Source organism: Aristaeella lactis (assembly GCF_018118585.1).
GTDB classification, from domain to species: domain Bacteria; phylum Bacillota; class Clostridia; order Christensenellales; family Aristaeellaceae; genus Aristaeella; species Aristaeella lactis.
Genome location: NZ_CP069422.1, coordinates 1 through 44127, shown reverse-complemented (window position 1 = coordinate 44127; position 44127 = coordinate 1). Strand labels below are relative to the sequence as shown.

At 39.9% G+C, this 44127-nt stretch carries 34 protein-coding genes and 1 pseudogene; 16 read left to right on the top strand and 19 right to left on the bottom strand.

The window, feature by feature from the left end; genetic code table 11:
* From JYE50_RS15485 to JYE50_RS15460, 5 genes and pseudogenes are all read left to right on the top strand, one after another.
* A partial coding sequence (locus tag JYE50_RS15485; RefSeq protein WP_304588485.1) for an N-terminal phage integrase SAM-like domain-containing protein occupies positions 1–385 on the top strand: 385 nt, incomplete at its 5' end.
* Between the two features lie 1449 nt (positions 386–1834).
* The gene (locus tag JYE50_RS15480; protein ID WP_304588483.1) at positions 1835–2074 is read left to right on the top strand and encodes a hypothetical protein; all 240 of its coding nucleotides are present in this window, start codon (positions 1835–1837) and stop codon (positions 2072–2074) included.
* Between the two features lie 140 nt (positions 2075–2214).
* Positions 2215–2439, top strand: coding sequence for a hypothetical protein (locus tag JYE50_RS15475; RefSeq protein WP_304588481.1), 225 nt, complete (start codon positions 2215–2217; stop codon positions 2437–2439).
* A 401-nt stretch (positions 2440–2840) separates the two neighbouring features.
* Positions 2841–2987, top strand: a pseudogene (locus JYE50_RS15555) (hypothetical protein); the annotation flags it as partial.
* Between the two features lie 982 nt (positions 2988–3969).
* Complete coding sequence (locus JYE50_RS15460; protein WP_439647543.1) at positions 3970–4275, top strand: hypothetical protein; 306 nt, start codon at positions 3970–3972, stop codon at positions 4273–4275.
* A gap of 1392 nt (positions 4276–5667) precedes the next feature.
* On the opposite strand, the gene JYE50_RS15455 is transcribed toward JYE50_RS15460, so the two are convergent.
* The 12 genes from JYE50_RS15455 to JYE50_RS15400 form a co-directional block, all read right to left on the bottom strand.
* The gene (locus tag JYE50_RS15455) at positions 5668–6189 is read right to left on the bottom strand and encodes a hypothetical protein (RefSeq protein WP_084095645.1); all 522 of its coding nucleotides are present in this window, start codon (positions 6187–6189) and stop codon (positions 5668–5670) included.
* A gap of 4 nt (positions 6190–6193) precedes the next feature.
* Entirely contained in the window at positions 6194–7825 is a 1632-nt protein-coding gene (locus JYE50_RS15450) for a site-specific integrase (protein ID WP_084095646.1), read from the bottom strand.
* A gap of 1 nt (position 7826) precedes the next feature.
* On the bottom strand, positions 7827–10922 hold the full coding sequence (locus tag JYE50_RS15445; RefSeq protein ID WP_084095647.1) for a hypothetical protein: 3096 nt from the start codon (positions 10920–10922) through the stop codon (positions 7827–7829).
* Between the two features lie 281 nt (positions 10923–11203).
* Complete coding sequence (locus JYE50_RS15440) at positions 11204–14062, bottom strand: serine/threonine protein kinase (RefSeq protein ID WP_084095648.1); 2859 nt, start codon at positions 14060–14062, stop codon at positions 11204–11206.
* Positions 14062–15576, bottom strand: a complete 1515-nt coding sequence (locus JYE50_RS15435) for a DUF6273 domain-containing protein (RefSeq protein WP_084095649.1) — start codon at positions 15574–15576, stop codon at positions 14062–14064. Before JYE50_RS15435 ends, JYE50_RS15440 begins: the two co-directional genes overlap by 1 nt.
* Positions 15577–15589: 13 nt before the next feature.
* On the bottom strand, positions 15590–16345 hold the full coding sequence (locus tag JYE50_RS15430; protein ID WP_084095650.1) for a PP2C family protein-serine/threonine phosphatase: 756 nt from the start codon (positions 16343–16345) through the stop codon (positions 15590–15592).
* A gap of 36 nt (positions 16346–16381) precedes the next feature.
* A complete protein-coding gene (locus JYE50_RS15425) occupies positions 16382–18256 on the bottom strand; it encodes an AAA family ATPase (RefSeq protein WP_084095651.1) in 1875 nt (624 codons plus the stop codon).
* Positions 18253–18861, bottom strand: a complete 609-nt coding sequence (locus JYE50_RS15420) for a 4Fe-4S single cluster domain-containing protein (RefSeq protein ID WP_084095652.1) — start codon at positions 18859–18861, stop codon at positions 18253–18255. The genes JYE50_RS15425 and JYE50_RS15420 overlap by 4 nt, the downstream gene beginning before the upstream one ends.
* Positions 18852–19466, bottom strand: a complete 615-nt coding sequence (locus tag JYE50_RS15415) for an FHA domain-containing protein (RefSeq protein WP_084095653.1) — start codon at positions 19464–19466, stop codon at positions 18852–18854. The genes JYE50_RS15420 and JYE50_RS15415 overlap by 10 nt, the downstream gene beginning before the upstream one ends.
* 2 nt (positions 19467–19468) lie before the next feature.
* Positions 19469–20761, bottom strand: a complete 1293-nt coding sequence (locus JYE50_RS15410) for a hypothetical protein (RefSeq protein WP_084095654.1) — start codon at positions 20759–20761, stop codon at positions 19469–19471.
* Between the two features lie 123 nt (positions 20762–20884).
* The gene (locus tag JYE50_RS15405; RefSeq protein WP_179138308.1) at positions 20885–22618 is read right to left on the bottom strand and encodes a serine/threonine-protein kinase; all 1734 of its coding nucleotides are present in this window, start codon (positions 22616–22618) and stop codon (positions 20885–20887) included.
* Positions 22611–29066: a DUF4011 domain-containing protein gene (locus tag JYE50_RS15400; protein ID WP_084095656.1), complete on the bottom strand. Its 6456-nt coding sequence runs from the start codon at positions 29064–29066 to the stop codon at positions 22611–22613. Before JYE50_RS15400 ends, JYE50_RS15405 begins: the two co-directional genes overlap by 8 nt.
* A gap of 210 nt (positions 29067–29276) precedes the next feature.
* Here JYE50_RS15400 and JYE50_RS15395 point away from each other — a divergent pair, with 210 nt between their 5' ends.
* The 4 genes from JYE50_RS15395 to JYE50_RS15380 all read left to right on the top strand — a co-directional run bounded on the left by JYE50_RS15395 (position 29277) and on the right by JYE50_RS15380 (position 32922).
* On the top strand, positions 29277–29906 hold the full coding sequence (locus JYE50_RS15395) for a peptidoglycan-binding domain-containing protein (protein WP_283399208.1): 630 nt from the start codon (positions 29277–29279) through the stop codon (positions 29904–29906).
* Between the two features lie 74 nt (positions 29907–29980).
* Positions 29981–31327 (top strand): DUF4236 domain-containing protein, encoded by a 1347-nt coding sequence (locus JYE50_RS15390; RefSeq protein ID WP_084095658.1) that lies wholly within the window; start codon positions 29981–29983, stop codon positions 31325–31327.
* A gap of 31 nt (positions 31328–31358) precedes the next feature.
* Positions 31359–32003 carry a hypothetical protein gene (locus JYE50_RS15385; protein WP_084095659.1) on the top strand — a complete coding sequence of 215 codons (645 nt, stop codon included), beginning with the start codon at positions 31359–31361 and terminating at the stop codon, positions 32001–32003.
* Positions 32004–32037: 34 nt separating this feature from the next.
* Positions 32038–32922, top strand: a complete 885-nt coding sequence (locus tag JYE50_RS15380; RefSeq protein ID WP_084095660.1) for an ion transporter — start codon at positions 32038–32040, stop codon at positions 32920–32922.
* 147 nt (positions 32923–33069) lie between these two features.
* On the opposite strand, the gene JYE50_RS15375 is transcribed toward JYE50_RS15380, so the two are convergent.
* The 7 genes from JYE50_RS15375 to JYE50_RS15345 all read right to left on the bottom strand — a co-directional run bounded on the left by JYE50_RS15375 (position 33070) and on the right by JYE50_RS15345 (position 37911).
* Positions 33070–33645 carry an MORN repeat-containing protein gene (locus JYE50_RS15375; RefSeq protein ID WP_084095661.1) on the bottom strand — a complete coding sequence of 192 codons (576 nt, stop codon included), beginning with the start codon at positions 33643–33645 and terminating at the stop codon, positions 33070–33072.
* Position 33646: 1 nt separating this feature from the next.
* The gene (locus JYE50_RS15370; protein ID WP_084095662.1) at positions 33647–34495 is read right to left on the bottom strand and encodes a ComEC/Rec2 family competence protein; all 849 of its coding nucleotides are present in this window, start codon (positions 34493–34495) and stop codon (positions 33647–33649) included.
* Complete coding sequence (locus JYE50_RS15365) at positions 34492–35205, bottom strand: hypothetical protein (RefSeq protein ID WP_084095663.1); 714 nt, start codon at positions 35203–35205, stop codon at positions 34492–34494. The genes JYE50_RS15370 and JYE50_RS15365 overlap by 4 nt, the downstream gene beginning before the upstream one ends.
* 64 nt (positions 35206–35269) lie before the next feature.
* Positions 35270–36097 (bottom strand): hypothetical protein, encoded by an 828-nt coding sequence (locus JYE50_RS15360; RefSeq protein WP_084095664.1) that lies wholly within the window; start codon positions 36095–36097, stop codon positions 35270–35272.
* A 171-nt stretch (positions 36098–36268) separates the two neighbouring features.
* The gene (locus JYE50_RS15355; RefSeq protein WP_084095665.1) at positions 36269–36568 is read right to left on the bottom strand and encodes a hypothetical protein; all 300 of its coding nucleotides are present in this window, start codon (positions 36566–36568) and stop codon (positions 36269–36271) included.
* 10 nt (positions 36569–36578) lie between these two features.
* Positions 36579–37571 (bottom strand): helix-turn-helix transcriptional regulator, encoded by a 993-nt coding sequence (locus tag JYE50_RS15350; protein WP_143763601.1) that lies wholly within the window; start codon positions 37569–37571, stop codon positions 36579–36581.
* Positions 37572–37698: 127 nt separating this feature from the next.
* Positions 37699–37911 (bottom strand): helix-turn-helix domain-containing protein, encoded by a 213-nt coding sequence (locus JYE50_RS15345; protein WP_084095667.1) that lies wholly within the window; start codon positions 37909–37911, stop codon positions 37699–37701.
* A gap of 415 nt (positions 37912–38326) precedes the next feature.
* Here JYE50_RS15345 and JYE50_RS15340 point away from each other — a divergent pair, with 415 nt between their 5' ends.
* The 7 genes from JYE50_RS15340 (at position 38327) to JYE50_RS15310 (ending at position 43994) form a co-directional block, all read left to right on the top strand.
* Complete coding sequence (locus JYE50_RS15340) at positions 38327–38524, top strand: helix-turn-helix domain-containing protein (protein ID WP_084095668.1); 198 nt, start codon at positions 38327–38329, stop codon at positions 38522–38524.
* 41 nt (positions 38525–38565) lie between these two features.
* Positions 38566–39657 (top strand): site-specific integrase, encoded by a 1092-nt coding sequence (locus JYE50_RS15335; protein ID WP_084095669.1) that lies wholly within the window; start codon positions 38566–38568, stop codon positions 39655–39657.
* Positions 39650–39994, top strand: a complete 345-nt coding sequence (locus tag JYE50_RS15330; protein WP_084095670.1) for a plasmid mobilization protein — start codon at positions 39650–39652, stop codon at positions 39992–39994. The genes JYE50_RS15335 and JYE50_RS15330 overlap by 8 nt, the downstream gene beginning before the upstream one ends.
* An 18-nt stretch (positions 39995–40012) precedes the next feature.
* Entirely contained in the window at positions 40013–40501 is a 489-nt protein-coding gene (locus JYE50_RS15325; protein WP_084095671.1) for a hypothetical protein, read from the top strand.
* Positions 40502–40573: 72 nt separating this feature from the next.
* Positions 40574–42031, top strand: a complete 1458-nt coding sequence (locus JYE50_RS15320; RefSeq protein ID WP_304588471.1) for a DUF2130 domain-containing protein — start codon at positions 40574–40576, stop codon at positions 42029–42031.
* 87 nt (positions 42032–42118) lie between these two features.
* Positions 42119–43381, top strand: a complete 1263-nt coding sequence (gene clpX / locus JYE50_RS15315) for an ATP-dependent Clp protease ATP-binding subunit ClpX (protein ID WP_084095673.1) — start codon at positions 42119–42121, stop codon at positions 43379–43381.
* A gap of 10 nt (positions 43382–43391) precedes the next feature.
* Positions 43392–43994 carry a hypothetical protein gene (locus JYE50_RS15310; protein WP_084095674.1) on the top strand — a complete coding sequence of 201 codons (603 nt, stop codon included), beginning with the start codon at positions 43392–43394 and terminating at the stop codon, positions 43992–43994.
* Positions 43995–44127 lie beyond the last annotated feature (133 nt).

Here is a 44127-nt window from a genome sequence, read left to right as displayed (position 1 = left end):
CAAAAGAGGTTTTCGGACTAAGCATGAGGCAGACGAATGGGAAGAATCTTTTCTCAGGGAACTGAAGCAATCGCCAGATATTACCTTTGGTGAATTCTGGGAGATTTACAAAAGAGATCGGAAGATGAGGGTGAAGCAGTCCACATGGGACACAAAGGAGAGTATCGTGGAACAGCACATACTGCCATTTTTCAGGAGTAGACTTCTTCGCGAAATCACAACGATTGACATCATGTCATGGCAGAATCATCTTTTGATGGCAAGAGTTCCAGGCACTGGAGAACCTTATTCATCTGACTATTTGAGGACCGTACATAATCAGCTTAGCTGCATCCTTAATCATGGCGTGAAATATTACAAACTCAAAGATAATCCAGCCATGTAGGAACATGGGCAAAAGCAGCAAGAGGAGATGCAAATTTGGACACAGGGCAGAGTTCCAGAAATTCATTGTATTATGATGGACGTCGATCCTGTACTATGCTTACGAAGTGTTGTATTGATGGGGATCAGGAAGGCGAGTTATTGGCTCTACCAAAGGCAGACGTTGACCTTTGAGAAACGGCAGATGAGAATCAACAAGACACTATACAGCAGAGGGAAAGTGGAGATGGTCACCAGCCCCAAAAACTGGAAAGTAACTGAACGATATCGATCCTGCAATTTCTAGCTGATGAATTGGCCGAATACTTTTCCATGAACTACGACTCTTGCATGACGATGATCGCATTTTTTCCTGTTAAGGGATGTGTCTTGAGCCGTCAATTGAACGCTGGGGCAGAAAAAAAGCTGGGATTGAAAAGGATAAGGGTGCATGATTTATGTCATCGGGCATGTCAGCCTCCCAATCAATGTTGAGGATTCAATGCGATTCAAATTGCTCGCCGTGTCGGTCACAGTTCAATTGACATATCTGTACGCTATGCGCACCTGTTTCGGTGCAAGCCGATATGGCGAATCGTCTGGATGAGATGAAGGAGCGATGAAAGATGTCTGATCGGGTTCTGATCGTCAAGGGAGATGGAGGAGCCGTACGGTTGCATTCAGATTTCACCGAAGAAGATGCGGCTCAAATGAAAGAGTTCGGTTATCCGGACTCACCAAGACTATATTATCAAAAGGGTTCTCGAGAAGAACATTGTTAGATGGGAAATCCGAGAGTATATAAAGCGCCTCGGAAAAATGACGGAGATTCTTCAGCGGTTGAAGGATCTACCTGAAGACAGTGGTTTATCGAACCTGAATTTTGGGGAGAAAGCATCCAGGTAGTTGCAAACACGTTGGCTGGATTGAGTAAGACTATGGGACAGATGAACGATATGTAAGAGAAAGGAAGGATTACTATGACGAAACGCTTTGTTGCTAATAAGAAAGACAGGACGATGTGGGCTTGCTGCACAGCCGCTTATATTCTGATAGCTGATTGGCATAGCCTCGTGGCAGCATTGTAAGAGCGGACTCGACGATGGAAGTCTGGTAAACGAGACTCTTTCGGCAAGAATGAGTATGAAGATAATTACAACCTGCCAATCTGGCAATTTTTGCGTCACTGATCCTGACACCTACAAGATGCCGACGGCACAGACTACCGAATCCATAATGGCAATGATCGCAGAGCTGCTTAATATGCGTGGAGAAACATCAGATCAGAATGCGGTAAGAAACGAATGCGAGAATCTGCTGGCATTTGTTTCCAGATTTTGCGGACGCATCATATGTATCATCTTAGGGCTGGCGGCAGCGCTCAGAAGGGATCGCTGATACCTGTATGATAGAGAGCTTGAAAACTATGTACTGTAACGACTATGACGATGTAGCTTAAGGAGGGATTATTATGACTACTATGACTGGCTTGTTAATATTACATGTCCACACTGTGGTGAGGGACTTTGGGGTGAACGCTTGGAGTATCAAAGTGTTGCTGAACAGATCAGGGCTAAGGTTGAGGATCATATCCGCCAAGAAGCCAACGCTAAGAAGGAAGAAGAGATTCAGGCGCTGGGCAATTGCACTTGAAAGCAGACCAGCTTCCGGTCACTTGAAGCAAAGTGATCCAGGAAAGAGCAGACAATGAGAAGTCTGTGGCCGAACTGGAAGCATATGCTGATAAAGCAGAACAGGACAAAAACTTGCCGTGCAGCAAGCTGTGGCCGAACGTGATGCTGAGAATGTCCGCCTTCCGAAGAACTGGAACATTCCAAGGAAGAAGCCGAAATGGATCAGAAGGCCGCGGATGCGCGCGGAACCAGAATCCGGGAATTGGAAGCAAAGCATCTGCAGGATACGACCCGAATCAAGGCAGATGCCGATGCCGAGATCGCCAGGTGGGAGCGGCAGATAGCCGCCATGACGGAAAAGGCGAAGGCTGGGGATACCGAAAAAGAGCTGGCGGTCAGGGCGGCGAAAGACGAGGCGCTTGCCACAGCAGAAGGACGCTGAAATTGTCCGGCTCCAGGGGCAGCTCCAGACACAGGAGCAGGCGGCCAAGGTGAAGGAGTTTCAGCCAAAGACCGTAGTATGAAACCGCTTTTAAGGCTTGGGACGACGAGCTGAACGTCAAGGATTTCCATGAAAAACTCGACGCGAAAGCCATCGGCGAAAGCCTCTAGAAGTATACTGCCAGAACCAGTTTAACGCGATTCGGACGATCGCGTTCCCCGGAGCCTACTTTGAGAAGGACAATGACGCCAGGAGCGGTTCCAAAGGAGATTTTATTTTGACGAAGCCTTTCGATTATGTTCGAGATGAAGACCGAATCGGACGAAAACGGCCAGCAAACATAAGAACGAGGACTTCTTCAAGGAACTGACAAGGACCGGCAGGAGAAGAAATGCGAATACGCGGTGCTTGTATCTACGCTGGAAGCGGATAATGATTTCATAACGCCGGCATCCAGGACGTCTCTTTCCGGTACCCGAAAATGTACGTCGCCCGCCCGCAGCAGTTTATTACCATCAGCCTGCCAACGCTGCGCTGAACTCCCTTGAATAATTGTGAAGGAACTGGCGCTGATTAAAAGCCAGCAGCTTGACTCTGACGAATTTTGAGAAGAACATGCAGGACTTCGCGATTCTTCGGCCGGAACTACCGCCTTGCCAGCGACAAACTGAATGCCGCGGTCGAAGGAATTACGACCATTGCCGCCCTTCAGAAGACGAAAGAGAATCTGCTTGTTTCGACAATCAGCCCGCCTTGCCAATGATAAAGCGGACAACCTGAGCGTCAAAAACTGACGCAAAACGCGCCTTCTGTCGCGGCAAAACTGACAGCGATCAAGGGCGCTGCGGAACCCAAACCTGAAAAGAACTCCGGCATGACGGCTGCGGCATATACTTCCGGAAAGGTTGGCAGGTTCTGCGAGCCTGCCCCGCTTTTCGCCTCATTCAAAGGAGGGGTGAAAATGAGCAGGTTTTTTCAGAAATGTTAAAGGAAAATGCAGGTTCTGCAACTGCTGCGGCGCTCCTGGGTGAAAAAAGCATCCGCTGTATAATACGATCGAAGCTGATTTTACAGTGACGCTTTGCCGTGAGTGCATTTACAGATCTTTCGGCTGATTGACAACAGTCCCCAAACCGCAGCTTTGGTAACGAAAACGCGAAGGACACCTTCGCAGATGAAAATTCCTGGACGATTATGTGATCGGGCTGAAAAACGCCAAGATGGCTTTTGAGCGTCGCCATCTACAACCATATGAAGCGCCTTGACTGCAGTCGGGCGAAGATCCGGGTTCAGAAGAGCAATATCCTTCTGCTGGGGCCGACCGAAGCGGAAAAACTTACCTGGCCCAGACGCTGGCAAGAATGATGGATGTTCCATTTGCTATTGCAGATGCTACAAGCCCAACAGAAGTGGGTTATGTGGGAGAGGATGTGGAAAACATCCTGCTGAATATATACCATTCTTCTGGAATGGATCTGGCAAAAAGCTGAAAAAGGGATCATCTATATTGACGAAATCGACAAGATTGCTTTGCAAGGAGAAAACATGTCGATAACCCGGGATGGTGGTGAAGGGGTTCAGCAGGCATTGCTTAAGATTCTGAGGGCACTATTGCACGTACCGCTTTCTGGAGGATTTGTGGTAAAACATCCGAACGGGGATATGTTGGATTTTGACACAACAAATGTGTTGTTCATCTGTGGAGGAGCCTTTGAAGGCGTGGAAAAGATTGTCCAACAACGGAACGGAAAACGATCCATGGGCTTTGGCGCTGTTCAAGCAGAGATCAGAAGGATAACGCTTTTTCCTGAACAAGGTAAGCCCCCGAAGATCTGATCAAATATGGTTTATTCCAGAATTTATTGGAAGGTTGCTTATTGTAGGGGCTTAATGAATTATATCAGAACTGACTAATCAGGGTATTATCTGAACCTAAAGACAATTTATGCCGGCAGTATCAGGAATTGTTTCTGCAAGGATGGGGTCGATCTAGTTTTACACATGATTCAAGTTGGAAGAGATTGTCACAGAGCTATAGAACGTAAGTGTGGAGCCAGAGGGCTAAAAGCCATTATAGAAGAATTCTGATGAAGATAATAATGTATGAATTGCCTGACAAGAGTGGTGTAAATAAAATGTGTTATGATAGACAGACTATTTTGATTTTGGGAGAAGCAAAGTATAGCAACAACGAGAGAAAAAGAGTATGGAAATGGATATTTCAAAATGAGGTGATTGATATGAAACTAAAGTTAGTATGATAGAAAATTGATATTCTTTTTCGGAAAAGGAGAAGGAAGAAAATGAAAACTCTTATTTGTTATATTATTAGCCAGTATACTTATGGCATGCACAACTGCACATATGGAAGGGGCTCAGACTTCATGGCCCATTGTTGTCATGGGATGATGAGATAGATCTTCTGACGCATGAGGAGGTGCTCTCTGGGTGTGGATGCTGATCCTGAGACGCTGTTTGCTATAAGGTTTTTTGCCTGATGGTACGGTGCAGATAGAACGTTACTGCTGGTATCACAAGCAAGTGGAAATACCTGAAACAATACAGGGACTTAGAGTATCTCGTTTGGGAGACAATTTATTCATAGATGTCCCAACTGAGGACGTTTTTCTACCAAACACTAATATCAAAATGAGTGACTCCACATTTGACTTTTCGAGGCACTGTGGATGAAAGCCAACCATCCCTATCTTGCTTTTGTTGTAGCAATTATAAACAAAAACAAATACTCTTGAGTACTATAGAAGCACTATTTATCATAATATGGTATACATCTATTCCGGCGGGTACAGTATATTGTATATATTCTTCATATTGTAAATGAAATAATGAATAAAATTGGTCATCGCCGGGTCACATCTGTCCATGAATTCTGCTTATTTTTCTCGGAGATTTTTAACTGCTATATGGAAAATCCACCTCTCATATTAAAAAAAAACACCAGAAAAAGTGTTAAGTCTATCCATGTTGATTGATTCTTTTTTACGGGGGATTATGGTTGCTATATGGAGAGATTGCTATATTATCATCTTTACAGTAAAAGAATTATATGCTTTCAGTTCATTTTTTCATGTATTGTTTAATCAATAATGTACACAAGATAATGAACGGTTGAGAATCCTGCCTATTTAGCAATATAGACGTTTTATATGAGTTCATTATATCATTAACAATTTGTTGGGTAATAGGAGCTGCTCTTATTTAATATGGTTATTTATAATTGTTGAAAAGAGATTCGCCGTCTTGGAAAAATGATAGTTGCTCAGACTTCATGGATGGTTTCTGGGTGTTGTGTTGTTTTTGATTGGACGTTTTCTTACAGTGCTGTCTTTTTACAGAACTGTCTATTGATTTTTCAACAACAGTGTTATCTATTTCATTTGCGACCGTTTCGATTGAGATGGTAATGGCTTTTTCGTTTTCTATGGGATCAGGTTTTTGTTTGGGGAGATACGCTTGAATAGATTTTTGTTTTTGGTGTTCCTTTTTTAATGTACGTATCTGTTCTACGATAATACTATCATCGGTAAACCTGATTGTATTTCCGTCTGGATAGACAATTCCAAGTTCACCTCCTGTTAAAATGGCGACACGAGCAATATCATTTATATTCCAAGTATCATCGTGAAGTTTGTTTGAGAGTTGCTGACGAGAAATAGACATATGTCGAGCAAGATCTGCTGGACGTTTCCCTGCTTTCTTGAGTGCTTCACGCACAGAATCTGAATTCATATATTTATTCCTCATTTCTATGGTTGGCAGATTTGTGTATGATGCGTATGAGGGCATTTTTCCTTCGAGCATCAGAAATCAGATCATTATATGCACTGACTAAAGCTGTCTGATAGTCATTTAATACAGAAGGCTGTCCAACAAACTCTTGCTGTATTGCATAATCCGAATGCGCTTTTATTTGCTCTCCAGTAATAGAATCTGTCAGGATTATATCGAAATCATCACCAGGCTCATCAGAGGTGATCTCAATATATATGGTTGTATCTTCCGAAAAGCAGAAATCAAATATATAATTCGGCATAATGTTTTTCTGATCAGGAAGATGTTGCATATCAATAGGTATAATCCTGGATGAAAGATCATTCTGGAGAGGACGCTGTTCTAGTTTTTCTACAATTGCTGAACGGCGAGCATCTGTACGGTATTCGGACTTTGGAATTTCATTCTTATCAGCATGACCCATATATGCTGAACGTTCTGACTCTGTCAGATTTAGGATATTGAAAACGGTTGAATTCTCTCTGCGAAGCAGATAAGCAGACGGATCGCGGTAATCATAGCCTTCAATTGCCATTTTAGCTTTGTTGTTGGTTTCAATATCGGCCTGCCGGAATTCTTCTTCGTCATATTTCAGCTTTTGAAAAAATTTCCGCCCAGCATCGGATAGTTGTGCTGAAGAGATGCCTGATATGTAATCGTGTTTTCGGCAGGCTATTCGTAATTTGCCGACATATTCATCAAGGGACTTTGTTTTGAGACGCTGTTGTTCTTTTTCAGGCAGTTTGTCTTGATTTTCAGCTATCCAAGCTTTGACATGCTCTCTCCGTTTGTTTATTACTGCCATTATCTTTTTCAGGGCAAGCAGTATTCTATAACCATTCTTCGTCTTTAGACCTTGTTTGATCTGTGATTTGCCAATTTTGGTGCTTACATGTAGAAACAGGAAGTAGTCTTCTCCGATTTTACGAATATCATCAAACGTTACACCGCAAGCCTCATTGTTTCTTAAACCAAAGGCATACATAAGCAATAACCCGAACCATTCACCTGTCATCATTGTGGGTGAATGCGTTAGTAGAAAGAACACGGTTGCGTTTTGCTCAGGAGTTAGACACTTGGGAAGCCTATGTGGTTTTTCGGTTTCATTTTCAGATACTGTGTAAGGGGATCCCCACAGAGATATATCTTCACATTCTGTATGATTAATTGCAGCTTTTATAATCTTCTGAAAAAGCACCCGATAATGCCGTATATGCGGAGCAGGATCATTGTAATCTTCTTTCAATATTTTTTCTTCGATAATATCCATGGCATTATCGATATCTTCTTTGGTAAGATCCTTGATGGGTTTATTACCAGTTACACTTAGTAAAGCAGGAAGTAGCGTCTCTTTATAGTGCTTGCCATACTGTTGAAGAGTTTCAGTAGCATTCCAATCAGAAGATATTTCATCAAAATAAGCATGCATGATACCATCTAAAGTTTTTTCTCCATCAATTGTTGTGATTGTATTTTGCGGAAGGCTGAAAAGGAACAGTTTTTCGGCAAGACTCCTTTTCCGTTGATTACTTTTACTTTTAAATGTTTCCAGTAATGCTTTGGACTGTTTACTTGATCTTTTTTTTGCTTTCATTTTAATACCACTCCTTTTTGTTTGACTTTTGCATAGCGGAAACGCTGAGTTTCAGCCCGTACTTTCCTCCGGAAACTTCGAGAAGAGTATGGGGTGAAATTTTCAACGGTCCCAAAATTGCTTTACGTCTATAGCTTCCTTGAATCAAAGTAGGCGTTTGTAAGGATATAAGCATACTGTTAATCCAGCGATTTACAATCAATGCGATTTTTTCCTGAAGAAATGGGGACATATATCCGGAATAATGCCTGTCATCAGTTGAGTCTGGATAGATACCTATTGTGAATGATGATTGTCCGTCTTGCATACCTAACATAGTACAATGATGAAACCAAGAGGGAACCATAGGAGGTCCCTTGCGTTGATCCAGATCATCTTGTATATCTGTTCCTGGGAGGTCAAAATAGTTATGAATATCTTGACGCCCACTGTAATTATCAAGTGTTTTGTAAAATTCTTTAGCTTGAGCTTTAGACACGCCCATTAATGTTCGTGGATGATCATCTGATGTTATCTGAAGAAATGGTTGCTCTGATTCACATGCAGAAGGGTTAATTGCAATAAGCAGTTCTTTATATTTTTCAATCACAGGTATAAGAATAGGTGCCAAAGGAACAGGACGGCTTTTCAAAGGCTTTGAAATATCTGAATAATATATGGCTTTATTATTCGTATCGATCTTTTTTGAAATGTTCAACTCATAGATATGTGCAATATCAATATAGGGAACATCGCCCCACGTTAATGCACATAATTCAAAGTAACTTGCGGGCGTATAGTGAATAAGTATATCAAACACGGTTTCGGTCATAATATTGATTTTTTGATAATCAGAGATGGGCTTTGCAAAGATATATTCTGCTATTTTCAATTCTTCGTCATCAGAATAGTGGTTACGTTTCAACATTTCACGCATTTCTGCTCGTTCGTATTTCCCGAGTTCTAATATGTTAAGCAGCTCTTGGATAGGCGAAATATATACTGCAATACCCATGCTTTTGGATGCTTCTAGGATTATTTTGATTTGTAATAAAATGTTATTCTGCTCTTCGTTGCTACATTTTGGATATTCCAAGTTTATTATCCTTTCATATTCATCTTGTTCTGTATGAGAGTCAGGATGTATTGACGAGATATAAGGATGCTTATTGGAAAAGATTTCCGAACATAGTTTGCTGGAGTAACTATCTCCGTTGGTTTTTAGGCTTTCATAACAATAAAAGTTAAGTGTTTTTATACAGGGTATGATACCCTTTAGATCGCCTTCTTGAAGTCTGTATTTAATATCACTTTTGATTTGTTTCCTGAGTTCATGGTTTACAAGATCTTCGATGGTATCATATATGCCTTCGATGGTATTGGAACTTCTTTCTAATTCTTCGCTACGATTTCCATTGACTGATTTATAGTAACAGATGGCCGTATATGGACGGTTTTTACGGTTTTTATATAGACGATAACATACGGTGATTTCATCTGAATACTTATATTGCTGAGCGGAATGATGATTAACAAAAGAACGAGTACGAGTGTTGGAACGAAGAAATTGAGTAAAAAGAGAACGGATATTTTCTTTACTTGAAATCAAAGTGTGGTAATTAATAAAAAGATGTTTATGAAGGATCCGAGCTTTAGTCATTGTGGGTGAAATATCCTTATACTCTGTAGGTAACATGGTGAGTATTTCTACTGTTTCAGGTTCACTGCCGGGTGTTAACTGAAGAATGAGATAATTGTTAGGAACAGAAGACAGTCGTCTTGTAGGCATCAAAAGAATACTGTTAAGCGATATTCCATCCTTCTTGAATTCTTCAGCCAGTATATTTTTGTTCAAGTTAAACTGCATGTCAGTCATAACCATTAAAAATGAGGATTTTCTGCAATAAAAGATAGGCTGCAGTTTGCTCTTTGAATAGGATTCATTTTCTTCAAGCTTTTTATCAATTGTTTTTGTTATTTCTGCTTTGGTTTTCATTGGGGAATCGGTATTGATTATTGAGGTTGAAATATGATTCTGTGCTCTTTTGGCTTTTTTAGCATATTCCCACTCTTTACCTGTAGAACACCAAACAACCAAATCATATCTAGGCATATATGCCCAAGCGACCATGAGTTTATATATGCGTTTTTCGTAATATGGGAATGCTTTTTTGTATATTTCCATAAGACTGGTATTAGAAAACATAAACGAGCAATCAAATTGATATGAAACTATTTTATGGATAAGGTCCGGTGAGGGATCAATAACAAGACATGATCCGGATACGGATTGCTTCTTTATTAGTTGGTACAAATATGATGTTTCAAGACCAGAGAGATTGCGTGAGGGGGGATAAAGAATTGCTTTAATTACAGTGATAGGATCGGTATTGTGACAAACACGGAGCACTATTTCAAATAATGGCTTAGCGACTAACGGGTCATATGTTTTTATAGTTTTATCTTCACTTGCTTTGTTCCAACTATTTACTCCGTGAGCATAAATCAACATATACATGTAAAAGATCATGTCGTTGGATACACCTATGTTTTGTTTTCGAAATGTCAAAAGATCCTGAATGTATCCGGTTTCCAGAACAGGAACATTTGAATCCATGCAAATGATTTCGATGGAATGTGCGAAGGCTAAAATATCGTGCTGGGTTAATCCGGGAAACAGTTCGCTTTTAATAGCCTGAAAATGTTTGGGGAAAGAAAGAGTAGGTGAATTATGAATCTTTTGCACATGACGAATTACATCATAAGACAGAGAAAACTGGATATCTAAAGGAATAGATTGATCTGTTGATGGATAAATAGCGAATGGGTTGACTATAGAAGAATAAATGGATGAAAACCCATGATTACAGATATAGTTGCCTATTTCTTTGAAAAGAGGAAGGCTATCTGTATCGGGAGTAAAGGGAAGACTATATCCAATAGTATGAAAGTATTCTTTTGTCTTCTGCAGAGCAGATGGAAAAGCTGTGTCTTCATCGGTAGCAGATGAGCAGGATCGAAAAAACACAACAGAAAACAGTAGCGAAAGGATTACTGCGCTTTCATCCCACACATTTGCACCGAGCCGAGTAAGAAGAGATAAAATCTTTTTTCTCATATGAATGCTCCTTTGACCTTCTGAAAATCTTCATTGCTCCTTGTTGAAAAACGATATAAGAATTCTGCTCTTGATATCCCGTAAGCCACGGTGATAATCAAAGAGTAAAATCCATATACTATTATTCTATTTTTTGGTCATTTCTTGAGAGATTTTGAAAAAAATTATCTCTATGCTTATTAAGCATAGAGATTGTTGATATATAAGGAAATAAGATTGTCCTAATGATAATTAAGTATCATTCTGCGGTATTGAGATTTTTGTTTATTTGACAATCGGTACTATATGCCATTTACATCATTTGCACTTTCAATCCTAGCTAGATTTTCGCACTCTTTTGCCATTTTATCGGCTTCGTAAGCAGTTCCCAGAGATGCAAATAATGCAGCAGCTTTAGCATAGAGTTCGCGCCGCTCTTCATTATTTGCTCGTTGCGCTTTAGCTTTTAAGCGTATAGCATCATTATATAAGCAAATGATATGATATGTCCTGGCTTCTTTTTTGCACTGATTGATTTTTTCTTGAACCTCTTCAATATCAGCATATTCAGATAATTCTTCAGCAAGGGAAAGATACCATTCTTCACGTTGGTCTTGTGGTATAGTGTTTTTATCATCAAGTTTTGCAAGTATCTTTTTATACTCAGCAATTCTTTTTTGCTTTGTGACTAGTTTAATTGCCTCTTCAGCATAGTATCTGCATTTTTTTGCATATGAGGCAGAGGCTTCAAAAGGAGTAAACTCGTCAAATATACTTGCTAGTTCTGAATACCATTTATATCTATTATGGAGAGATATATTTTGCCCTTGTTCGATTTTTAGTATGTATTCTCTGAATTTTAGCGCTTTTTCTTTTTTGGTCATAAATGGAGCCCCAGATGCCCATGAATCTATTGCTTTGCTCTTTCCTAAGACTGCTAACCAAACTTCAAATTGAGGGCATAAAGTATAATCGTCAATCATCAATTCGTTACAGTACTCGTCAAATAACTTGAGTGAATTGCTGAATTGACTATGAAGGAAAGATACAAGGTCCTCAAGAGAACTGAAGTGTTTCTTGCCGATATATAGAGTTTTATCTCCCGATAGTTCATAGGCTAACTTGAAACGGAATACCATACTTTCTCTATCATGTTTAGAAACAACATTTTTAAATTGTTGCTCGAATAATTCTATCCGATCAATATTGTTTTTTTCTGATGGTGAGGTATATCTTAAGAATCGGGAGACACATTTATTTTCAAATAATTCATCTATGGTTGAAATTATTGCAACCTTTTCCAAACGAAGAGCAGAGAGGTATTTAACACCAAGGTCATATATGTTAGCATACTGATTATTATTCCAAGATAGAGATTTGTAATCAGGGTTGATTCTATAAATAAGATCGAAAAAAGCCTCGTCTTTTTTGTCAATGCTTTGTCCAAGAATATCAGAACGATCTATCGCTTGGATCCAGTTTATAAACTGTGCATTGAAGTTCCCATTCGGATAAATGTCGGAACGCAATTCGTATTCAAAAGTATTGCCATTTTTAGTTGCTTTTTCATTGATGTGTTTAACATAACTTGGTATATCGCTAAACAGATTAGAATCTATCTCATAATCTTTCTTATCTGAAAGCATATATGCCAAACGATACTGCTTGGATAGAGACTCTTCTTTACTTCCACTAAATGATCTGTACTCTGATTCAATTGCTCTTAGTGTGTTGATTTGTTTTTTTGCAGTAGGATCTATGATTTGAACATACAGTGAAAGGATTCCCATGAATTGCATTTCATTCATCATATCAATGAATGTGGTATTTTCTGAACGAATTGCCTTGAGATATTGATATCCCAGTTCTGATAGATTATCGAAGATTTCTCCTTTCCATAAAAGCTTTTTTTGCGACGAGTCTATTGCATATATGCATCGAAACATTAAGACATCAGGATTTGCAGTTTCTGCTTCTTCTTGGAAATCCATTAAGTAGCTAATTATTTCTGCATTTGAGTCTTTCTTGAAATGTTCTAGCAGAAGCCCCCTAAAGAGATGCTTTTTCCCTTCATCCCATCTTTCATTAAGCAGTTTTGCTAACACTTTCGTACTGGTTATGCTTTGTCCAGCGAATCTATAGGGAAGCATATCTTCATCTGAAGATACGTTTTGATATATCGTTTTTTGTGCTTTATAAGCTAATGTATTTGAGGATGTTCCAGAGATGCCGGGTAAAGGTTGTGGAACATCATTGCACCAATTAATAACTTCTTCATAGCCCCAACGTCGATTGGGATTTGATTTATCTTTTCGGTTTCTGATATCAGTATATGTCAATGCATTAATTAAATCCTTCAGCTCTTCTTCCATATCATCAGGAATTGGAGGTTGTTGGATCAAGGTGAATTGCTCAATCTGTTCCTGCGTAAGGCCCTGACTTGGAGAATGTCCACAATATAATTCATAGATGGTTATTCCAAATGAATAATAATCTGATTCGCTTAAGAAGAGGTTTCTAAACGTTTCAGGTGCGGAATACTCAGGTGTCAATCCTGTTCTAGTAACAATTACTGTGCTTCCACTGTCCCTTATAGAACTGATTCCGAAGTCGATTATTGCAACTGTTCTCCCATCGTTGTTTAGCATAAGGTTCGAGGGCTTTACATCCTTATGTATAATATTATTTGTATGAAGTATATGCAGGCCTTCATTAACCGAAGGAATAATCTCATATTTTAATTGTTCGAAGGAGAAGGTTTTTCCGGCAAGACTTCCGTTTATATACAGAGGTAATATTTCAACAGGATATCCATTGTATTCACCCATTGCAAAGATGCGTGCAACAAAAGGTGAACGAATTTCTGCCAACCTTTTTGCGACTTCAGGTTTAATTGCTATTTTTCGACGATAAACTTTCGCTATATATTTTCTTGCTGCAAAAGAACATATATATAAATCAGCTTCTCCTGCTATGACATCCAGCTTTTCAATCACTTCATAAACTTCGCATAAGATGGTTCCGAGAGGAATAGAATTTCCCGTGCTTAATTCTGTGTTAATAATAGTTTCTTGAGCGTTTATGGCAGAATTCAATACTGTTTCACTACTATCTATATTTTGATTAAATATAGTTTTATTTTCTGATTGATGATTATCCATTAAATCGGCCACCTCTTGTATATGGAATGACTAGTCAATATGCTATTGTTGCGGATGTATTTCAAAACATCTGTAGTAAGATCAAGTGTGATGACTGGCCTTACACCAGCATAAGAATCGAATTCCAAGGCATTCAACCAACCTTCTTCATCCGCAATAGCTTCATTGCCTCCAAAGCTTCCAAGTGAACGCAACCAATATTTACAGCTTCCTTCAGAAGGAGCTCCATGTGAGATGGCTAATTGTGTTGGAAATGCGATAGAATCTCCTGTTCCTTTTATATCATTTTTAGGTTCCCAACGACTAAAATACCCATGGTTTTCTCCATGCTTTCGATTCTTGTATGTTCCAATTCCAGGGCATTCATCGTAGCTTGGACACATAACATGAACTAAATCTTCAACATGCGTATGTCTTGGAACTGCGTCTGGGACAGCATAATCTGGACAAAATTCATCATATGTGTCATCTGTGAGACCACTATCATTTTTCAAAATAAGCGAACGTTCATGCTCTGAAAATGCCTTATAAAGAAATTCTTCGTTTAGCCATTTCTCCAGGAGACTTCCAATCCATACTTGTTTATCTTTGGACTTCATTTTAGTATTGAATGGCTTCCAGTCTAGAACATATTTGCTCATCAATTTCACGTAGCTGCTAGTAGCGGAGATTATGATCCATTCAATAGGCGATATAACATCTTCACTTTCTCCCTGAGGATAAGATCCGAATAGTATAGGCGCCATATGCATTGATATGATATTGTCTCTTGGAATTGTAATTGGCTTAAATATCTTTGATTTGATAGATAAACGCAGGGCAGGACGAACTCCTCGTGCTGAATCTGTTGAAGTATTACTTACTTCTGCGGTTGTCATACTTGCATAGGTCATATAATAGTTATAGGAATAACTCCAATCTGGCTTTAGTGCTTTGATAGAACTAAGCCACCACGTATTATATTGATATGAGCATTGTAAAGATTGGCAGTCTTTTAATATGCTTGAATAAGTATTTACCATTTTCTCGTTGAACAGAAAAACTTTGTCAGATGTGGCTTCTTCCTCATTTATTAATTGTGTATATAAGATTTTTTCTCTTTCAGAAGGTGTAAAACACGAAATCAAAAAAGTATTGTTTAGCCATGCTCGTAAATATGAATTTTTCCATGTTGATATAACTTGGTCGTTAAACATGGTCAAATTATCAAGTATAAACCAAGATATAAGCAACATTTCATCGTTGTTTATATCGACTACTTTCCATGCTATGGGCTTATTAGCAAATTCGCCATAATCTTCACTATATTTCCCGAAATAAATAACAGAACCTTGTTTGATAGATTGTCTTAAGCCGTACTCTTCTAAATACTGATCATTGGAGAGCATTTCATCAACAATGTCTTCACTTTCTTCAATGCCCGCAATATTAAAGAGCTTAAGCAACTTATAATGACGTAAGGAATAAAAATCTACACCAAGTTCATCAAGTTTGGCAAGAGTCTTTTCATCCATTGGTTTATACCCCTTAATTCCTGTTAATGGATTCTATTATTATTACAGATCTATCATCGTCCGAACCTTGCTCCAGTGCTTGCTTACAAAGCATTTGTGCTTTCTCTAACATGGTTTTATCATTGGCCAGGACTTCTTCAATTTCGTCTTGGCATAGAAATTCATGAACACCATCTGTTGTTAGTATGATGGTGGTAGGGATTTTTCTTTCGAATATTTGTTCAACAACAATAGGGTTTAATAAGTCTGCTCTTCCGCCTCCCATGGCGCCCGTGATTTCACTTTTGTTGCATGCTTCCGCCGCCTCAATGTTGCCTCGATCAAGTAACCATTGATATGTTGTTTGATCGACAGTTATCTGCTGAATGTAAGGCCCACGTTTGGAATATAGCCTAGTGTTTCCAACGTGAAACATGAATACAGAATCATATGTAAAACAAATTGCAGTGGCTGTTGTAGCCATTGTTTTATGGTCAATAGTATTAACAGCTTGCTCCAGAAGATTAGTGTTAATATCTACAGCAATTCTCTTTACATCCTCTATGCTGGTTGGAATTGCTGCAGTACTTAGTTTTTGTGTAACAAACAATGATGCTTCTTGACCTCCAGCATTTCCGCCAACACCATCACATAAACATATCCATGTAGGAACATTAACTTCCAAAACACCAGTTTCGTCATTAATGATAGAGGTGCCAACCAAAGCTGAATCATCGCATAGTTTCTTGTTTTTCCCAGACTCTATACAAAATGATACTCGAAATGTCATCGAAGCAACCTCCTTGTTATTTTTCAGGAGAAAAAATTATGTTGCTATAATTGAATATGGCATTGATTCGGCTTGTATATCTTCAATCGTAATCTGGCAATTATTTAGCAGTTTATTATCAAACATATATCTTGATAGGGGATTAACGAAGCAGCTTTCAACAATATTGCCAATTCCACGGCCACCATTTTCAAGATTGTTTAATGCTTTGTTCTTGAGGACATTAAATGCTCTATTGGTAATAGTTAGTTCCACTTTCTTGTTCGTGTGCAGATTTACCACTATTTTATCTAGTTGTGCCTTTAAAATCTTTTCGGCTATCTCGGGTCGAATAAAGTCAAAGACAACGATGTTTTCTCCGATACGGTTTAGAATTTCCGGTCTGCCAAGTTGGAGCTTGAAGTAATTGTCAATTCCCTGACGAACAGTTTTTTTAACCTCGTCATAGGACATATCAGAAGATACCATTTGTATTCGTTCTCCGTTCTGTCCACGCTCATAGATGCCGAGGTTGCTTGTAAAGATAATAACCGTTTCAGAGAAGTAAACCGTTTCGCCTTTGCCATCGGTCATTCTTCCGTCTTCAAGGATCTGCAGGAATTTATCTAAAATTGAGGGGTGTGCTTTTTCGATTTCATCAAATAAGAGAATACTAAACGGATTATTCTTTACTGCATTAGTCAGTTGACCACCAGCTTCATAACCGACATATCCAGGAGGAGCACCCAGTAAGCGCTGATCGCTATGGCTCTGCCCGAATTCGCTCATGTCAAAGCGAATGCAAGCACTCTCATCACCGAAAAGCTTTTCAGCAATTGTCTTTGCTGTTTCTGTTTTGCCGGTACCGGTAGGCCCAGCAAAGAAGAGGACACCTTTCGGTTTTCCATGAGTCGATGCGGAAATATCAGCCATTCCAGTCATTGCTCGCTTAATCACATCCAACGTCTGAGTCAGAGCATTCGGCTGTCCTTTAACGCGTTTCTCGAAGTCTGCATAAGCATCCTTAAAATCATCCGGATTAAGTTTGTTCCATGGGTTTTCTTTGATGCCAAATTTGTACAAGTCAATAATGGAACACAAATCATTAATTCTAATTCCTTGATTCTTGCACAATCTTCTGAGTCCGTTTAATTCCGTAAAGGTAAAACCCTCTGTTAAGCCTATAAAACGATCTTGGATTTTTTCCAATTCATCAGGGTGATTCTCATAATATGGATAATCTTCCTGGTATATTTTATTTGTAAAGAATGCTTTGAAATTGACTCCTTTTACCATCTGAATCCGTTCTTCCTTGGAAGGAGTTTTAAGCAAAATCGCTTTAACATTTGGATTATCCAGATAATACCAAGCAGGAACGTCATTAAGCTTGTTGACTAAAAGAATGACTAGATTTTTCAGAATTCCATTTTCCGTTTTGACTTCTTGTGCATCCAGTGAAGCCTGCATTAAAATGGTGAAACCATCTATTTCGGGTTGCGTTAGATGAGAAGGGTCACAAATATACCGCGAAGCGAAGTCCATAATCACAACTGTAGGCGATTCATTCTGAATAAGTGCTGTTTCTACCATCAATGCAGCAGATCCTGTTCCCTTGCCGCGAAACTCAGCAATAATACTACGATTGCCTGCAATACTAACGTTAACGAGATCAGCAAATTTCTGGATATATCCGTCTTCACATTTGTTATAAAAACCCCGGATGCCATCATACATTACAATGTTTTCATAACCAATATCCTTGAAATAGTAATGTAAATAGTCTGTAAGTCTGACAATGGAGCCTTGAGGAAGACTTCCTTCCAGCGGATACATATAACTATCCAGTATGTTCCCTTCCATAATCAAGCATGGTTTGATTTTTCTGAAAATATCCATTTCCTGATGCCACTTGGAAAGAATAACCTCGCTCATGACTTAACCTCCAATCCTTTTCTTTTGCTAATTTCTAGTAATTGTTCTTCATACCTGGGATGATGAATGCCCACTGAAATGATTCCATCAGTTGTTGAAAAATTCTGAATGCTACTTGTATGTGTTGATAGATAATTTTCATAAATAGGCCGTACATTCTCATTCAGAATCAGGATGTCTTGATTATCGGATCCTCTTAGCAATGAGCCGTGATTCTCTGCTTCAATGTACTTTCCGTCAATCAATACTGCAATATCACCAAGGATATCGGAATATATATCTTTGATCTTGTTATATGAATATCCAGTGTAGACCAGAATGTCCGAAGAAATCTTTGCTAGTTCATATAACAATTCCTTAAGTGCATTCGGTTGATAAAACGGATCTCCACCAGTGATGGTAAAGCCATCGACTTTATGCTGATCGACAATCAGATTAATCAAATTCATCACAGAGTTTAGATCAGTATGATAGCGTTCGTTCTGATCCCATAATTCTGGATTACTACATCCGGGACATTGATGTTCACAGCCTGCGAACCAGATCACGATTCGATCGCCTGGACCGAGCACCTTAACCGGATAAAGAATACGCGCTATATACATGAACCAATCCTCACCATAAAATAGGCAGCCTGATCTTGGCGTTTCCCGTCTTTTTCATTCCCACCCAAACCCATAATATCACCATCATGCAGTTCAACAGTATCGCCGGTGATTTTCTCGTTGTTTATATATGTATAGTTAGTTTTACTTATGTTTTCAACTGTTATCTTGCCGTTTTCCAAAATAATTTTTGCATGGTTTCGGCTAACGAAGCACTTATTTGTCAGATATTCAGACATGGCAGCTTCTCGGCCGATAATTGTTTTTCCTTCTGGTATCGGAAAGGCAAATTCTCCATCCAAGCTGGACAGAATAAAGTGGATACGCTTAACAGATTCCACTTTCGTTGGAATAACATCCGAAATATCTTCACCACATTGTTGGCATTTCCTTGAGTTGGGTGGATTCCTGAATCCGCATTCTTCACAAATTCTTGCCATTGTCAAAGGGATTGTACTGGGTTGCTCTGCAGCGTCTATGGATGTTTTTATTGTCTCTTCATCCATGGGGCGGATTGTGGAGATATCGGTTTCGCATACTTCACATTCGAGTGCAATCGGCGCATTACGTTTGCCACATAAAGGGCATATTTTGAACTTCTCCATACTCAATTCTCCCTGTGCATGACTGAAGTATCAGTTTGTCTATGACTGACAACTGAATAACGAGATACCGGCTTTTTAATACTATAGTCATTAGAGTTGATGATCTGAGCATATTCAACAGAAGGTGGCATAATGGAAAGCTTTTGAGTTTTTACACCTTTTTCGGCTAGTCGCTTTACCAAGACATCGTAATCCGTACAGAAGCTTCGCATATCCTCGACTAGTTGTAAACTTTCGTCTGTATCCGGTTGTCTGTCTACCTGATCGATTCCTCCTAGCTCCATGGTAATCTGACCGTTTTCTGAATATGTGACGTCTACAGCAGTACCATTTGACAGAGAATACAATTCATGTCTAATTCGTTTTCCACTCTTCTTCGCAACAACCCGATCTCCTATAAGATCATATCCCATTTCTCGCATTGCTTCATCAAGCGCTTTCTTAATATATTCGCTCTCTTTTTGTTTCATGGATTGTTGCTCGAGTTTGGCTATTTCATTCTTTACGAATTCAATACCTTCCTTGCTGTATGGTACTGGTTTTGTGCTTACATTGCATTCTTCAGCTAGTATTGCATATTGAATGATCAATTCGTCATGCTCTTTCTGAACAGCCTCGAATTCTCTACATTCTTTAACAAATGGAACAACCACAACCGAATAGAAATTGCTTAAGAAAGTCGGATCGGTTATAGTGTCCGCTTTGTTCTTGATTTCATTCAAATGACTTTGCAATTTTGAAGACAATGTCATACCTGACAACTGAGCCATTGTTTCATTGATACGTATGATTTGTGTGCTGTCTTTCTTCCGCTTATCAGCACCAAGATTTGAAAAGGACAGATGAAATCCTTCTGCAATTCTGCTATCAAGTTCTTTATGAAAACGGTCTGTGACTTTTGAAACCTGATCAGCGCAAAGTGAATAATGTGAAGAGATTTCGTACAGTAAGCCAGATAATTGCTCATTTTGACTCTTTAATTCTGATGAGGTAGTTGTTTCCCTGTTCCGAATAGTTTCAATCTGGGTTTTGACGGTTTCAATTTTGCTTTTTGTCTCATCTATTAGCGGCAAATCATATTCCGATTCATTTTTCAAAAAGATCAATCTATCAATCTGAAGCGAAAGCTTTTCCAGTTCACTGTTGATTTCAATCAGTAAACCACCTTTTCTTTGCGTTTCTGCTTCAACACGCTTACGTTCCTGTTCGAGTTCCCTTTGACGCCTTTGTTCCTCAAGTATCTTTTTTCTTTGTTCTGCAGTTAGTGTGTAACTTGACGATTTAGGTCCGCTCATAAACCCACACCCGCCTTTTTATCGATGAGATGAATGATTCCTGATATATACAACTCGTTATCGGTTAATAAGTATTATAGCATCACAATTCGGAATACCACTAACGAATGCCCATTCTTTTTATCATTCGGCTCCACTACGAAGTACTTCTTTCCATTGGTTAATAGCATCTTTTTTTCCGATAGCTGTTAACCAAGCTTCGAGTTGTACATCCAGGTTGCCGTCATAATCGACAAATTGATGAGTGGCTTCAATAAACGTTTTTATGGAAACTTGTAGTTTTCGATTTAGATAATCTGACAATTCATCGACTGTCCTTATTTCTTCATTATCAATCTTCAAGATTTTTTGATTCGACAGGAGATACGCAGATAGATAATATACATATCTAAGATCACGTTTTTCATCCTTGGAAATCTTCCAAAGATTCTCTATCCTTTTTATCACCTGTAGCAAGTCGTTGTTGTTGGAATCTTTTGACAGGACATATGTTGACAGTACTCGTTCTGAAAGAATTGTATCATATAGCTTATACTGTGATTCATTCTCTTTCCAGAGAGCTTCAAGCATCTCTCTTCCAAGGGCAGATGGAGACGCAAATCTTCTTCCTTTCCAATAGATTGCTTCCATTTCGGGGACCATATCATACAAAAATTCAAAGAAGACAAGATCGTCCTTTGCATTGGTTTCTGAAGCTTTTCTGACTGCATCACAACAACTCTCATACGCTGCTGCGTTGGTTGCCCGAATATGATTTGCCAAGGAGCCGTGAAACAAAAGCCTTTTACCGGCATTCCAGTTTAGCCCCATTGCTTCAATAAGATCACGAACAGTATGATATGTCTTTCCCTCAAAAGCAAGAGGATTTATCTCCGTTGTATCAAATCCGCCAGGAGAAATAATCGATTCTCCTGTTAACCATTTTCTTACTTCATCATACATCCATCTCCTGTTAGGATTTGATTTATCATGTCTATTAGTTATATCCGGATATGTTAATGCAGCAATAAGCTTTTGCAATTCACCCGGCATTTCCTTGGGTAATGGTATTCTTTGGATACTGGAAAACATTGCGATTTCAGCATCTGATAAATCTGAATAGGGCGTTTTCCCACAGAAAAGCTCATACAAAGTAATACCAAACGAATAATAGTCCGCTTCTGCTAATGCTAGGCCTTTAAACAGTTCGGGTGCCGAGTATACAGGTGTCATACCTGTCTGGGTCAGTAACACAGTTGCTCCTTCTTCAAGTAGTGAGCTAATACCAAAGTCAATAATCGCTACAGATAGCCCATCGTCACAAAGCATTATATTGGCTGGTTTTAGATCTTTGTGAAGCAGATTAACACTGTGTATAGCCTTGAGACCTTCATTAATATTTGGAATAATCATGGCCTTTAGTTGTTCCAATGAATACGTTTTACCGTTAAGACTTCCATTCTTATAGAATTGAAGAATTACAACAGTGTGATTATTCCAGAGAAACACATCATATACTCGAGCTACATAAGGAGATCTGATGCTTTTAAGCGCTTCAACAACGCCAGTTTTCAGTGGGTTTTCACGCTTATAAACTTTTGCTACAACAATACGGTTAGATTCTGTTTTGCAAAGATATAGATCTGCTTCTCCCGAGGTTGTTTTCATTTTTTGCCTAACTGTATAGGTTTCAGAACCTTGGAGTTTACTTCCAGATTGCAACCAGCTATCTTTATTCGACTCAGTATTTCTACTTTCTTCAACTGTATCCGGATTAATAGTTGTAACTATCGGCATTGTCATCTGCTGAACATCTGGATTAATCGTTGTTGCTATAGGCATTTCAAGTTGCTGATTTATCACAGTTCGATTATCCATATATAGTTGCCTCCACAGTATGAACTTTTTCATCTACCATATGAATAATATTCCTCTTGATCAGTTCGCCGAGTATGCTTTCTAGTACAGTTTGAATTCTTGGCCCTTTTCTGGCATAACCCAAAGCTTTGCTGGTCTCATTGATTAAGTCATCTCGATTTAGCCCAAAGCTTTTTTTAGCCACAGTCCTCATTGCTTCCATTAATTCGCATGGAGCAATATTGTTAATTGAGCGCTGCTCCTCACCATATGCTGGAATCCTTACTATCGGATTAATGAATCCTTTCATTGTTATAAAGCCATCTTTTTTATCAAGTTTATCTTTTAGTGAATAAACTGCATATTCTACAGCTGTTGTAACTCTTGTTGTAACTCTGTTAAATCCAAGCACCGGAGCCAGCCTTTGGCAAAGAAGATCCATGCTAATCGGTTGTTCGATTGAGACGGCATAAAGAATATGATCATTCAATGTCACGGAATAGCCTTTTCTTGTCGGCGGAGTATGATACAAATCGGCTTCTACATACTCGTCAAATCCATATTTGTTAACTTCATCTGCTTCCTGTTTGTCAACGACTTCCTCAACAAGATCATTAAAATACTGATCCGAAATCTGCTCGTTGGACCGAGAACTATAATCAAACGGTCGTTGTTCTGCTTCTTTTAGGAAAGCAAGTAGTTTTTTTCCTTCAACATCAGGATTTTTCACCCATTCGGAAGACCATACACGATAATAATACCAACCCATTCTTTCAAGCACATCTTTGCGAAGACGCTCACGTTCTCTAGCTGTTTGTGCATCAGCGAACGAAGCACCATCACACTCAACGTTGGCAAGATAGCATTCTGGATTTTGTGGGTGAATCACAGCCAGATCAATTTTGTATCCGGAACAACCTAGTTTTTCAGTGACTGAATAGCCATTTTCAACAAGAAAATCCTTAATAACGCTGCACATAATATCGTGTTCAGTGTCATCATTCGATGAATGTAAAGCATCCGTTCCAAGCCTAGCAAAATTTAAATAATCATGTAGCAGCTTTATGCCGGTCGAATCAGTTTTCTCAAGATTAATATCCTTGGGAAGAATGGAAGCTATAAGCTTAATATTCACTTTTGCTCTTGTTATTGCAACATTCAACCGACGTTCACCACCGCTTCTTCCTAACGGGCCAAAGCGTAATGCCATCGGTTTATTTTTTTCTCTCTGCTCTTTTGTATATCCATAGCCCACGCTGAAGAAAATTGTATCTCTTTCATCGCCTTGTACATTTTCAAGGTTTTTCACAAAGAATGGATCTGGTTTGTCTTCTGAAAAATAGAACTCGTATTCGGGATGTAATTCGCGAAAATCCTGTATTTCATCAAGAATTGCCTGCTGCTGTTTTTCGCTGAATGCAATAATACCCAATGAACGAGAAGGATGGCATTTAATATGTTCTTCAATCAACTGAACACATTTCTTTGCTTCCAACACATTGCAATTTTTGGGCTTGCCTTCGTATAATCCGTCTTTGACATAAACGAACTCTACACCGGTATCTTTCATATGTTCTTTACATCCGGGGAATGTTATAAGGCGATTGTCATAGATTTCCTGATTCGAGAATGCAATCAGTTGTTCATTTTGACTTCGATAGTGCCATAACAATGTACTGCTTCTCATTACCTTATCGGCTTCTTCGAGAATCGAATCGCTGATTTCTTCATCAATGAAATCATCTTCGTCATCCTCACTATCAAAATCAGCATCTTTATTTGCTGTGTTGGAAGAGAAAAAGTTTGTTGGCGGTAACTGACGGGTATCCCCTGCAATGATAACCTGCTTTGCCCTCATAACTGATCCAAGAGCGTCCTGTGGAAAGACCTGAGATGCTTCATCGAAGATAACCATATCAAAATGGTAGGAGTCTGCTTCGAGGAAATACGAAACAGAAAGCGGTGACATCATCAGACAGGGCTTCAGGCGTAACAGTAAATTTGGAATAGTTCTGAACAATTTTCTCAGTGGCATGATTTTTGCCTTTTTATTTAATTCCCTCTGCAAGATTGACATTTCGTCACCAGCTGCAGTTGATGTGTTCGGATCGGGATATGTATCAATTATTTTAGCGCGAATTCGTTGTTGAGCTGTTGCAAATTGTTCGACATCAAGTTTGCAGAACTCATTGACTGCTTCATCTTGTGTAAACTTCTTAAACCTTGCTATAGAAGGTTTTGAGGCGATAACAGCCTGACACCATCTCTGGAAGAATGAATACCTGAAACAGCCTTCTGCATCTTTGATTTTGCCATTTCTTTCTTCCATGATACAAACATAATTCTCGAGGCCACATGCAATACACTCTTTACGTGCATCATTATAATTCAACCACATATCAAGCTGTTCGATGTTGTTCATGCATTTATTATAGCGATCAGCAATTAATGAAAGTGGTCGCTCAATTAACTTATCCTCATCTGGGAAAATACTTACAAACTCACTTATTTGTTCTTCGAGATGGGGATATAGATCACGTAATTTATCTAGCCTTTGAGCAACCTGTTCCCTTGCAACCTGACTGTCACAGAAATATTTAATATAATCATCAGTAAACTTTGACTTATAATCTTGGTTTATAGCCATTGCGTTAACGTATTCAAGAATAACAATGACTGATGACCAGTCTTCCTGTTCCCCGAAAAGACTAATCAGTTCATTGTTTTCCACAATAACTCGATTATATTTATCCTTTTGTTCCTTGGCTGTAACAAGTGTTTTTATGCTACTATATACATCTGAAGGTTCCATATCAAAAATCGCGTAGATATTGCATTCCATAACGAGATGTTTAAGATCATTGGCGGCATGAAGGACATCGCTGACCCCACATAGTAACTCCTTGAAAGATTTAACTTTACTTTTCTGATTAATAAAGTCTGTACCTTCCTGAAGTACTATTGATATATCTTCTTTGTTCTGTCTTGATATGATATCTCTCGCAGATTCTTGCAATTTACCTAAACTGGTTTGATCGCATAATAATCCAATCAAATCCTCGGTTAGTAGTTTGTCGGTTAGTACATCACGTACATCTATAGCTTCATTCAAATGTTTCAATTGCTGATTCCAGAATGATTCATTGTTGTAATCATTTCCAATCGTATATTTTTCAATCAGATCAGCCTTATCAATGAACCATTGTTTGTAAGCTTCTTGTGCCTCTAAAGATTGTGCAAGCTTTTCGATTTGCGAAAGAGTGAGATCAGTTACTCCTTCTTTGTTTGCCTGCGCCATCTCTCTTACATACTGGCTAACATAATAACAGTCTGCTGTTAATGCTTCTAGAATGGGAATGATTGTATTTACAAAGCTAATATTGCTGCTAGTGTTATATGCATGAATTGAAATGAGTTCATTTTGCAGTTTCGTCAAATTTGACCCAGTCAATATAGATTGCGAGATTTCCTGAATTGCCTTAGAATTCTGTTCATCTTCCAGGACATTTGATAGCAATGGCAGTGATAATCCCTTATAACGATCAACAGTATTGACAATATGCTGTGCTTGGTTCAGACCAGAAGCTATCTCTTTCCAGTTTGAGTCTACATTGTGATAATGTCGTCCAAAAGCGCCGCGTAAAATGACTTCATTCTCAGTAAACCAGGAAAGCACATCCTGTGCATCCCTAACCTGATAAAGCATTTTGATCAATTGCTCATCTGTATACTTTGTGTTATTGTTCTTGGAATGAATTTGAATAGAAGCCAGATCTTTTTTATATTGTGCTTTTATATGACCAAAAAGTCCGCCATATTTCTTTTTGAATCTGCTTAACAATTCTTTGGCATCGATATTGACTATACCAATATCCCATTCTTTGCTAAGCAACTCCATCTTGTCTTTATACAGTTTTGTCTTTTTTTCTGCTTCTTGCAAATAAGATGTTGCATCGTTTCTACGTGTTTGATTAAACCATAGCGGTAAAACACTCGATGATTCAGAAACTAGCTGTGCTAGTTCCTTTGCGAATTCCATTTGTTTCCATGTATCCACCATATCAAAATTGAAACATTTCATGACCTGGTTTGCTGCTTCAGTATACTGTTCCAATTTTCTCTGGGTCTGCCTGGCCTCATCTGCTGTTTTTTCTAGTTCCTCAGCTACGTTTCCTTTTAGCAAAATACCCATTTTTCGATTTCTGATAGTTGAAATGACGGACAGACATTTGTTTTGCAATGCTTTAGATTCATATTGCAACACGCCTGAGAGCCAATGCTTCTCTATTTCGTTTCCTGTTGCATTTTGCTTTTGTACAGCATCTGCTGCACCCATCAACAGTGTCTTTGCTTCCTCCACTTCTTTGGCATTTAGCCAACAAGGAATAAACGGAGAAGAAATATCCAGTATCTTGTTTAACCTATTCAGGAAAGACGCTGCTTCATGCAACGAAATATCATCATCTTCTGTTGAAAGAGCAGCAACGCTACGAAATGTTTTAATGTCTCTTAAAATCGGTTGTATACGAATATCAACTTTTTTTGCTTTCTCAACAATCGCATCCAATTGATTGAGAATCATTTCATCTGAAGAATAGAACCAGCCAGAATAGCATTTTATTATCTGTAGATATTGATTGAATTTCATTAACCAGTTTTCAAACGGTGCTTTGAAGACGCTATTATCATATACTTTTTTGCATTCATAAAGTGTCTCCTGATAAGCACTTTGCGTGAGCCTGGCTGTTTTTGCTGCAAGTAATAACTTCTTTCTTGCTGGAACAGACATAGAGTGAAGTTGATATGAATGAATAGGGATACGTAAAGTCAGAGATAGCTTTTCAATTTCCTCTTTTACATCTCCCAATGTTGCGTCAGGACATGAATCCGGCCCGATTGGAATAGCCATTATGGCAACCGTTTTGGCAATGTTATGGGGTAGATTGCTAGTTCTTGTTTTTAATTCTGTAAGGTACAATGTGCTGGTTGTTTTAACTAATGTTCCTCTCCACGGATTGTCTGCGAAGCCACAGCTCATTTCTTCGAAAGCTCTGATGTATCTTCCAACATTATATGACATCATCTGAAAATCAATTTCAGAGATTTTTTCCACGTTTTTGATTTCACACACAAAATCAACCGGCTCAATATATTGCGCCAATTCGCCAAAGGCTTCATACAATGAAATATTCAATGGTTGAATTGTTTCATGGAGTTCTTTTGCATATGTATTAAGCTCATCGCGTCTTTTGGCCAAGCGGACCAGATTATTTGTAGCAGTGTTTTTAACGGCGATTTTCTTCATTCTCAGATTATCACCGATTTGTTTCAAAACATCTCTTTTATTAGCTTTATAATCATGAAGGGACAGGCAGAAATCACTTATATGAGCTTCTTTCAGTCGACGGAGTACTACTTCAAGCGCTGCGGCTTTTTCAGATACAAATAGGACCTTTTTCCCACTTGCTAAAGCTTCAGCTATAATATTAGTTATTGTTTGGCTTTTCCCGGTTCCGGGTGGGCCCTGCATCACAAAGCTAACACCCATCTTGGATAGCTGAATGGCTTTTTGCTGGCTGGAGTCTGCATCAATCACCTGATACTGATCTATAGGATTAATCATATCGGGATTGTTTAGTTTTGCAGCTTCTTCGGGCAACTGAATAGCATCCGGATCTCCACATAAAGCCCTGATGTTGGGATTCTTCATTAACCAGTCATGCTTTTTTTCCAAATCATAGTACATACTAATTTTAAGAAAAGAAACCAATCCCAAGCTGACTTCTCTGATAAGTTGCCATCCTCTTTGGTCGACAATCTTTTCAATTTTTGAAAAGTATTTGTCCAAAGAATTCTCATCTGAGGCTTCAAACTCTGGCAGAGTCAGATTGAATTCATGTTCAAACTTATATGATAGTGTTGGGTTAACAACAATATCATCATCATACCGGTTTAACATGTAAGGAGCATTCAATTCCTTAATTGTCAAAGAAGCTGGAACCATAATAAGTGGTGAAACCATAACAGGGGATGTAGTGCTGTTTTTTTCCCGCCATTTGATGAACCCAAACGAAAGATATAGGATATTTGTTCCCTGCTCCTCTTGAGCTAGACGTGCTTTTGAACGGAGATTTCTTAGTGTTGTTTTTTGTTCGGATGGCGTGCTTACGTTTGTTTCTATATCTCCAATGCGTACAGGTATTTCATGCCCTAGTGTTTTCATGAGTGTAAGAAAATGATATGCACGTAAATCATAATCCTGATCAATCGGATGCTGAAAACTGAGCGATTCCTCTTTTATGGCAAGGCGATCAAAAAGATCTTTATAGGTAGGAGTAACAATACGAAGCGTTGCCCGTTTAGTTTCTCTATAATTTATCATTCGGTTACGCTTACCTGTATCGAGGAGTTGCTTTTTCATAGAATCGAGTTTACGTTCTATAACCCTATCAGTTTTCGCCTCACTCATATTGACACTCCTGTGGATTCAGTATCCATGATATGTATACTTTTTCTTCTTGTTATCTTTGGGAATCTATGACTTCGCCCAAATACATGAAATTCAACTGCTGTATGACTTTTTCATTATATCAAACAAAGAAGGTTTTGCAAGAATTCTATCCATGATACCGGTTAACCCTTGCATAAATATGCGTGGGTTGCTGTTAGTGTGTTTACAATGGAATTCTTATATGATATAAGATACATAATGGTAAGAAACAAAATAGGCTTGGGGGCAGACAAAATGAAGAAAGGGAAACTCTTCATAATTCTAATTCTGGCCGTGATTGTTGTTGCTGCCTTTGGTGGAAAGGGTGGTAAAAACGCTACTACAGCGACAAAAAGTTTGTCTTCTGTGGATACAGGAATCAAGGGGAAAGATTCAGAACTTACGGCTACTCCGAAGATAACTGAGGAGCCAACAGCGACACCAAGTCCGACTCCAGAACCAACAATGGTGCCAGAACTGAAGAGCGGAAGTAAGGGTGATGAAGTTACTGCTTTACAGGAACTTCTTGTCCAGTACGGCTATCTTTCTGGAAAGGCTTCAGGAAAGTATGATAATGCTACTATCAAAGCTGTAAAGGATTTCCAGATCAACAATAGACTAGAAGAAACCGGAAAATGTACCGAGGAAGTATGGGAGAAGATAACCAACTGGCCTAAGCAACAAGAAACTGTATACAAATCGAAAAAGGGGAAGGTTTATCACAGCAGATCTGATTGCTCTGGAATGAAGACTGCCACATCAATGACGCTTTCTGATGCATTAAGAAAAGGACTTACACCCTGTTCGCATTGTCACTAATACTGTACCGACACTGATGAAAGTGTCGGTTTTTCTCAGACGCAAGAACAAAATGCTAAAAAGGAGTTGTGTTTATGGGAATGAGATTTAGACGTTCTGTTAAGATTTTGCCAGGTGTTCGTATCAATTTCTCTAAATCAGGAATGAGCACAACGATTGGACCTAAAGGCGCATCAATTAATATCGGGAAAAATGGCACATATCTGAATACTGGTATTCCAGGCACTGGCCTTTATATGCGTGAGAAAATTGGTGGGGGCAAAACAACAACGCGACAGGCATCTTCTTCTGGGCGCGGCAAAGGATATGATCCAGAGTTTCTGAGAAGATATGAGCAATACAAGCCAGTGATCATAAAAATCAATGGTAGCGGGAAAATAACGATTGAAGATAAAAATGGCGATGTAATTACAGATGAGTTCTTTTTGAAGAAAATGAAGGCAACCTCAGATTTTAAGGCCCAAAAAGAGCAATTAATTAGCCAATGGCGAGAAAAAGGTGAACAGGAATATCGGGAAGCAGAGAACGCATTGGCAGAACTGGTTAATATTCACCACTATTCTTTTACCGTGAAAACTATGGAAGATTATGAGCATGAGCTAGCTGCTATTCCCCATAAAGAATATCAGAAAAAAGCCTTTGATCAGAAAGAACCATCTAGGCATGAAATTGAAACAAGCTTAACGACTTATGCCAGTCTTCATGTTACATCAAAAGCCTTCTGGCGTGTTAAGAAGCTAAGAGCAGAATACGTCGCCGAAAACTTGGAATTACAATATCAGAAGCAGCATGCTGAATGGGAGAAGAAAAAACAGGAATTTGAACAGCAGCAAAATAAAGAGGCAGAAACGCAGAATGCTATTTATATCAGAGAATATGAGAAAGCCTGTGCCACAATGAAGGAAAAAATGGCTGGTTCGGATGAATATGTCAAAAAGCACTTGGAGACATGGCTGTCAAGCAGTACGCTTCCGGTAGAAGTCAATGTGGATTATGAATATGAGGCTGATACCGGCAATATGTATATAGATTTGCTGCTACCTCCAGAGAGTGTAATACCAAAGCAAGCAATTACACGGCTGGCTAATGGTGGTGTGAAAGAAAAAGATAAAAGTCGGACAACAATTCAGACGGAATATGCGGAAATGGTCTTTGGCTTGGGTATCTGTATCACTTCAGGAGTATTTGATATTTCTCCCGCAATAAAGCGTATATTAACGTCTGGATTTGCTACTCGGCGAGACAAAGAAGGCAACGAGGTTGACGAGTGCTTGTATTCAATCAAGTATGAACGAACCGGATTTGAAAATGTCCCTTTACGGCAGCAGAACCCCATTGAATTTATTGGTCGGTTCGAAAATCGTTATAAGGCAACCCAGACTTGGGCATTTAAGGCTATCAAGCCCTTTGATGACTTCTAATTAAGTGACCGGTGAGGCAAAGGTGTGCTTTATGGGAGTGTTTGACAGAATACGCAAGAAAAGAATCGAAGGTATGATTGGTTATCTTGGCCTGGAGGATTTTTGGATATCATTATCTTTTGAGCAAAGTGAATCCATGAAACGATATGCAAAATCGGGCCTTGGTGGTGATTCTTGTGACTCTCCGATTGAGGGGAAGATTTCATATACATCTGCTAGGCCATTGCCATATTTGGGGAGTTTTATTGGCTGGGCAGTTTCTGATCACGATTATGACTTGGCAGATAAAATCATTGAGCATTGTGATAAGATTTATGAGAAAGCAACACCCGTGGATAAGCATTTTTATCTCATGGGTGCGGCAGATTGTTATTACAAGCAAAGGACTTTTCGCGATAATGCACTTAATCTGGCAGAAAAGTATCACATGATGGATGTCAAGCTATTTCCACAGTATAAGAATCTGTTGGTTAAGGATATGGGAGGAATACTGCCAAGGATTCCTTCTTTCCAACAACTGGTGATTATGTATGAGAAAGCAGCAAGATATCAGGAGGCCATCGCCATCTGCAAACTTGCAATGAAATATGGACTGACAGATTCAACGAAGAGAGGATATGTTGGACGGCTTGAAAAACTCCAGAAGAAATTGGAAGGTTTCTTGAAAGAAAAGTAGTTACTGTAGCGGAGGGGATAATGTGACTTGCAATATGAAGAAAATCAAAAAACGTATCTATGAGATAATCAGCAAGGCAGAGGAAGGAGATCTAGTCAGTAAGATTTTTGATTGGTCTATTATGATTTTAATTGCGCTAAGCATTATTTCTATTATTTTGGAATCATTTGTCAGCATATATGATAAATACCATTCTGTTTTTCAGATTTTTGAAGTAATAACAGTTGTTGTTTTTACGATAGAATATCTTCTGAGAATATGGACGGCAGACTTGTTATTTCCGGAATCAAAGCATCCCCGGTTGAAATATGTTTTCTCCTTCATGGCAATTATTGATCTTTTAGCCATACTACCATTCTATTTGCCTTTTATTTCTGCAGACCTTCGTTTCCTGCGTATGATGCGTCTTTTCAGATTGTTCCGTCTATTGCGAGTGTTCAAGCTTGGGAGATACTTTGAGGCTCTGCAGATTATAGTCAAGGTCATAAAAACATCAGGGCCACAACTGATAATGTCTGTTGTTATTTGTTTCTTTGTTATGCTGTTTTCAGCGATTATTATGTATACAGTTGAAAACCCTGTTCAGCCAGAGCAATTTCCGAACGTAATCTCTTCGCTATGGTGGGCAATATGCACATTAACAACAGTAGGTTATGGTGATGTATACCCAATAACACATGTTGGCCGATTGTTTGCTTCTCTTATCAGTTTAGTTGGTATTGGTATTATTGCAATTCCCACTGGTATTATTGCGGCAGGGTTTAATCAGGCGATTACCAGAGATAAGGAGGAAGAAGTGAATAAGACCTCACAAGGAAGGGATGCTATTGAAGAGATGGATCATGATGATCTTCTTAATTTGCAGGCACGAATTATAAAGAAGCTAAGCGATGATGGCTATTTTCAAAAACAAAGATGAAACAATGTATAAAAGTTTGTTTGAAATCTGGAAATATAATCAGGAATGTTGTTGTTTCATCTTTGATACCTGGTTTGTTTCTTTGGATTCTTTGCGATAAATAACATATATCTTTTTTGTAAAACTGTTTTATCAAAGCCGAGTTGCTTAAGGATTGCATTCGCCACAAGGTTTATAGTGCATATCGATGGCTTCCTCGCGTGAATAAAAGTTCACCTTGTTTTTATCCTTCATAATTTTGACTGAACCACAATCCAATTTATGGAACACATGAGAGTTCTTATTACCAATGTACTGAACTGTTGGTTCTGTTGGTTCTGTTGGTTCGACTAGTGCCGATTCAGAATCTGTCAATGAGCGATCCGTTGATAACGTACTATATAGTTCAAGATCAGCCCCATCATAGTAACAATAGCCGAATACAAAATGCCCCTCATCGTATTCACCAATCTCAAGGGAACCATCTTCCCAGTATGTTGAACCTTCACCATGCATTAAACCGGCTTTCCAATTGCCAATATAGTGCCAACTATATCCGTTGGGGTTTGTGGTGACGAAAAGCCCATATCCATCTGGAATGCCGTTTTCCATATTGCCGGTGTATTTTCCTATGCGGGACTCTCCGTCAACGACCAATTCGTATGGTTGTTGTGTGACGGGTTCAGCCAAAGCGATAGAAAGAAAAAGAAATATAGTTAAGACAATGCAAACGATTTTTTTCATATTACCACTTTCCGTTCTTTTTTGTTATAACAAAGCTGAGATTGACACCGTCACTACTGGTGCAGACAATCGTTCCATGTTTGTCAGTCCGAAAGACTGAAACATACATATGTGACAGTTTTAGTAAGGTTTCATCTGCTGGATGACCATACTTATTATTTACACCGACACTGATAATAGCATATCTTGGGTGGACGGCATCTAGAAACGCTTGAGAGGATGAGGTTGTGGAACCGTGATGACCAAGCTTCAAGACATCAGCATGCAGGTCGATTCCGCTGCCTAGCGCATCCTGCTCTGCTTCCCAAGCTGCGTCTCCTGTAAAGATAAAAGAAGTATTGCCGAACGTGATTTTTACCATCAGAGACTGATCATTCATATCCCATGATTCCTGCGGTTCTGTGAGAAAGATCACAGTAGCTGATCCTACGTTGAATACATCACCGCGATGAGGAGTGGTGATGTGGAGATTTCTCTCGGTGAGTTTCTTGATGAAATCTCGGAAGCCGTCCCCATCATATTCTGTTACTGGTGAGTATACAGTACCGGCATTACAGAGAGATAATGCTGTGGCTAAGCCTTTCACGTGGTCATCATGTGGATGCGTGGCAATTATATAGTCTATATATTCTATTTCGAGATCTTTCAAGTAAGCATATATAAACTGGTTACTATCTCGATCTCCGCCATCAATCATGAGTGTCTGTCCTCCACACTGAATAATGGCAGCATCACCTTGACCAACATCAAGGAAATGAATGACCAGTGTGTCGGCAGGTATGCTTTCCTCGCCGGAACTTATTACCGGGAGAAAAAGCATGCATAGAAGGAAACATAGTAGTCGCTTCATTTTAAAACCCCGTATCTGTATAGGAGAAAATGTTTTTTTGATTCATCAATCTCTTTAACTTCTATCTTTGGGACATAATTATCAAAGGTTATATATACAGAACATTTTCCATAGTCATGGCCTTCAATTCTGATCTCGATGTTGTCTATATAAACGTTCAGCTGGATCTCGCCCCAGGCATACTGATTTTCTTCATAATGCTCCCAGGTAAGTAGTGTATCAAGGATATCAAAATCATCAATTGACGAGAGAATACATCTTTTGTGATACATGGGAGTACCGATATTATGTTCCCACTCGTAATCTGAACGGCTATAAAGATCATAGTATAAGAGAGTAGGAGAACCATATTTTTCTATCAATGATTTTGTAATTACGTATGAATCATCTTGTGTTCCGACTGTTCGGAAGTTTAAAGACAAGGTTTTCCCACGCTTATATTCTGTGAAATGAAGAGAGAAAGGATAACCTAACAGAGTTAGATTTTGATTATCTATTGAATTCAGCGAATTATGACCTGCTTTGTCATAGTTCCAGACAATTTTGGACAAAATACCTTTTTCTGTTTCTAGATAGTCATGTATTTGTTGGATATCCATTGAGTTGATGTCAAGATTCCAGAGATTGTGAATATGCACGTCTGGTTGCTCGGCATGACCGAAAGACACCAACAGACAAAGAACTAATGTAATAACAAACATTTTTTTCATATGTTAGCTCCTATTACTTCGGCCAATTTGCATACAGCAGTTTTCACAACAAGGGAACCTATAATTATTCGATAAACTTGAAAAGTGTTTTTCCTGCGTATGGTGTGAAGGTTGCTGTCCCATTTATTTTTATATACCAGCCTTCTTTTGCATTGATAGAAAAGCGATCGTTCTGAAAACCATATTTAAATGAAGACAAGGATGAATTTTTGAGAGCGGCCCTTTCATAGGTTACAAGATCTTTATCTCCAAAGAGAGTAGGTCCGTAATAAACTCCAACTATGTCGTATTCGTCTGGCGGCCATATTGTCCAACGGTCAGCAGGGATTTTGGGCCCAACCTCGTATGTTCCGGTTGGAACAACTACTTCTTTCCATTCCGGTCGACTATGGAGTTCGTTTTCAAGTGCTTTATATTCTTCACGTAGCTTTTTGACTTGTTCTTCTTGCATCTGGTCTACTGTAAACCGCGGAACATAAGTGCTGATCGAGAAGGATAGGCCAACCATATCCAGCTGTAGTTGATCTCCATCAACTAAAATGAGTTCATAAGGCTTGCTCCCAATTTCCGTTTCAAGATATCGTGGATTATCAGAGAAATAATTATATATTTCATCGTCTTCAGGCCATAGATAGACACAGCTTTTTTGTGAGGAGTATGCCGTCTGAACTTCATATGTTCCGGCAGGTATATCTTTTCCAATGATGTATATTCCTGTTGGAACGATAATTGAAGACCAATTACCAGTTTCCCATATTTTTAAATTATATGTATCTATAGTGTCTTGTATTTCTGTAAAGGTCAATTCAGATATTGGGATCGTAGGTCCTTCTGCAACGCATACACTACATGAAACGGATAGTAAGAGAATAATGATAAATAAACGTTTCATAATTGATATCCTACTTTCTTAGAAGAACTTTTTTTACAATCAAAATGAGGAAAACAATGATTAACGCTGCAATAAAGGCAATAGCCTCCGTAACAATATGAAGAAAGCCACCTACAACAAGAATACAGAGAATCAGAAAAAGTAAGAAAGCAATCATTGGCGTCACACCTTTCAGTTTGTTTTCTGATTCAGTTGTGTGCTGACATGTACTATCACGGCGCGAAGTTTGTCGGTAAATCTCATGATTTCTTTTTCTTGTGAGGTTGGGGTCAGCAGCGCCAAAGCATTACCGAGGAAATAGGCAGAGGTCTCTTCGGCGACAAATAGATAATCAAGCAATTGTTGCTCTGTCGTATCGTTACCAACACCGCAGTATTTGTTCGCACAGTAGTTTGTGATCTTGTTTGCTGCTTGATTATAGATGCTCTGAGACAGTTCGACTAATTCGTTGTGATGATTTACAGGATTCATGTGTGTTCTCCTATGTTTCCAATCTGTTTGTAGCTGTATCATTGGAAGATTGTTGTAACATTTCATAATACTGATTCCGGACACATTCCGGAGAAGTGATGATCATCTTACCGGAATACTGGAAAACCCATCCAAAGAAGGTGACACTGACCGCAACGGTGGATGTCGCATCAAAGGTGTCTTTTGTAATGTTCGAAATCTGAACGTCCTTGCCAAATTTATCAATAATATTGTCAATTAACTCGGTTTGACAGCGTAGGGTGACATTATATTCTGTTCCAGTATACATGCGGGTGACCTTGTTGGCATAATCCTGGATCTTGAATGTTCGTGGCTTTGGAATAGCTGGCTCATCAATAACTTTTGGTACAGGCATTCGATCTAGTCGAAAGGGTATGATCTTTTCATGTTTATCGGAATAACCTACTACATAATAGCGATCTTCTTTCCAGATAGTAGAATATGGGGAGATAGTATATAACTCTCCGTCATGCCGGAAGATTCGCTCCTTGTACGTGTTGTAATTATAATACTTGAAGGAAATCTTTTTCTTTTCGCGAATGGCTTCAGTAACCTTCTCTAAAACATATAAAATCTGGTTGTTATGAGCTTTCAAGTTCTCTGATACAAAGATGCTTGGAGTTAGTATGGTCTTGTTCTGATAACCGGCTAGGCAGGAGAGCTTATTGATGATTTCTCGACTTTTTTCTTTTGTTATGAACTGGGCTGAGGAGATCGCGTCAATAAGAATCATTAATTCTGTCTTATCCCAATCTCGTGCTCCATAAAAGTACATAGTTGGAATTCCGTTTTGCTCATTGATCAGAATGTCATATCCGGCTTCTCGGAGAAGCTCTATGTCCTTTCGGATGGTACGCGGATCTGAAACATATCCATTTGCACGAAGAATGGCTCTTAATTGTACCGAACTAATCGGATGATCTTCGTCTGTGTTCTCGTAAAGGTACTTATACAAAAACATAATAGCACGCTTGTCAGCCACGTTATTCACCTCGCGTTTTCTCTGATCCTTATCGTATCATTTTTTTGGAGCATCGTCCATGTCAACCTTGACACGAATGTGCGCAGGTGGCTGAAAAGGTTATATATTATGTAAGGAGACATTATATTTATTCGGGTTTATCCTGAATCCATTCAACTACATCTTGGACTCTACAGTGAAGCGCTTGGCATATTTTGCCTAGGGTAGTCATCGTGATAGGTTCGTTATTAAGTAATTTAATGTATATATTTGCGCTGATACCAGTTGCTTTGATAAAGTCGGGTCTTTTAATCCCTCTGTCTATGAGTAGATGATGAAGTTTTTTATATGACCAAGCCATAAAAACCACCTTTTCTGAAAAGTATCTAGAAAGAACTATAATAATTGTAATGTATATATATGAAAAGTCAATGAAAAAAGGACATAATTCATAATAATACAAATTAAATCACGAAATCGTGAAATATTTGTTGAAAAAATAAAACGTGCATGATATAATGATAGTGGAAACAGAAAGAGCGGCAGGTCTTGAGAGCGGCAACTCTCAGGACCCGAGCGGGTGGTCGATGCACCCTACACACGAACTCAGTTCGCACCGCCAATAATCAGTATAGTATTCGCGACGTCCGGAAGTCAAGGATAAAACTGACATAGGCAGAGCTGGTTCGAAAAAGCCAAAATATATGGCACCGTGTAGGATGGAACTCCTGCACGGTGCTTTTTGCTTCCAACAAAAATGAAGGGAGGCAATGATCATGAAAACAGCAGCTCGATTTATGAATGCTCAAGAGGTTGCGGAATATCTTGGAGTATCCACATCAATGGCTTATAAAATCATACAGCAGCTCAATAAGGAATTAAAAGCAAAAGGCTTTATTACCATAGCTGGGAAAATCAGCAGGGTGTATTTCGAAGAAAAGGTCTACTCTCAAGATCATGCAATGGTGGGATGAGACAGAATGAGTCACTATCATTAGGAAGGAAGGTGGTTTCTATGCCGGCTTATAAGGATCAGCAACGAAAAACATGGACAGTCAAACTGCAATACAAGAACTGGGAGCAGAAAGATAAGTATGTTTGCAAAAGAGGTTTTCGGACTAAGCATGAGGCAGACGAATGGGAAGAATCTTTTCTCAGGGAACTGAAGCAATCGCCAGATATTACCTTTGGTGAATTCTGGGAGATTTACAAAAGAGATCGGAAGATGAGGGTGAAGCAGTCCACATGGGACACAAAGGAGAGTATCGTGGAACAGCACATACTGCCATTTTTCAGGAGTAGACTTCTTCGCGAAATCACAACGATTGACATCATGTCATGGCAGAATCATCTTTTGATGGCAAGAGTTCCAGGCACTGGAGAACCTTATTCATCTGACTATTTGAGGACCGTACATAATCAGCTTAGCTGCATCCTTAATCATGGCGTGAAATATTACAAACTCAAAGATAATCCAGCCATGGTGGCAGGGAACATGGGCAAAAGCAGCAAGAGTGAGATGCAAATTTGGACACAGTATGAGTTCCAGAAATTCATTGCGGTCATGATGGACAAGCCGATCCTGTACTATGCTTACGAAGTGTTGTATTGGATGGGGATCAGGAAAGGCGAGTTATTGGCTCTTACCAAGGCAGACGTTGACCTTGAGAAACGGCAGATGAGAATCAACAAGACACTATACAGCAGAGGGAAAGTGGAGATGGTCACCAGCCCCAAAACTCCGGAAAGTAACCGAACGATATCGATCCCGCAATTTCTAGCTGATGAATTGGCCGAATACTTTTCCATGAACTACGACTTGCATGACGATGATCGCATTTTTCCTGTTAAGGGATGTGTCTTGAGCCGTCAATTGAACGCTGGGGCAGAAAAAGCTGGATTGAAAAGGATAAGGGTGCATGATTTGCGTCATTCGCATGTCAGTCTCCTAATCAATGTTGGAGGATTCAATGCGATTCAAATTGCTCGCCGTGTCGGTCACAGTTCAATTGACATAACGTATCGCTATGCGCACCTGTTTCCCGGTGCGCAAGCCGATATGGCGAATCGTCTGGATGAGATGAAGGGAGCGATGAAAGATGTCTGATCGGGTTCTGGATCGTCAAGGGAGATGGAGGAGCCGTACGGTTGCATTCAGGATTTCACCGGAAGAAGATGCGGCTCTAAATGAAAGAGTTCGGTTATCCGGACTCACCAAGCAAGACTATATTATCAAAAGGGTTCTCGAGAAGAACATTGTTGTGATGGGAAATCCGAGAGTACATAAAGCGCTCTCGGAAAAAATGACGGAGATTCTTCAGCGGTTGAAGGATCTACCTGAAGACAGGAAGCCTATCGAACCTGAATTCTGGGAAAGCATCCAGGTAGTTGCAAACACGTTGGCTGGATTGAGTAAGACTATGGGACAGATGAACGATATGTAAGAGAAAGGAAGGATTACTATGACGAAACGCTTTGTTGCTAATAAGAAAGACAGGACGATGTGGGCTTGCTGCATAGCCGCTTATATTCTGATAGCTGATTGGTATAGCCCGTGCAGCATTGTAAGAGCGGACCTCGACGATGGAAGTCTGGTAAACGAGACTCCTTTCGGCAAGAATGAGTATGAAGATAAGTTAATTACAATCCTTGCCAATCTGGCAATTTTTGCGTCACTGGATCCTGACACCTACAAGATGCCGACGGTACAGATACCGGAATCCATAATGGCAATGATCGCAGAGCTGCTTAATATGCGTGGAGAAACATCAGATCAGAATGCGGTAAGAAACGAATGCGAGAATCTGCTGGCATTTGTTTCAGAGATTTTGCGGACGCATCATATGTATCATCTTAGGCTGGCGGCAGCGCTCATGAAGGGATCGCTGGATACCTGTATGATAGAGAGCTTGAAAACTATGTACTGTAACGACTATGACGATGTAGCTTAAGGAGGGATTATTATGACTACTATGACTGGCTTGGTTAACATTACATGTCCACACTGTGGTGAGGACTTTGGGGTGAACGCTTCGGAGTATCAAAGTGTTGCTGAACAGATCAGGGCTAAGGTTGAGGATCATATCCGCCAAGAAGCCAACGCTAAGAAGGAAGAAGAGATTCAGGCGGCTGTGGCAATTGCACTTGAAAAAGCAAGGACCAGCTTCCGGTCACTTGAAGCAAAAGTGATCCAGGAAAGAGCAGACAATGAGAAGTCTGTGGCCGAACTGAAGCATATGCTGGATAAAGCAGAACAGGACAAAAACCTTGCCGTGCAGCAAGCTGTGGCCGAACGTGATGCTGAGAATGTCCGCCTTTCCGAAGAACTGAAACATTCCAAGGAAGAAGCCGAAATGGATCAGAAGGCCGCGGATGCGCGGGCGGAAACCAGAATCCGGGAACTGGAAGCAAAGCATCTGCAGGATACGACCCGAATCAAGGCAGATGCCGATGCCGAGATCGCCAGGTGGGAGCGGCAGATAGCCGCCATGACGGAAAAGGCGAAGGCTGCGGATACCGAAAAAGAGCTGGCGGTCAGGGCGGCGAAAGACGAGGCGCTTGCCACAGTACAGCAGAAGGACGCTGAAATTGTCCGGCTCCAGGGGCAGCTCCAGACACAGGAGCAGGCGGCCAAGGTGAAGGAAGCTTCGCTGAAAGACCAGTATGAAACCGCTTTAAGGCTTAAGGACGACGAGCTGGAACGGGTCAAGGATTTCCATGCGAAAAAATCGACGAAAGCCATCGGCGAAAGCCTAGAAGTATACTGCCAGAACCAGTTTAACGCGATTCGGACGATCGCGTTCCCCGGAGCCTACTTTGAGAAGGACAATGACGCCAGGAGCGGTTCCAAAGGAGATTTCATTTTCCGTGACGAAGCCCTTTCGATTATGTTCGAGATGAAGACCGAATCGGACGAAACGGCCAGCAAACATAAGAACGAGGACTTCTTCAAGGAACTGGACAAGGACCGGCAGGAGAAGAAATGCGAATACGCGGTGCTTGTATCTACGCTGGAAGCGGATAATGATTTCTATAACGCCGGCATCCAGGACGTCTCTTTCCGGTACCCGAAAATGTACGTCGCCCGCCCGCAGCAGTTTATTACCATCATCAGCCTGCTTCGCAACGCTGCGCTGAACTCCCTTGAATACCAGAAGGAACTGGCGCTGATTAAAAGCCAGCAGCTTGACCTGACGAATTTTGAGAAGAACATGCAGGACTTCAAGGATTCTTTCGGCCGGAACTACCGCCTTGCCAGCGACAAACTGAATGCCGCGGTCGAAGGAATTGACAAGACCATTGCCGCCCTTCAGAAGACGAAAGAGAATCTGCTTGCTTCGGACAATCAGCTCCGCCTTGCCAATGATAAAGCGGACAACCTGAGCGTCAAAAAACTGACGAAAAACGCGCCTTCTGTCGCGGCAAAACTGACAGCGATCAAGGGCGCTGCGGAACCCAAACCTGAAAAGAACCCGGCATGACGGCTGCGGCATATACTTCCGGAAAGGTTGGGGCAGGTTCTGCATGAGCCTGCCCCGTTTTCTGCCTCATTCAAAGGAGGGGTGAAAATGAGCAGGTTTTTTCAGGAAATGTTAAAGGAAATGCAGGTCTGCAACTGCTGCGGCGCCCTGGGTGAAAAGCATCCGCTGTATACGATCGAAGCTGATTTTACAGTGACGCTTTGCCGTGAGTGCATTTACAGATTCTTTCGGTTGATTGACAACAGTCCCCAAACCGCAGCTTTGCAAACGGGAAAAACGCGAAGGACACCTTCGCAGATGAAAAAATTCCTGGACGATTATGTGATCGGCCAGGAAAACGCCAAGATGGCTTTGAGCGTCGCCATCTACAACCATATGAAGCGCCTTGACTGCAGTCGGGCGAAGATCCGGGTTCAGAAGAGCAATATCCTTCTGCTGGGGCCGACCGGAAGCGGAAAAACTTACCTGGCCCAGACGCTGGCAAGAATGATGGATGTTCCATTTGCTATTGCAGATGCTACAAGCCTAACAGAAGCGGGTTATGTGGGAGAGGATGTGGAAAACATCCTGCTGAATATATACCATTCTTCTGGAATGGATCTGGCAAAAGCTGAAAAAGGGATCATCTATATTGACGAAATCGACAAGATTGCTTGCAAGGGAGAAAACATGTCGATAACCCGGGATGTAAGTGGTGAAGGGGTTCAGCAGGCATTGCTTAAGATTCTGGAGGGCACTATTGCACGTGTACCGCTTTCTGGAGGACGGAAACATCCGAACGGGGATATGCTGGATTTTGACACAACAAATGTGTTGTTCATCTGTGGAGGAGCCTTTGAAGGCGTGGAAAAGATTGTCCAACAACGGAACGGAAAACGATCCATGGGCTTTGGCGCTGTTCAAGCAGATCAGAAGGATAACGCTTTTTCCTGGAACAAGGTGCTTCCCGAAGATCTGATCAAATATGGTTTTATTCCAGAATTTATTGGAAGGTTGCCGGTTATTGTAGGGCTTAATGAATTATCAGAATCCGATCTAATCAGGGTATTATCTGAACCTAAAGACAATTTATGCCGGCAGTATCAGGAATTGTTTCGCAAGGATGGGGTCGATCTTAGTTTTACACATGATTCGTTGGAAGAGATTGCTCACAGAGCTATAGAACGTAAGTGCGGAGCCAGAGGGCTAAAAGCCATTATAGAAGAATTCCTGATGAAGATAATGTATGAATTGCCTGACAAGAGTGGTGTAAATAAATGTGTTATAGATAGACAGACTATTTTGACGGGAGAAGCAAAGTATAGCAACAACGAGAGAAAAAAGAGTATGGAAATGGATATTTCAAAATGAGGTGATTGATATGAAACGGGTTAGTATGATAGAAAAATTGATATTCTTTTTCGGAAAAGCGAGAAGGAAGAAAAATGAAAAACTCTTATTTGTTATATTATTAGCCAGTATACTTATGGCATGCACAACTGCACATATGGAAGGGGCTCAGACTTCATGGCCCATTGTTGTCATGGATGATGAGATAGATCTTCTGACGCATGAGGAGGTGCTCTCTGGTGTGATGCTGGATCCTGAGACGCTGTTTGCCTATAAGGTTTTGCCTGATGGTACGGTGCAGATAGAACGTTACTGCTGGTATCACAAGCAAGTGGAAATACCTGAAACAATACAGGGACTTAGAGTATCTCGTTTGGGAGACAATTTATTCATAGATGTCCCAACTGAGGACGTTTTTCTACCAAACACTAATATCAAAATGAGTGACTCCACATTTGACTTTTTCGAGGGCACTGTGTGGATGAAAGCCAACCATCCCTATCTTGCTTTTGTTGTAGCAATTATAAACAAAAAAACAAATACTCTTGAGTACTATAGAAGCACTGAGACAAATGAAGACACTCCTAAATTCCGTTATTATATAGAGATTGAAGACTATCCGACTATCAGGTAATGAGGTGAGGTACAATGAAAAAATACGATACATGCATTGAATGAAGATGATCAATGAAATCGGAAAAAGTGGGTCAAAAGTTGGTCACGAGGCAAAATGAAAACCCGGAACCTATTGAAAAATCAGTGGTTCC

Bases quoted from the DNA above. Each gene is read 5' to 3' on its own strand.
- JYE50_RS15440 (WP_084095648.1), bottom strand. From the start codon at position 14,062: ATGGATAATCATCAATCAGAAAATAAAACTATATTTAATCAAAATATA.
- JYE50_RS15365 (WP_084095663.1), bottom strand. From the start codon at position 35,205: ATGAAAAAAATGTTTGTTATTACATTAGTTCTTTGTCTGTTGGTGTCT.
- JYE50_RS15310 (WP_084095674.1), top strand. From the start codon at position 43,392: ATGAAACGGGTTAGTATGATAGAAAAATTGATATTCTTTTTCGGAAAA.
- JYE50_RS15355 (WP_084095665.1), bottom strand. From the start codon at position 36,568: ATGAATCCTGTAAATCATCACAACGAATTAGTCGAACTGTCTCAGAGC.
- JYE50_RS15425 (WP_084095651.1), bottom strand. From the start codon at position 18,256: ATGAGCGAGGTTATTCTTTCCAAGTGGCATCAGGAAATGGATATTTTC.
- JYE50_RS15345 (WP_084095667.1), bottom strand. From the start codon at position 37,911: ATGGCTTGGTCATATAAAAAACTTCATCATCTACTCATAGACAGAGGG.
- JYE50_RS15450 (WP_084095646.1), bottom strand. From the start codon at position 7,825: ATGAAAGCAAAAAAAAGATCAAGTAAACAGTCCAAAGCATTACTGGAA.
- JYE50_RS15325 (WP_084095671.1), top strand. From the start codon at position 40,013: ATGACGAAACGCTTTGTTGCTAATAAGAAAGACAGGACGATGTGGGCT.
- JYE50_RS15435 (WP_084095649.1), bottom strand. From the start codon at position 15,576: ATGGATGAAAAGACTCTTGCCAAACTTGATGAACTTGGTGTAGATTTT.
- JYE50_RS15475 (WP_304588481.1), top strand. From the start codon at position 2,215: ATGGATCAGAAGGCCGCGGATGCGCGCGGAACCAGAATCCGGGAATTG.
- JYE50_RS15410 (WP_084095654.1), bottom strand. From the start codon at position 20,761: ATGAGCGGACCTAAATCGTCAAGTTACACACTAACTGCAGAACAAAGA.
- JYE50_RS15390 (WP_084095658.1), top strand. From the start codon at position 29,981: ATGGGAATGAGATTTAGACGTTCTGTTAAGATTTTGCCAGGTGTTCGT.
- JYE50_RS15420 (WP_084095652.1), bottom strand. From the start codon at position 18,861: ATGTATATAGCGCGTATTCTTTATCCGGTTAAGGTGCTCGGTCCAGGC.
- JYE50_RS15455 (WP_084095645.1), bottom strand. From the start codon at position 6,189: ATGAATTCAGATTCTGTGCGTGAAGCACTCAAGAAAGCAGGGAAACGT.
- JYE50_RS15330 (WP_084095670.1), top strand. From the start codon at position 39,650: ATGTCTGATCGGGTTCTGGATCGTCAAGGGAGATGGAGGAGCCGTACG.
- clpX (WP_084095673.1), top strand. From the start codon at position 42,119: ATGAGCAGGTTTTTTCAGGAAATGTTAAAGGAAATGCAGGTCTGCAAC.
- JYE50_RS15340 (WP_084095668.1), top strand. From the start codon at position 38,327: ATGAAAACAGCAGCTCGATTTATGAATGCTCAAGAGGTTGCGGAATAT.
- JYE50_RS15370 (WP_084095662.1), bottom strand. From the start codon at position 34,495: ATGAAGCGACTACTATGTTTCCTTCTATGCATGCTTTTTCTCCCGGTA.
- JYE50_RS15400 (WP_084095656.1), bottom strand. From the start codon at position 29,066: ATGAGTGAGGCGAAAACTGATAGGGTTATAGAACGTAAACTCGATTCT.
- JYE50_RS15385 (WP_084095659.1), top strand. From the start codon at position 31,359: ATGGGAGTGTTTGACAGAATACGCAAGAAAAGAATCGAAGGTATGATT.
- JYE50_RS15405 (WP_179138308.1), bottom strand. From the start codon at position 22,618: ATGGATAATCGAACTGTGATAAATCAGCAACTTGAAATGCCTATAGCA.
- JYE50_RS15415 (WP_084095653.1), bottom strand. From the start codon at position 19,466: ATGGAGAAGTTCAAAATATGCCCTTTATGTGGCAAACGTAATGCGCCG.
- JYE50_RS15430 (WP_084095650.1), bottom strand. From the start codon at position 16,345: ATGACATTTCGAGTATCATTTTGTATAGAGTCTGGGAAAAACAAGAAA.
- JYE50_RS15445 (WP_084095647.1), bottom strand. From the start codon at position 10,922: ATGAGAAAAAAGATTTTATCTCTTCTTACTCGGCTCGGTGCAAATGTG.
- JYE50_RS15360 (WP_084095664.1), bottom strand. From the start codon at position 36,097: ATGAAACGTTTATTTATCATTATTCTCTTACTATCCGTTTCATGTAGT.
- JYE50_RS15380 (WP_084095660.1), top strand. From the start codon at position 32,038: ATGAAGAAAATCAAAAAACGTATCTATGAGATAATCAGCAAGGCAGAG.
- JYE50_RS15480 (WP_304588483.1), top strand. From the start codon at position 1,835: ATGACTACTATGACTGGCTTGTTAATATTACATGTCCACACTGTGGTG.
- JYE50_RS15395 (WP_283399208.1), top strand. From the start codon at position 29,277: ATGGAATTCTTATATGATATAAGATACATAATGGTAAGAAACAAAATA.
- JYE50_RS15335 (WP_084095669.1), top strand. From the start codon at position 38,566: ATGCCGGCTTATAAGGATCAGCAACGAAAAACATGGACAGTCAAACTG.
- JYE50_RS15375 (WP_084095661.1), bottom strand. From the start codon at position 33,645: ATGAAAAAAATCGTTTGCATTGTCTTAACTATATTTCTTTTTCTTTCT.